Origin of the sequence: Rhodococcus sp. APC 3903 (assembly GCF_030407755.1) — a bacterium.
In the GTDB taxonomy this organism is placed as follows: Bacteria; Actinomycetota; Actinomycetes; order Mycobacteriales; family Mycobacteriaceae; genus Rhodococcus_F; species Rhodococcus_F erythropolis.
Window position 1 is genome coordinate 1 of record NZ_JASDCV010000007.1, and the last position, 56,387, is coordinate 56,387.

Here is a 56,387-nt window from a genome sequence, read left to right on the forward strand (position 1 = left end):
TTTCGTCGGTCCGTAAACCTTGGTCAATCCCCTCAGTTCAATCATGAGGAGAACTCTGCCCTACCGGCAATGACCAGCACATCGGCCACAGGTCTAGTTCCGAGTGGTACTCAGGTAGGACATGAGTCCGGGCAATTCGGGCAGAACCCCGAGAAATCACCCGGATCTCGTCCCTCAGGACGACGCTTGAGCCCAGAATCGCTTGGGGATCCGGCCGGCGTGCCGCGCCTCGAAACCTGCCACGACAGCGTGACGCATCGCCGACGCCATCAGCGCGGGATTCTTGGCCCGCGTCACCGCTGTCGCAAGTAGGACGGCGTCGCAGCCCAACTCCATGGCAAGGGTGGCGTCGCTGGCCGTTCCGATCCCGGCGTCGAGGATGACGGGTACGCCGGCGCGCTCGACGATCATCTCGATGTTGTGCGGATTCGCGATACCAAGCCCGGTGCCGATGGGTGAACCGAGCGGCATGACCGCGGCGCAACCAACCTCTTCGAGGCGAAGCGCCAGCACCGGATCGTCCGTCGTGTACGGCAGAACGGTGAATCCGTCATCCACCAATTGTTCTGCGGCGGAGACGAGTTCGATTGCGTCGGGCAGCAGTGTCCGCTCGTCGGCGATGACTTCGAGTTTAACCCAGTTCGTCTCGAGCGCTTCGCGTGCCAACTGCGCCGTCAGCACTGCTTCGGCGGCGCCCCGACACCCGGCGGTGTTCGGCAACGGTTCGATTCCGAGGCGACGAAGCAGGTCCAGAACGCCGGTGCCGCCGGCCGCGTCGACTCGCCGCATCGCGACGGTGGTCAGTTCGGTGCCGGAGGCGACAAGCGCTTCCTCGAGCACCGCAAGGTTGGCGGCGCCGCCTGTTCCGGTGATGAGCCGGGAACCGAAGGTGCGGCCAGCGATAGTGAGAAGGTCCTGCTCAGCCACCCTGCACCGCCGTGAGGATCTCGATTTCCCAACCACGTCCGACGGATTCGTCCCAACGCCCGCGAGGAAAGAGCGCACCGTCGACGGCGACGGCGATACCCTTGCTCGGCAACTCGAGGTGCGTCAGTAGCTCGGTCACCGTGACTGCTCGATCGAACTCGAGATCTTCGCCGTTGACGGTGATCCCGATCGGGACCTGCTCACTCATGAATTTTCCTTAACTACTGCGAACCGCTCGGGTTCGGTTCCTTTTACCTCGACCAAAGATGTGCCGTTCAGCAACGCGACCGTCGCATCGGCGGTGACGGGCGTCAGCAGGACACCGTTGCGTCCGTGTCCGGTGGAGACGACAACACGATCGGACACGCGCCCGATCAAGGGCAGGTTGTCCGGCGTCATGGGACGCAGGCCTGCCGCGCATTCGTACAGTTCGTATTCGCCGATCGCCGGCATCAGTGCCTCGGCGTCGTTGATCAGGTCGCGTACTCCGGCCATCGTGACCTGTGTGTCCTCACCGGACTCGTATTGTGTTGCGCCGACGACGATTCCGTCACCGCGCGGGACGAGGTAGGCGGGCCGCCCGTGGACGCTTCCGCGGATGGTGCGGCTGGGCGCCGGGGTGACTCCAGGCCTACTCCGCAGGCGAAGGATTTCGCCCTTGACCGGGCGTACCGGTAACCCGGGCCACAGCTTGGGTGACGCGATACCGGCGGTGAGCACTATCTGGTCGGTATCGAGTTCGGCCAGGTCGTTGACGGCACGCGCGATCAATTCGACACCGGATTCCGCACAGGCCTTCTGCAACGCCTCCAGCAGAAGTCTGTTGTCGACGGCGGACTCACCGACAGCCATCAGTCCCGACCGGATGCCCCGGCCGAGCATCGGTTCGAGTTCGCGGATGCGGGCGCGACCGAGAACTTCGAGTTCATGGCCCTGCGCGGTCACCCACTCGGCGATGGTCTGCAGGTCCTGCGCGTCGGCCGCATCGAGTGCAACCGTCAGCGAACTGTCCGCGGTGAAGACCGATGGCCCGAACTTTCCGAGCTCCTCACCGAACGTCGGCCACCGTTCCAGGGACGCTGCACCAACCGTCAACGCTGTCTCTTCACCCGGCCAGCCTTCGGAAAGCGGGGCGAGCATTCCGCCCGCCACCCACGAAGCACCTGATCCAATGGACGGGTCGTACAACCGAACGGACCACCCGTCGCGGGCGGCTCGCCACGCAATGGCGAGACCGATGACACCGCCGCCGACAACCGACACCGTACGAGCGTGTGTACTCACGAAACTCCACCTCCACTTCCTGCGCCGGCATGATCCGGGTCAGGTCTGACGGTCGGGATCTGGTCGCGATCCCCTCTCAGCCCCACGAACCTCGCAGTCACGACAAAAAGTGACAACGACGTTTCAGGACTCCCGTGTCGAACCTTGCTCCCTAGAGGCTACCGTTTGCTCCGTGCACCCCACACATCCCAGTAACGTCATCGACCGGCGCGAGCGCCTGGCAGCAGCACGGCTGTACCTGTGCACCGACGCGCGCCGCGAGAAAGGCGACCTCGCGCAGTTCGCCGAGGCAGCATTGTCCGGCGGAGTCGACATCATCCAATTGCGCGACAAGGGCTCTGCCGGTGAGCGCGAGTTCGGCCCGCTCGAGGCCAAGGACGAATTGGTAGCGCTGGGCATTCTCGCGGCCGCAGCGCGACGCCACGGCGCATTGTTGGCCGTGAACGATCGCGCGGATCTCGCGATGGCTTCCGGTGCCGACATCCTCCACCTTGGCCAGAACGACATTCCCGTCCCCTACGCACGAACCGTTGTCGGTGAAGACGTCGTCATCGGGCGTTCGACGAGTAGTCGCGCGCAGGCGAGTCTGGCCGCAATCGAAGAGGGCGTCGACTACTTCTGCACCGGGCCGGTCTGGGCGACACCGACCAAACCGAATCGAAGTGCGTCCGGTCTGGAACTGGTTCGATCGACCGCCGACGCCGCACCGCCGCGCCCCTGGTTCGCAATCGGCGGCATCGACGAGGAACGCCTGCCGGAGCTGCTCGATGCCGGTGCCACGCGCATCGTCGTCGTGCGTGCAATCACGCAGGCGTCGGATCCGCAGGCGGCTGCGCAGCGCCTCGCCGCCGCCGTCGCTGGACGCTGAAAACCGGTAACTGGCGACCGTCAACTGTTTGCCGGGCGATTTCTGCACAGTTACGAGTCAGCACGCCTGACTCGAAACATGAACGGAAGTTGTCCGATCAGACAACAAACCCCCAGTTCCTAGGTGCGATTGGATGTCCGAAAAGTCGGATTAGGTGATCTTGATCACAGTTATTTCGATTGCGTGTCGCATCCCATTCGGTTTGTTGTAGTTTACTCCCAGTTACTAACTGAAACCTAGGAGCACTAAATGGGATCCCTCGACACCGGCTCGCTCAGCACCGAATCGCTCGAAGACCTGAACCTCGGCAAGATCAGCGAGCTGCTCAAGCTCGGTATCACCGCGGTCAGCTTCATCACGGCGCTGAACTCGCTCAGCTGAGCCTCGTTTCGGTCGGGAGACCGAAACACAGAAGGGCCGGACTCCTGAGGAGTCCGGCCCTTCTGCTGTATATGCCCTGTTAAGACTGCGTACTCGACGCCTCGGACAGGTTCTGGTCACTGCCTGACTGCTCACTGCCTTGGTGGGAACTGCCTTGGTGGGAACTGCCTTGGTGCGAGCTGCCCGACAACCATCCGAAGCCACCGTCTTCGAGTACGACGGTGTGTGGGTCGCCGGCCTGTAGGTCTTCGGTCTCGGCTGGTACAGGCGCAGTTCGGAGCTCGGGCCACGAGGAACCGAATCCCGGATGCAATGGCAGCGAATCGACGTCGGCTTCACGCACCCACCGCAACTCGGTGCTCTCACCGTTGGCAACCGTCGACAGTGGATGTGCCGCATCAGCCACGACGGTGGTGTAGGTCCACCCGCTCTCCGCGTGCATCGTCACTATCTCACCGCGGACGCGAACGGCGTCTTCGGCGATTCCGGCTTCTTCGTGTGCCTCCCGGACAGCGGCGTGCGTCGTGCTTTCGTGTGAGTCCCGTGCTCCACCGGGCAATGCCCAGGTACCACCTTGATGGCTCCACGCCGCACGATGCTGCAGCAAGACCAGGGGCGATCCGTCCGAATCGGGGGCGCGCAGAAGCAGTCCAGCGGCTCCGTGTTTACCCCAATGCCGAGTACCGTCCGGTCCGATCGACCAACCGTCACCGTCACCACGCATCGACTACCTCGCTCCGCCTGCTCTCGCCGTTGTCCCACACTAACCGTTTCAAACTGCTCCAGGTGTAGGTGATGCTTATATGCTCGCGAAGATGCCCTGAATCATTTCTCGGCGGCATCATTTCTCGGTAGCCCGCCTACAGCGAAGTGAGGTGCTCGATGGTCGACCGTGTCGTCCCGTCCATCGAACCCCGGTCGCTGCCGCCCTCCGAGGGCACTTCGGTATCGGCGGAGGACGAGCGAGCACTTCTGCGGCGCGAACTCCAGGCATTCATGTCCTCGACGCCTGGCCGGTTGACCGTCGTCGGAGTGATCTTGATTGCGATCACCTTGATCGCCGGACTCCTCGCCACCGCAGCGATCGAGAACCGACAGGCGAACCTCGACCTCCTCCTCGTCGAAACCGAACCTCTCGCCAACTCGGCCCAGAACCTCTACAGCGCGTTGTCTTTGGCAGACGCCGCCGCGGCCACCGCCTTCATCTCCGGCGGCCTCGAACCCGCCGAAGTACGCGACCGATACACGCAGTCGATCGGTGAGGCGTCGGCGGAGATCGTCCAGGCGTCGGCCGGTCTCGACTCGACTGATCTTGCCGGGCACAGCGCGTTGACCACCATCTCGACCGACCTCTCCGTCTACACCGGGCTGGTCGAAACTGCACGGGCGAACAATCGCGTCGGAAACCCGGTCGGGGCAGCATATTTGAGCGAGGCCTCGCAGTTGATGCAGACCTCGCTGCTGCCGATGGCTCAGCAACTGCACGCCTCGCAGGAGACCCTGGTCTCGCAGGTACAGCGCGATTTCGAGACTCCACCGTGGTGGCCGATCGTGGCATTCGTCCTCGTGCTGTGCGCGCTGGTGGCAACACAGGTGTACTTCTCCCGCAAGAGTCGCCGACGCTTCAATCTCGGGTTGATCCTTGCCTCGCTCGCCGTCGCGGCTGCGCTGCTGTGGCTGCTCACCGTCGGACTGGTGTCCGCACTTGCCACCGGACGTGCACTCGACGCGGGCGCCGAGCCACTGCACGAACTGACCGAGGCCCGGATCATGGCACAGCAGGCACGTACCGTCGAAACCCTCACGTTGGCGAGACGGGATTCAACTGCCGAGGACAACGTGACGTTCACTCGCAAGGTCGACGCCCTGCGCGACATCCTCGAGGGCCTACGCAGCGACGAACGCGCCCGAGTGAACAACGAGGTGCTGACCGCCGCACTGGATTCGCGCGAGCAATGGGTGGCTGCGCACACGCGCATGTACGACCGTCTCGCGACCGGCGACTTCACTTCCGCTGCCGCCATCACCATCGGCTCCGGAGAACAGGATTCGGCCGCGGAATACGGAAAGCTCGATCACGAACTCTGGCAAGGAATCGTGGATTCGCGCACAAATCTTCGGTCCGACGTCTCGTACGCCTCACGTGTGTTGGCTGCCTCTGCACCGGGCATGACTGTATTGGCAGTTCTCGGAGTTGCCGGAATCTTCATCGGGTTCTGGCCCCGACTGCGGGAGTATCAGTGACGGGAGTACCGGAGATGCGGAGGAAGCTCCCGGCCGTGTGCGTCGCGGTTCTGGCAGCGTCCGTGCTGGCGCTCGCCGGTTGCGGTGCAGATCGAGCCGAAGACCTGAACAACGCGGCCGCCACGTCGTACACGGAACCGCCGCTGCCGGCCGAGGCCACCATCGCGCCCAGTCCGACACCGACGACTACCGCGTCGTGCACCAACCTCACTGCGAGCCTGCGCCCCACACCCGCAGACGCATCTCCGCAGCCACCCACGCCGAGCCTCGACGCCATCCGCGCCCGCGGGCGGCTGATCGTGGGTCTGGACACCGGTTCCAACCTCATGAGCTTTCGCGATCCGGCGACCGGACGCCTCGAAGGCTTCGACGTGGACATCGCCCGCGAGATCGCCCGCGATCTGCTCGGCGACCCGGAGAAGATCGAGTACCGAATCCTGACCTCGGACGATCGGATCGCCGCACTCCAGGAATCCATGGTCGACGTGGTCGTCAAAACCATGACCATCACGTGCGAGCGGCGCGAGAAGGTCGACTTCTCGACGCAGTACTTCTCCGCCGAGCAACGAATTCAGGTCCTGCAGGGTTCACCGGTACGCGGCATCGCCGATCTCGCAGGCAAGCGAGTCTGCGCTGCCCGGGGAACGACGTCGGCTACGCGAATCCAGGAGCTCCAACCCGAAGCCACCGTCGTGACCGTCCCGATGTGGTCCGACTGCCTCGTCGTCCTCCAGCAGGGGCAGGTGGACGCGATCAGCACCGACGACACGATTCTCGCCGGACTCGCCTCGCAAGACCCGTATCTCATGATGGTCGGTGGTTCACTGGGCGTCGAGCCCTACGGAATCGGAGTGAACAAGGACAACCCCGACTTGGTCCGATTCGTCAACGGAACCCTCGAGCGGATCCGGGGTGACGGGACCTGGAACCGTATCTACGACCGTTGGCTCAGCGTCCTCGGTCCGTCACCCGGTCCCCCGCCGGCCGTCTACCGGGATTGAGGCTGACATGACCGAAGAATCCGGCCCCGAGCCCGACGCCACGCAAGCCTCCGTACGCCCCGAGCCTGACTCCACGCAGGCAGTTCACCGCGAGCCTGACTCCACGCAGGCAGTTCACCGCGAGCCTGACTCCACGCAGGCATCCCTACGCTCCGAACCCGAAGCCACCGGTGCCTACGAGCGCCTCGAACCGACCTCGGCCCAGATACGAGGAACCACGCCGTCCGCATCCTCCTCCCCTACCGGCCGCTCCACTCGATCCCGTCGCAGTCGGTCGGGACGAAAGCTGCGCCTCGGCGGCGGCCTGGTCGAAGTTCCCCCCGTCCCGCAGATCGACCCCGCATCTGCGGTGATGAGTGACCCGACGGTCCCCGAGCGCAAACGGTTCTGTTGGAAATGCAACGAACCGGTCGGCCGTAAGAGCGCAAGCACCAAGGCAACTCAGCACGGCACCTGCCCCAAGTGCGGTTCCACTTTCGACTTCCGCCCACTCCTCGAAGAGGGCGAATTGGTGTCCGGTCAGTACGAGGTTCAAGGGCCCATCGCGCACGGCGGCCTCGGATGGATCTACCTCGCGATCGATCGTAATGTCAGCGACAGGTGGGTAGTTCTCAAGGGACTCTTGCATTTCGGTGATTCCGAAGCGCAAGCCGTTGCGGTGGCCGAGCGTCAGTTCCTCGCCGAGGTCGCCAACCCCAGCATCGTCAAGATCTTCAACTTCGTCGAGCATCCGCGCCCGGACGGGACACCCATGGGGTACATCGTCATGGAGTACGTGGGCGGACGATCATTGCGCGAGGTGCTGGCCGAATTCCCGGACGGCAAGCACATGCCGATCGAGCAGGCAATCGGCTACGTACTGGAAATCCTTCCGGCGCTGAGCTATCTGCATTCCACCGGCCTGGCGTACAACGACCTCAAACCCGAGAACGTGATGGTCACCGAGGACCAGCTGAAGCTGATCGACCTCGGCGCCGTGTCCGGGATCGAAGACTACGGATACCTGTACGGCACTGCCGGCTATCAAGCACCGGAGATCATCGAGACCGGCCCGACCATCGCGTCCGACATCTTCACCGTCGGAAGAACACTCGCGGTTCTCACCCTCGACATGCCCTCGAAGCACGGACGGTACCTCGACGGCCTTCCCGAACCCGAGGACGAGCCACTGCTGCGGGACAACGAGTTCTTCCACCGCCTGCTGCTGCGCGCCACCGACCCGGATCCGAAGAAGCGTTTCCAGTCGGCCGAGGAGATCGCGGGCCAACTCACCGGCGTTCTGCGAGAAATCCTCGCGGAGCAGACTGGGCAGGAGAATCCCGGGCTCTCGCTCGTGTTCAGCAGGCAGCGAACGTCTTTCGGCACCGATGAATTGGTCGGGCAAACCGATGTGTACGTCGACGGTATCAGCCACGACGCTGCTCTCGATCCGCGCGAAGTTGCGCACGCACTTCCCATCCCGTTGGTCGACCCCACCGATCCCAGCGCGCCGTTGCTAGCGGCAGCGGTGCACAGCGAACCGTCTCAGACTCTCGATGCGTTGAAACACGCCCGCGAGAACGGAATCGACCGAACGTCAGGCACACCGGCGGCCGCCATCTCCGGCGAGGTCCGACTGGCCGAGGCCAAGGCTCATCTCGATCTCGGCGATCCGGAGACCGCGCTGAGTGTTCTGGACGAACTCCAGCAGAGCATCGGTGATCACTGGAAGATCGAGTGGTATCGAGGGCTTGCAGCGTTGCAACTGGACCGATTCGAGCCCGCCTTCAGTCATTTCGAGACCGTCCTGACGGCTCTGCCGGGCGAGGCTGCACCCAAACTCGCGTTGGCGGCGACAGCAGAACTGATCCTCCAGCATTGGGAGAGCGACGACCCGGACCAATGGTGCCGCTTCTCGGAGAAGTACTACCGCACCGTCTGGCGAACCGAACGGAACTACGTCAGCGCAGCATTCGGGCTCGCCAGGCAACTCGCCGATCACGGCAACAAGAAGGCAGCCATCGCCGCCCTCGACGAAGTTCCCACGTCTTCCCGGCACTACAACGTCGCACGGATGTCGAGCGCTCTGACGATGCTGTCCGGCGTTCCGATCGCCGAACTCGACGAATCGACTCTGAGGGAAGCCGCCCGTCGCGTTCGCGCGCTACCGGCCGAGGAGAGCCGAAGTCTGCAGATGCGAACCCTGGTGTTGGGCACGGCACTCGATTGGATTCGCTACGGAAACCGCTCGCACACCGAACTCGAACCCATCCTCGACCTGCCATTCACCGAGCAGGGTCTGCGCACCGGAGCCGAAGCCTGCCTTCGCGCCCTCGCCCGCGCCACGACCTCCCGCACGCACCGCTACGCCCTCGTGGACCGGGCGAACGCGGTGCGTCCGCGCAGCAATTTCTGACGCGCTCCCCGAGATTTACAGCGCGGCCACCAAAGCCTTCGCCGCGCGGGCGATCGCCAACTCCTCGTTGGTGGGGACCACCAGCACCTCGACGGCCGACGTGGATGCGGAGATACGACGCTCGTCACGGCTCTTCGCCTCGTTGAGAGCCGAGTCGACCTCGATTCCGAGACGGGAGAGGCCGGCCAGGCAGTCGCGTCGTACGTCGATGTTGTTCTCGCCAACACCGCCGGTGAAGGTGATGACGTCGACGCCACCGAGTTGAACGATGAAGGCGCCGATGTACTTACGGAGCATGTGTACGTAGACGTCGTAGGCAAGTTGTGCGTCTTCGTCGCCGCCCTCGATCAGTGCGAGCAGGGCACGGAAATCGTTGACTCCCGACAGTCCCTTCAAACCGGAACGACGGTTGAGGAGGTCGTCGATCTCGTCGACCTTCATTCCCGAGTTGCGATTGAGGTGCAAGATGATGCCTGGGTCGATGTCGCCGCTGCGGGTGCCCATGACAAGACCCTCGAGCGGGGTGAGGCCCATCGTGGTGTCGATAGCCTTGCCGCCCTTGATTGCCGAGGCCGAAGCGCCGTTTCCGAGGTGCAGAACAATCTGATTCAGCTCGGCCGGATCCTTGCCGAGGAAGTCCGCGACTCGTCCCGACACGTATTCGTGTGAGGTCCCGTGGAAGCCGTATCGACGAATCTGGTTGGCCTTGGCCACATCCCGATCGATCGCGTAGGTCGACGCTGCGGCGGGCAGCGTGTGAAAGAAGGCAGTGTCGAACACTGCTACGTGCGGAACGTCTGGCAGTTCTTCGCGCGCCACCTCGATACCGATCACGTTGGCCGGATTGTGCAGCGGCGCAAGGTTCGACAAATCCGCGATGGCTTTCACGACGCCGTCGTCGATGAGCGTCGGCGAGTAGAAGATGTCACCACCGTGCACGACTCGGTGACCGACGGCGATGATTCCTGCCTCGCTCAGCGGCCGTCCGACCTCGGCGACGATGTCGAGCACCATCTTCAGTCCCGCACGGTGATCGGCGATGGGGAGGCTGCGGTCTTCGACTCCGGTGCGGTGGTTGTAGACGATGTGGCCGTCGGGTTCACCGATGCGCTCGATGAGGCCGTGCGCTACCGATTCCGCTGTATCCGGATGCACGAGTTGAAATTTGATCGATGACGAGCCGGAATTGATGACCAGTACGGTGCCGTCGCTCACGCTTACGCTCCCTGTGCCTGTATTGCCGTGATAGCCACGGTGTTGACGATGTCCTGGACCAACGCTCCACGCGAGAGATCGTTGACCGGCTTGTTCAGTCCCTGCAGAACCGGGCCGACGGCGATAGCGCCGGCGCTACGCTGCACTGCCTTGTAGGTGTTGTTGCCGGTGTTCAAGTCCGGGAACACGAACACCGTGGCCTTGCCCGCCACCAGAGAATCCGGCATCTTCTTGTCAGCGACACTCTGCTCGACGGCCGCGTCGTACTGAATGGGCCCTTCCACCAACAGGTCCGGTCGGCGCTCGCGCACCAAAGCGGTCGCGGTGCGAACCTTGTCGACGTCGGCTCCACTGCCCGAATCGCCGGTGGAGTACGAGAGCATCGCAATGCGCGGATCGATACCGAACTGCGACGCCGTCTGTGCGGACGAGATCGCGATGTCCGCCAACTGCTCCGACGTCGGGTCCGGAACCACGGCGCAGTCACCGTAGGAGAGAACGCGGTCGGCCAGGCACATCAGGAAGATGCTCGAAACCGTCGAAACTCCGGGGGCCGTCTTGATGATCTCGAACGAGGGCCGGATCGTGTGAGCGGTGGTGTGGGCGGCACCGGAGACCATGCCGTCGGCAATACCCAAGTGCACCATCATCGTTCCGAAGTACGAGATGTCGGCGATCACCTCGCGTGCCCGCTCGATGGTCATGCCCTTGTGCGCCCGCAGCGCGGTGTATTCCTGTGCGAAGCGCTCGGTGTACTCGGACTGCGCGGGCGCGAGGACCTGCGCGCCGCTGATGTCCACGCCGAGTTCCGCTGCGCGTCGACGCACACTGGGTTCGTCGCCGAGGATCGTCAGGTCGGCAACCTGGCGCTGCAGCAGCCGGCCGGCCGCGCGCAGGATCCGGTCGTCGTCACCCTCCGGGAGGACGATGTGCTTGCGATCGCGTCGAGCGCGGTCGATGAGCTTGTACTCGAACATCTGTGGGGTCACGACCGACGGAATCGGCAGTGCCAGTCGGTCCATCAGGACGTCGGCGTCGACGCGCTGTTCCATCAAGCTCAGCGCAGTGTCGACCTTTCGCTGCGAACCGACTGCCACGCGTCCGCGGGTTTGGGCTGCAGCGCTTGCGGTGTCGAAAGTGCCGAGCGTTGTCGTGAGGATCGGAAGACGCTGTTTGAGGCCGGCCATCAACGCCGCGATGGCCGGGTGCGGCGTGATCCCGCCATTCATGATGATGCCCGCGAGCGACGGAAATCCCTCCGCCTCATGCGCATTGAGCAACGCGAGCAGCACGTCCGAGCGGTCACCCGGTGCGATGACGACCATGCCCTCGACCAGACGCTCGAGGATGTGCTCGGCGGTCATTCCGCCCACCATCACCTTCAGTGCCTCGCGGTGCAGCAGTTCCGGGTCACCCGAGTACAACTCGCCGCCGGTGGCTTCCATCAACTCGGCCATCGTGGGTGAGACGAGCAACGGAATCTCCGGCAGGCTCCACGTCGGAACACCGATGTCGGACAGGGCTGCGGTGACCTCGTCGAGCTTGTCGGGATCGCAGCGATTGGCGACGACCGCGAGCAGGTGAGCGTGGTTGGCGGCCAACTCGGCGGCGCACAGGTGCGCGAGCTGAGCAACCTCCTCGACGCTGCGCCGAGCGCCTCGAACCGCCAACAGGACCGGCGCTCCCAGGTTCACGGCGATGCGGGCGTTGAAGCTCAGTTCGCTGGGGCTTGCGACGTCGGTGTAGTCACTTCCGATGATCACGACGGCGTCGCACTGCTCGGCCACGGTGTGGTACTTCGCCACGATGTCGGCCAGTGCAGCTTCGGGATCGGCGTGAACCTGCTCGTAGGTGACGCCGAGTGCGTCGGCGTAGGAGAGATCGGCCGTGGTGTGCTCTAGCAGCAGTTCGAGGATGTAGTCGGTTTCCTCGGTCGAGCGGGCGATCGGGCGGAAGACACCGACCCGGGCGACGGTCGCGCACAACATCTGCAGCACGCCAAGCGCGATGGTGGATTTTCCGGTGTCACCTTCAGGGGAGGCGACGTAGACACTCGACACGGCAGCGGGCGCTTCTGGCATGCCCAACAGCCTAGTGTGGGCCGCCGCCCACCTTGCCACTGATCGTGGTCACGCTCACGGTGCAGCCGACAACCGGCCGCTACGAGAAAGACGAACGGTGCCTGCCACACGTCGAGTGGCAGACACCGTTCAGTTGATCTCGAGGATCAGCCAAGAGCACGCAGGCGGGGCGCGAGGTCACGCTCGAACAGCTCGAGGAAGCGGCGCTGATCGTGGCCCGGTGCGTGGAACACCAGGTGATTGAGACCGGCGTCGACGTAGGCCTTGACCTGCTCGACGGCGTCCTCGGGATCGGAAGCGACGATCCAGCGCTTGGCCACCTGCTCGATGGGCAGAGCGTCGGCAGCTGCTTCCATTTCGATCGGATCCTCGATGCTGTGCTTCTGCTCCGGCGTCAGGGAAAGCGGCGCCCAGAAACGCGTGTTCTCGAGTGCAGCCTCCGGATCGGTGTCGTAGCTGATCTTGATCTCGATCATCTTGTCGATGTCGGCGACGTCGCGCTCGGCCTTGGCCGCGCCCTCGGCAACCGCCGGAAGCAACTTCTCGGTGTAGAGCTCCATGCCCTTGCCGGAGGTGCAGATGAAGCCGTCACCGGCACGTCCCGCGTACCGGGCGACAACGGGTCCACCGGCCGCGATGTACACGGGAATCCCACCCTCGGGGACGTCGTAGATCGACGCGCCACGAGTGGTGAAGTACTCGCCTTCGAAGTCGACACGATCGCCCAGCCACAGCTCACGCATCAGCCGCACCGACTCACGCAGGCGCGCGAAGCGTTCCTTGAACTCGGGCCACTCACCCTGGAAGCCGGTGGCGATCTCGTTGAGAGCCTCACCGCTGCCGACGCCGAGCATGATGCGCCCCGGGTAGAGACATCCCATCGTCGCGAACGCCTGAGCGATGACCGCCGGGTTGTAGCGGAACGTCGGCGTCATCACGGACGTGCCGATCTGCACGCGCTCGGTGCGCTCACCGACGGCCGTCATCCAGGCGAGCGAGAACGGCGCGTGTCCACCGTTGTGGCGCCACGGCTGGAAATGATCGCTCACCGCAACGGAATCCATGCCGTGCTGCTCTGCCAGAACTGCCAGCTCTACCAGTTCGCGAGGGCCGAATTGCTCAGCCGATGCCTTGTATCCGAGCTTGAGTTCCTGCGCCACCGTGCACTCCCTTGTCGTCTGTTTCGTTTACTTCTCTGACTTGCTTCTCGTTCTTTGCAGACTATCCAGACACCGCTCGGACTTCTCTGCGTATCTCACGAGGTATCTCAGCGAGCGAGGCTGGTAACCACCGTTGCCACGCCGGCCGCGACGGCAACCCCGGCCAATGCCAGTGCGAACAGCCACAGCGCATGCGGTTCCGGCATCGCCGCTCCGTCCTCGAGCGCCTTCTTCACCTGTAGCCAGCGTCGCATACCGACGAGGGCGGCTGCTGCCGAGAGTGCGATCAACGTCAGACCGAGCGCCGTACGAACCCACCCTGTACTCCACTCGGGGACCAACTGGACGACGGCGATGCCGCCCGCCAGCAGGGCAAGCGAGCTACGCATCCACGCGAGGAAGGTGCGCTCGCTGGCAAGGGTGAATCGCTCGTCCGGGCGGTTCGGTTCACTCATGCGTGCTCGCCTCCGTGGGGTGCCACCAGATCCGGGTCCTGACGCCAGTCGTAGACGACCTCGGTGCGCAGAACGATGTCCTGCAACGATCGTCGCCGTCGATCGACCGCCGACCACAGCAATCCGAAGGCGAAGAGCACACAGAGCACCGCACGGATGAAGGCGAGCGGCCAACGGACCAACCGGTGACCCGACGTGATCACCCGCAACCCCATCACGAGGGAGCCGACAGTTCGGCCGGTGGTCGCCCAGCAGGCAGTCAGGTAGGCCACCGAGACGCCGAGAAATGCCGTCGTGGACAGGAAGATTCCCGGTTCCGAGAACGTGAAACTCTGCGGCGAGAAGAGCAATCGAACAAAGGCCAAGGCCACGTACACGGAACCCATCAGGATCAGCACGACGCCCAGGTCGATCAGTCCGGCGAGGCCACGGGTGACGATTCCGGCCGGGCCGGAATTCTCCTGGGCCACTAGCGTTCACCTGCGTTCGTGTCCGGATGCGGCTCGTGTGAGGGTGGTGCGTTGTCGCGGCCGAACAATCGTCCGACGAACCCGGCGACAGCGTCGTCCGCCTGCATCCCCTGCACGCGCGCCCCGTGCACGGCTTCGGTGGAGAGTGAACCGGTCGATTCACGAATCATCTGTGGGAGGTCGACACCCTCGATGACCTGGTCGGCGATCTTGAGGAGGTCGACGCGGTCGATCTGGCGCTCGAGGTCGACGCTGTCGACGATGCCGTCGAGGTCGAGGCGATCGATCACTGCTTTGACGTCGAGTCGGCTTGCGATCGCATCGACGTCGACGCGATCGATGATCGGTTCGAGCGAGACCCGTTCGGCAATCTTGTCCACGTCGATGTTCTCGGCGATCTTGTCGATGTCCACGTGGTCCACGACGATCTTCGTGATGTCGACTTCGGCAAGAGCAGCGTCGACGACAGCTTTGATCACCGTTCTCAACGTGGAATCGGCAAATTCCGCTGTCGAGCGAATCGCTTCCGTGCCGCGGGTGGCGACCTGGGTGATCGCGTCGTCGAGTGCGTCACCGACAACGGGGATCCGCTGCACCGAATCAATGGCGAGACCAGCGGTTCTGCGCGCCGCACCAGCCGTGATCGCGGCCAGCCCGAAGGCCAGCCGAATCACGTCGGATTCGGGGTGATGCGACTGCGATCCCACGCAATTGTCTCCATCTTCTTACCGGACTGTTATCCGGACATTCGTCACTCTCCTTCGCATTGTGCCACTGTTGGTAGGCACAAATACGCTGTCCGGCTTGCGCCAGGGGGAAATAATGAAGGCACGTCGATTCACGGTCCGATTGACGATGGCGGTGGCCATGGCTGCCGGCTTTCTCGGCCTCAGCGCGCCGACCGCGAGCGCGGATTCAGTGGTCAGCCGCATCGATGTCTACTCCCCCTCCATGGACCGCTGGATCGCCAACGACGTGATTTCCCCGGCCGGCGGTGGCCCCGCCCCGACCTTCTACCTGTTGACCGGCGTCGGCGGCGGTGAGGACGGGATCTCTTGGTTCAACAACACCGGAGTTCGTGACTTCTTCGACGACAAGCACGTCAACGTGGTCATGCCGGTCGGCGGCAAGTTCAGCATGTACACCGATTGGAACGCCGACGATCCGGTGCTCGGCCGCAACAAATGGCAGACCTACCTCACCAAGGAACTACCGGCTGCGGTCAACGCTCGGTACAACACAACAGGCGTCAACGCACTCGGCGGTGTGTCGATGGCCGGTGGACCGGTTCTGGACCTCGCGATCCAGTCGCCGGGCACCTACCGCGCCGTCGGCTCGTACAGCGGCTGCCCGCGCGCCGGCGACCCGCTCGGCCAGGCTGCGGTGCGCTCGATGGTCGAGATACTCGGCGGAGGAAACGCGGCCAACATGTGGGGGCCGTGGGGTAGCCCGCAGTGGGCTGCTCACGACCCGCTGATCAATGCCGAGAAACTGCGCGGCACAGCGCTGTTCATCTCCACCGGCAACGGCCTTCCCGGTCCGGTGGACGGAATCAACTCATTGGCGATGGCTGCCGGAGTCGTTCCCGGCGCTGTGCTCGAAGGCATCACCAACATGTGCACCGCTGCCCTACAGGGTCGATTCGGTCAGCTCGGCATTCCCGCGACGTTCAGCTTCCGACCCGAGGGCACCCACACCTGGGGACTCTTCGAAGCCGACATGCGTGCGTCGTGGCCGATGATCGCCGGCGCTATCGGGGCGTGAGCTTCGCCGCCCTCATCGCAGGCCGTGGCGTCAGGTGAGACTGCGCGCCCAGTCCCGCATCCCGGCGGGGCCGGTGCCAGTGGCGTATTCAGCGAACAGATTTCGCGCTTCGTCACGGCGGATGCCGCCGAGGACTTCACGCGGCTTACGGAAAAACGGAAGTTCCACAGGCGGCGCCCACAGCTGTACGAGTTCCGCCGCACCGTCGTTCGGGGATTCGAGAGCGAACCACACCCGGGTCACACCGAGCGTGATCGCGGCACCCATACACATGAGACATGGTTCGAGATTGACCGCCAATGTCAATTCACCGGACGCTCGAGTGAATCCGAGAGCCTCGTCGGCCTGCAAGAGCGCTTGAAGGTCCGCATGGACTACCCGTCGGCCGAGTGCCCGTTCTTGCGTATACGCCCGCCCGAGCACACGGTCGTCGTCGAACACGACTGCCCCGATCGGCATCTCCCCGAGTTCCATGCCCTCACGCGCTACGTCAAGAGCAAGCAAAAGCGCATCTCGGGGCGAAAACATCACTCGACACTAATGGACCAAGGCAAGCTCATGCCGCCAGTAGTGCGGGTAGTCCCCATTCCTTGGCAAGCAGCTCGTACGAGCGCAGGCGATCCTCGTGTCGATGGGTCACCCCGGTGATCACCAATTCGTCCGCTCCGGTCAGCTTCTGCAAACTGTCGAGCCTGTCGGCGACGGTGGTGGGTGAACCGACGAACTGCGTGATCAGCCGATCCTCCACTACTGCTTTGTCGGCATCGGAAAGTGGGAGCGCTGTGGCCGGATCGGGGTACGGGATGGCGCCGTGCCCGCTGCGAATGCTGTGTGTCCAGTGCGCGAACGTCGACGCCAACTCTCTCGCCGTCGCATCGTCCTCTGCGGCAACAACATCCGCGGAGACGACGACATACGGCTCCGACAGAACTGCCGACGGTCGGAATGCTGCACGGTATGCCTCGACGGCATCAAGCGTACTCGAGGGCGCCACATGGTAATTCGCGCCGAACGGCAATCCGAGTCGTCCGGCGAGTTCGGCACTGGGGCCTGCGCTGCTTCCGAAAACCCACAATTCGACGTCGGCGTCCTCACCGGGACTGGCGTGCAATTCGATGCCGTCGCGGGTGCGGTGGGTGCCGTTCAGGAGCGAGAGTATGTCGTCGACCTGCTGCTCGAAATCCGGCGCCTGCGCACCCGGAAACGCCAATGCCTCGAACGACGCCTGCAATCTCGGTGACGTGAGAAGACCGCTTGGATCGAAGGGCGCCGGGATCACGACGCCGTCGCGTACGACGTTCTCCCGCTTCGCTTCTGCCGGGGCAGGCGTTCCGGCAGCGACGGCACGAAGTGCCTCCACCCGACGCTGCCCGCTGCGCCCGATACCGAGATCGATACGACCCGGATACAACGCTTCGACGGTACCGAAGGCCTCGACCACCTGAGCTGCCGTGTTGTTGCCCAGCAGCACTGCGGCCGAGCCGACGCGAATGGTGTTGGTCGCGGCCGCAATCAGTCCGACCAGAACGGCCGGTGACGAGCTGGCTACGCCGACGAAGTGGTGTTCGGCGACCCAGTACCGCTTGTATCCCCACGCTTCGGCAGAACGAGCGAGGTCCAGCGAGTTCCGCAAGGCCTGGCGGGCCGTTTCACCCTCACTGATCGGAGAGAGGTCGAGTACGGACAGCGGCGCGCTCACCTCGGTGCGCTTCCGTCGCGGTTATTCGGTGTCTTCTCGCCGGCTTCCACCGCGAACGGCAAACGATTCTCGACGGGGGCGACGGGGCACGTCGCGTAATCGGTGAAGGCGCAGGGCAGGTTCGACGCCCGATTGAAATCGAGGGCTACCGCACCACCGGGCTCCGGTGCGCTCACGTGCAGCGAGCGTGCGGCCGGGTAGGTGGATACACCACTGGTCGCGTCGGTGAACAGGATGTGAAAGCCGTTGTCCTTGCCCGCGAACGCAATCAGCGTATGCGTTGCACCATCGTGTTCGAAGCTGATGGTTCCGCGGGCGTCGTGATGATGCTCGAGGCGCTCGACGACCGCACCCGTCGTCACCGTGCGAGCCTCCTCGAAAGCGGTGAAAACACCGTCGATGCGCCACTGCGGGTTCGGCTCGAAGGTCGGGATACCACTGAACTGCGCCAATGCCGGGGCCGACGAATCGTGGATCCGCAGAGCTACCTCGCCGGTGCGGCGGATGACCTCGACCAACCGCGCGCCCTGCTTGACGATCAGTCCCGGCGCCCCCTCGATCGGATTCAGAGTGAGTGAACCGTCCACTGCGACGCCGTCGATCGAGAGGTCGTCGGCCGGCGTCGCGGTGACGACAACGGCATTCGCGTCGGCGCGCCACGCACCGGGCAGGTCCGTGAAGGTGGAATCGGTGTCAACCAGCCAATGCAACGCAGTCAGGCTCAGCCAGCCGAGTGGTTCGCTGAAGGTGGCGTCGCGCGAGGCATGCCAAGCATTCCACTCGCCGGTGAAGGTGCTGGTGGAAGTGTCGGTAACGGTCATGATGCGCGGACTCCTTCAGCCTGCTCGTACGGGAGGCGCAGCCCGAGATGGCTGCGCAGGGTGGTTCCTGAGTATTCGGTCCGGAAACTGCCGCGGTCCTGTAGTTCTGGTACGACGGTGTCGATGAACTCGTCGAGGCCCGCGGGGGTGATGTGGGGAACGAGAATGAATCCGTCGCTCGCGTCGCCCTGGACGTAGGTGTCGATCTCGGCAGCCACCTCCGCTGCACTACCCACGAACTGTTGGCGGGCAGTTACTTCGATGATGAGTTCACGGATGCTGAGGTTTTCGGCCTCGGCCTTGGCACGCCACTGATCTGCGACCGCTCGCGGATCCTTGACGTGGCGGACGCGTCCGCGGGTGATGTTGACGTCGTCCGACGGATCTTCCTTCGGCAACGGGCCGTCGGCGTCGTACTGGGAAAGGTCTCTGCCCCAGACTTGTTCGAGAAAAGCGATGGCAGTCTGGGGTCCGACCTGCTGCCGCCGGATGTGATACGCCTTCTCCTGTGCGTCCGCGGCGTTGTCACCGAGCACGAAGGTGGCGGCGGGGAGAATCTTGAGGTCTGCGTGCGTGCGTCCGTACTTGGCCAAGCGTCCCTTCACGTCGGCGTAGAACGTCTTGCCTGCTTCGAGCGTTCCGTGCCCGGTGAAGATGGCGTCTGCCTTGGCGGCGCCGAACTCGCGTCCTTCGTCGGAGTCACCTGCCTGCAGCAGGACTGGGTGTCCTTGGGGACTCCGAGGAACTTCGAAGCGTCCGGTGATGTCGAACTGCTTACCGGAGTGTTGGAACTGACCGACCTGCTGGTCGGTGGCAAAAACGCCGCGCTCACGGTCGACGATCGGACGATCGATGCTCCAACTGTCCCACAGCGTCCGTACTGCGTCGACCAACTCGTTTGCGCGTGCGTACCGCTCGGAATGCTCCAGATACCCACCGCGGCGGAAGTTCTCACCGGTAAAGGCATCCGAAGAGGTGACCAGATTCCACGCGGCGCGGCCGTCGGAGAGATGATCGAGCGTCGAGAACTGCTTGGCCAACTCGTACGGCTCGTTGAACGTGGTGTTGATCGTCCCGGCCAGGCCGAGATGCGTTGTCACACCGGCAACCGCGTTGAGAATACTGAACGTATCCGGGCGACCGACCACGTCGAGGTCGTGAATCTTGCCCTGATGCTCGCGCAGGCGCAAACCTTCTGCGAGGAAGAAGAAGTCGAACAATCCGCGTTCGGCACTGCGGGCGAGATGCTCGAACGAGCTGAACTCGATCTGGCTCTTGGACGCCGGATCGGTCCACACCGTGGTGTTGTTCACGCCGGGGAAGTGAGCACCCAGGTGAACTTGCTTGCGAATCCTGTTCTGTGTCATCGGTGTTCCTGTTCTCTGTTCGCGCTACGCGAACTGATTGACGGGCAACTCGAAACCCAACCGCTCGCGCAGAGTCGGGCCGGTAGTCGGTCGCGGATTGAGAGTCGGCACCACGTCCGCCGCGATCTTCTCCACTGCGGCAGCCAAAGCCAAGGGACGCAGGACAACACCGTCGACCCCGGCCAGCCCACCGATCTCGCGAAGGAGGACAGTCAGGCCGGCGCTGTCACCGCGATAGAACAGCGAATGCGGGGCGTACGGCGCTCCCGCCCATTCCTCGAGTTCGGCCAGAGCGTCGTCGGCGGCTCCGCGATCAGCGCCGAGAAGCACGTCGACGTCGAGGAGAACCCTGACGCTGCGCCCGAGGGCAGCGGCATTCGCGTGGACCAGCTTGGCCGTGGCGTTGGCCACGCCGAGGTCGGTTGCCGAGATCCGAATCAGATCTCCGCGCGCAACAGCGAGCTCGCGTGCCTCCGGCCTGCTCTCGTCGACGGCGATCAGCGGCTGCCCCTGCGGGGAGCGCGGCGTGATGGACGGCCCCTTGACGGAAAAGTTCTTTCCCTCGAAGTCGATGTAGTGCAGCTTGTCTCGATCGATGAATCGTCCGCTAGCAGCGTCCCGTATCTCGGCGTCGTCCTCCCAGCTGTCCCACAGCCGACTGACCACCTCGACAGCCTCGGACGCTTCCTCCCACGCGGACTCGGGGCCCTGCACTGCCTTTCGGCCGAACAACGACGCCTGCTCAGCGGTGTCGGACACCGCGACCTGCCAGCCGGCCCGCCCCGCTGAGGAGTAGTCGATACTCGCGACGGCCTTGGAGATGTGGAACGGCTCGGTGTGCGTGACTGTCGCAGTGGGGATCAGGCCGATACGCGAGGTCACAGCACTCAGCCGTGCCGCAGTTGCAACCGCCTCCAATCTGCCCCGCACTGCGTGCTGGCCCTCGGATTGCAGTCCGAACGAGTCAGGGAGGAACGCCAGATCCACCCCGCCCCGATCCGCGGCGGTCACCAGGTCCACCCAGTACGAGGGCGTGAACAGATCTTCGGCGCGCGAATCCTCGCGTCGCCAGGAGTACGGATGAGCTCCGGTTCCCTCGAATTCGAGGCCGACCAGGAATGCTCCGGAACTACGCTCGGACATGTTCGGCCTTTCGTGTCGAATGATCCCGCCCGGGGATCGCGTCGAGAAGTGTGCGTGTGTACTCGTTTCGGGGATTGTCGAAAATCTCGGTGGTAGTGCCGATTTCGAGCAATCGCCCGGCCTGCATGACGCCGACGACGTCGCTGATCTGGCGAACAACCGCAAGATCGTGGGAGATGAAGAGATAGGTCAGGCCCAGTTCGCGCTGCAACTCGTCGAGTAGCGCCAGAATCTGCGCTTGCACCGAGACGTCGAGAGCGGACACAGGTTCGTCGAGAACGAGCAGGTCCGGCTTCAAAGCGAGCGCACGAGCGATCGCCACCCGTTGACGCTGGCCGCCCGAGAGTTCGGCCGGTTTGCGGCTCAGGAACTGCTCGGGAAGTGCAACCTGATCGAGCAACTCTGCTGCACGACTCTGTTGCTGGCTGCGTCCACCAACCTTGAAGGCCCGCAGCGGCTCCGCAACGATGTCCTGGACGGACAATTTCGGGTCGAGTGATGCATAGGGGTTCTGGTACACGAGCTGGATCTTTCGGCGCAGCTCGCGCAGATCGCTGCCCTTGACCTTCGTGATGTCGTGTCCGTCGAAGGAGATGGTGCCGGCATCCGCCTGCTCCAACCGCACGGCGATGCGCGCCGTGGTCGACTTGCCGGAGCCGGACTCCCCCACCAATGACACCGTCTGACCACGCGGAACAGTCAGCGATACCTCGTTCACCGCGGTGATCGAACTCCCGCGTCCGACGTTGAAACGCTTGGTGATTCCGGTCAACGTCAGCAGCGGGCTCGTATCCTGACGGACCGGCCGATCGACCGGTCCCGAGGACAGGCTCGGAGCCGAGTCGAGCAGCTTCTTCGTGTACTCGTGTCGCGGGTTGTCCAGAATATCTGCGGTGCGGCCGGATTCGACGATCCTGCCGCCCTGCATCACCAGGATCCGGTCCGCGCGGTCTGCGGCCACACCCAGGTCGTGCGTGATCAGGAGCACGGCGGCACCGGATTCGGCGATTCGCTCGTCCAAGTGGTCGAGGATGCGTCGTTGAACCGTGACGTCCAGAGCACTGGTCGGCTCGTCGGCGATGATGAGGGCGGGGTTCGCGACAAGCGCGATACCGATCAGAACTCGTTGCCGCATACCGCCGGAGAGCTCGTGCGGGTACTGGCGTGCTCGGATTTCCGGCCGGTCGATACCCGCGCGCTCGAGCACCTCGACGGCGTCCAACCGGGCTTTGCGACGGTCTGCGAGGCCGTGGATCCGGAGGACTTCTGCAACCTGGTCGCCGATCCTCGTCACCGGGTTGAGCGAGGTCGTCGGATCCTGCGGCACCAAACCGATACGCGCGCCGCGGATTCGCTGCCACGCACGGTCGGAATACGAGTCGATCTGTTCACCCTCGAACTCGACGGTCCCGCCGGTGACGTGGCCACTGCCGGCGAGCAGACCCAATATCGCGTGTGCCGTGGTCGACTTACCGGAACCCGATTCCCCGACCACCGCAACTACTTCGCCCCGACCGACGGTGAAGCTCACGCCGGATACCGCGGGCTCGGCGCCGTAGGCGATCTGTAAGTCGGTGACGGAAAGCAACTGTTCCTCGGTCGTGCTCATCGCCGGTTGTTCCTTTCGATCTCGTGGCCGATACGGTGTGCCGAGATGACCACGGCGACAATCGCGAGACCGGGAAGTGTTGTCATCCACCAGGCATTGGCGAGGAAATTGCGTCCCTCGGATACCAGCGATCCCCATTCCGGGGTAGGCGGAACGGCGCCGAATCCCAAGAAGCTCAGAGCCGACACGGCTAGTACTGCCTGCCCGAACTCGACAGCGGACAGCGCGACCACCGGCGCGTAGGAGTTGGGAAGCACGTGCCGACGCAGGACACCGAGCCACTGCACACCTGAACTGAACGCAGCCTCGACGTACTGAGCTCCGCGCACCCGCATCACTTCGGCACGCATCACTCGCGCGAAATTGGCGACCATACTGACGCCGACCGCGATGGCGACGTTGATGGTGCCGAAGCCGAGTGCGGTGACAAGGGCCAACGAGAGCAGCAGTGCCGGAATGGACAGCAGCACGTCGACGATGCGCATCAGCACGGCGTCGACGACGCCACCGACAAAGCCCGCGAGCAAACCGATTATCGATCCCGCCACCAATGCGATTCCGACCGCCACCAGGGTTGCGGTCAGGGACAACGCGGCGCCGTGCACGAACCGTGTGTACAGGTCACGTCCGAGATTGTCGGTTCCGAACCAGTGAGCCAGGCTCGGGCCCTGCAGTTTGTCCGCCGGGACACCGGACAACGGATCGCCGCTGGCAAAGAATCCGGGTGCGACGGCAAAGCCGATGGCAAGCAACACGATCAACACCGGAATCACCAAGCCGGGCTTTCGGATCCAGCCGATGGCCGTGGACTCTCGGCGCGAAACAACAGGTGCCTTCGCCTCGACGCTCGGATCGAGGAGTAGGGGTTCGCTCAATGTGTCAGACATGAGCCGGCTCCAGATCGGTCGAGCTTTCGGTATTCGACTTTTCGGTGTGACTCTTCTTCGTCTGGATGATCCGTGGATCTATCAAGGGGTAGAAGAGGTCGACCGCGAGGTTGACGAGCACGAACACGAGAGAGGCGAACACAACGACTCCCTGCACCACCGGGATGTCCTGCGCCGTCACCGACGTCTGTGTCAGACGGCCGACGCCCGCGCGAGAGAACACCGTTTCCACAACCACCGAGCCCGCCAGCAGCGTGCCGACCAGCACACCGGCAATGGTGAATGCCGGAATGCTCGCCAGTCGCAACGCGTGACGGGTCTGCACGCGCCAACGGCTTGCGCCCTTGGCGTACGCAGTCTCCACGTGCGGCGAACGTAGCGTCGACTGCAGGCTGGTCGTGAGCACCTGCGCGATCACCGCGCCGGTCGGGATCGCCAAGGTGATCGCCGGAAGAATCACCGTTGCGAATCCCTTGTCTCCGAATGCCGGGAAGATGTGCAGACGGAACGAGAAGAGTTGCAGAAGAATCAGGCCCACCCAGAAAGTAGGCACTGCCACACCCAGCGGCGGCAGAGAGAACAACAGGTTCGCGAGCCACCGCTTGCGGGTGTAGGTAGCGAAGAACGCGATCGCCACTCCGAACAACACGGCCAGAACCAAGGCGGTGGTTGCCAGCACCAGAGTGCTGGGCAGCGCCGAGAAGATGGCATCCGTCACCGACTGACCGGTGGAGATCGATGTACCGAAATCGCCGCGAAGAGCATTCGTCAGCGACGTCCAGTACTGCACCCACACCGACTGGTCCAAGCCGTACCGCGCCCGAAGCTGATCGAGCGCGGCCTGATCCACTGCAACACCCTGACCGGACGAGTCGGCAGCCATGCTGACGGGGTCACTCGGCAGGAGGAACAGAATCACGAACGAGATGGTGAAGGCGGCCCACAGGACCACTGCGGCCTGACCCAGTCGGGTGAGTACGTATCGAGTCATGATTACTTACCCGACAACCATGCGTCGTAGAACTGCAGGCGTGAAGAGGCTTCGAAGTTCAGGTCCTGCACACTCGATCCGGCGCCGATGGCCTGTGAGAGCTCGATGGTCGGGATGGAGAGTCCACGGTCGAGGATCAATTCCTGTGCAGTGGATACCAGTTCGCCGCGTTGGCCGTTGTCCGTGGCTGCAAGCTGGTCTGTGAGTACCTTGTCGAGCTCCGGATCTGCGCCGCGACGGTTCAGGTTGCGGCCCTCGGTGCTGAACGATGCCCGCAGGATGTCGGCGTCCGCGCGAGTGCTGTTGTAATACAGCGAATCGTAATCACCCGATACTCCCTTCTCGGTCCATTCACCGTTCGAGACCAGGTTGAGCTGCAAGTCGACGCCGACCTTCTTGAGCTGCTGCTGTACGAGCTCGAGGATGGCCTGGTTACCCGAGAACACCGGACTGAAGGTGACGCTGAAAGTGAGCTTCTGCCCGTCCTTCTCGCGGATACCGTCGCTGCCGGCCTTCCAACCAGCCGCGTCGAGAAGCTTCGCCGACTTGTCGGCGTCGTACGTCACGACACTCGATTCGTCGCTGTAGAGCGGAGTGGTGTGAGCCAACGGGCTCGTGGCCGGGAAGAACGACGGATCCAGAACAGTGTCGACGAGTTCTTGGCGGTTGATCGCGGGAATGATGGCCTGGCGAACAGCCTGATCGGCGAGAACGCCGCGACTGACGTTTGGCTGGAAGAAGAAGCTCACACCCGGGTTCGGCCTTGTGAGGATTCGTCCGCCTGCGCCCTCGATCTGCGGCGCATCCTGCGGAAGGGCATCGCTGACCGCATCGAGCTGGCCGGAGGCCACGCTGCCTGCCCGCACACCGGATTCGGGGACCACCGTGAAGTCGACGCCGTCGAGGTAGGCCTCACCCTGATGCGCGACCGCGTCCGACGCCCAGTTGTATCCCGCACGCTTGGCGATCTTGACGCTCTTGTCCTGCTGCCAGTCGGTGTACACGAACGGTCCGGAGGCGATCACCGCTGCACCGGGGCAGCGCTGCTCGGATGCCAGCGCGGTGGTGGAATCGGCGAGGATTCCGAGCTGTGGCGTCGAAGTTGCTTGCAGGAACTGAACATTGGGTCCGGAGAAATTGATCTTCGCCGTGTGAGCATCTACGACGTCGGTACCCGTGTACGAGGACAGGTAACTCTTCGCCAACGACGCGTTCGGTCCGAGATTCTTGACCGAGTCGAAGGTCTTCTTCACCGAATCCGCCGTCACCGGTGTGCCGTCACTGAAGGTGGCGTCGTCGCGAAGGACGAACGTGAAGCTAGCGGCGTCGGGGCTGATCTCCCAACTCTTGGCGAGCCACGGGGTGATCTCTCCGGTGTCGGGATTTTGATCGGTCAGCGAATCCACCACGGTCCGAGTGACATACACGGTCTGGTTACTGCCGGCCTGGGCCGGATCGGCGCACGTCGGCGCCTGCGACAGACCGTAGCGAAGGGTTCCGCCGGACTGGGCGGGGCCTGCGTCGGCAGCACTGTCACTCCCGCTGCTGCAGCCGGCGAGGACGGTGCCGAGAACCGAGACAGCACCGATACCGGCGATTACGGTCGCGCGTTTGCGGGCACCGAATGAGGGCGAAGACACCAAGAACTCCTAAAGAGGCATGCCGAAGAGCGCACCCGTCGCCTGAGACGAGAAAGGCGATCGAGCACGAATCACTTGTGAGAGAAGAGAAAACAGACTTGTCGACGACTCGCCTGAGTGTGAATGACTGACCGAGGTCAGTTGGTACAGAAAGATCCCGCGGTGCGGCACAGGTCTACGTGACGACGCGACCAGGCGGTATCGAAACCGCCTTCGACTGCCTTCATTTCGTGTTCCTCCATCGGTCCTGGCGGTAGCACCCGCACCCGATCACTCGGGGGGTTGCTGCGACTTCAATGAGCCAGGTCTCTCGGTCGCTCTGGATGGTCGTTCGCAAGTGTACGAGGTTAAACCCGGGTGTTGTCAACCCGGTCGGTAGGAATTGCTGCTCGAGTCACATTTTCGAGGACCCGAAGTTGTTTCTCGAACGGGTGGATGCCCACCTCTTCGGGCGAGAGTGACGCGTCGTAAAGCGGTGTGTATCCACTGGACAGATACAGCGCGACGGCCTCGGGTTGCCGAGGACCCGTCGTGAGAAACACCCGGTTGTATCCACGAAGTTCGATCTCTCGTTCCAACTCGCGAACGACGGCCTTGCCGAGGCCGCGCTTCCGATAGTCGACCGATGTCCAGATTCTCTTCAGTTCGGCAGTGGTGGAATCGAATTGACGAAACGCACCACCGGCGATCGGCAGACCGTCGTGGGTGAGCACCAGAAGCGCACCCTGCGGGTAGGCAAATTCTTCTGCCGGATACGTCGTGAGATCCTCGAGCATCGCTTCGCGAGTCCCGCCGTAACGCGAACTGTATTCGAGTGCCAACTCCGCGATCAGTGGAGCTGCCAAGGGATCGTCCTGCGATACCGAATAGACCTCTACCGCTCCGATACCCTCGAGCTGCCGAGTTCCGAGCTCCAGTGCCACAACACTTTCCTCCATGAATCTGGTCAACGCTCCCCCAGCCTGAAAACTTCCGGAGCGATGGTGGTTCCGTCGACGAGGTCCGCCACAAGTTCACCCAAGGCCGGACCGAACTTGAACCCATGCCCCGAGAACCCCGCCGCCACTGTGACGGCGCCGACTCGGTCGATGACGAAGTTACTGTCCGGCGTGCTCGTGTACAGGCAGGTGAGCGACTCGACACGGGTGGAATCGACACCGGGCAACCACGACTCGGCGTACTCCACCAATCGCTGCTCTCCGTCGACACCAGGGGTGTAGTCACGGGTCTGCGGAGTCACCACCGGCCCGGTCGCGTGTTCGCCGATCTTGATCCCGTCCTCGGAACCGAGCCCGTAGATCCCCGCGGTCTCCAATTCTGCGCCGGTGTGGTGGACGAAACTCGGCCACTCGACTCCGGGATCGAGCGGTGCGAAGTGTGCCGGTTGTTCCTGCGTCGTGCGCAGCGTCGGCAATACGATCTCGGAGCCGAGACCGCTGTCTGCGATCAGATCCGCAGTCCACGCACCGGCCGCGATCACTACCTGACGAGCTGCGAGCGTTCCACTGTCCGTCACCACGTCCACGCCGTAGGACGCCCGCGCGAGTGCCAACACCCGAACGTCGTGACGGACCTCGGCGCCGGCAAACACCGCTCCCGCCTTCAGAGCGGTCACGGCGCGGTCCGCGTGCAACCGGCCTGCATCGGGATGATGGAGCACCGTGGTGTCGAATCGCAGCCCCGGCCAACGGGCGGACGCCTCGGCAGGGGTGAGGATCTCGCCCTTGATGCCCGCCTCGAGAAGTATCTTCGCCTTGGACTGCACTGCCTGCGGCAGGCCGTGATCAACGGCACCGGTGAGTTCCAGGAACCCGATGTCCGTCGTTGTCTCCAACTCCCGCCACAGCGGCAGCGCGTCGGCCGCCAACCCGGTGTACAGGTGATTGTCGTACGCCTGACGGTAGATGCGCGAAGTACCGTGCGACGCACCGTGCTTGTGCCCCGGCCCGAACTGTTCCAGCTGAACGACGCTACGTCCGCGCGCCGCGAGCCGCCAGGCGGCGGAGGACCCGACGAGTCCTCCGCCGATGACGATCGCATCGAAAATCTCACTCATGGACGAGAGCTCACTTGGTCTTCGGAAGGCCGGGCGGGTTGATCAGGGACGTGTCGACAGCTTCACTCGTGATGTTCCAGCGCTCGAGGATCTGCTGGTACGTGCCGTTCTCGATCGTGTGGTTGATCGCGTCGTTGATTGCCTTGATCAGGCCATTGTCCTTCTTCACCAGAACCGCGATCTGACCCTGCAGCGTGTCGCCTGCACCGGAGAACTCACCGACAACTTCGGTTTCACCCGACTGCTTGGCATGGAACTGCGACGACGGGTTCGGTCCGAAGTAGGCGTCGATCCGGCCGGACTGCAGCGGCAGGTAGTAGTCGGTGGTGTTCTGGTAGTAGGAGATGTCGGTGGGCGCCAGGCCGGCCGCGACGTTCTGCTCACTCCATTTGACCAGCAGCGCTTCCTGATTGGTGCCCGAGGAGACGGCGATCTTCTTACCCGCGACGTCCTTGGGCTCCTTGATGGAGATCCCGGAGCCCTTCTTGGCTTCGAAGGCGAGGGTGTCGAGTCGGTAGGTGGCGAAGTCGTACTTCTCCTTACGCTCTTCCGTCACAGTCACATTGGACAGGAATGCATCAGCCTCGCCGGAATCGACGCGAACGAAGTTCTGTGCCCAGTCTGCGGTCTGCAGGTCGACCTTCAAACCGAGAACGTCACCGATCAAGTAGGCGAAGTCGGTCTCGGAACCGATGAGAGTGGTGTCGTCGTCGGCGTAGAAGCGGAGCGGCGGAGCGGAACCGGCACTGCCGGTGACGCGCAGCGTGCCACGATCGCGGATGTCCTGAGGTAGCTCGGCGGCGATGGAATCCACCTTGTCGGTGGTAATGCGGTTCTGATCGGCCGTGAGGTTGTAACCCGCAGCAGCGGTGACCTGGGCGCCGTCGGACTCCGCGTCCGCGCTGCTGCATGCAGCGCTGAGCAGTCCGACTGTGGCAAGGGCCGAGATCAGAAAAGTCGCGCGACGGGATGGGGAGAACATCAATTTTTCCTTCCGGGAATGAGTCTGGGTCGCGTCAGAGGACGCGGGAGAGAAAAGCTTTGGTCCGTTCGTGGACCGGATTGTCGATCACCTGCGAAGGTGGGCCCTGTTCGACGATGACGCCGCCGTCCATGAAGACCGCTGTGTCCGCCACTTCCCGAGCAAATCCGACCTCGTGTGTGACGATCACCAAGGTGGCGCCGTCACGGGCCAGCTGAGCGAGGACTTCGAGAACCTCGCCCACCAGTTCCGGGTCGAGCGCCGACGTCGGCTCGTCGAAGAGAATGACCGCCGGCCGCAGTGCCAGCGCTCGCGCTATCGCGACGCGCTGTTGCTGGCCACCGGAGAGTTGGCGGGGATACTCGTCCGCCTTGTCCCCCACTCCCACTCGCTCGAGCAGTGCGCGGGCCTCGCGGTACACCTCGTCACGATCACGCTTCTGGGCCGAGAGCGGCGCTTCCACCACGTTTTCCAACGCGGTCAGGTGCGGAAACAGGTTGAAGTTCTGGAACACGAATCCGATGTGCGAACGCTGTTTCAGGATCTCGCGGTCACGCAGTTCGTGGAGCCGATTTCCCTTGCGCCGGTACCCGATCAGTTCTCCGTCGATCCGCACGGTCCCGCGGTCGACCTTCTCGAGGTGATTGAGGGTGCGCAGCAAGGTGGACTTACCGGAACCCGACGGACCGAGAATGACGGTCACTTCGCCCTTGCGGACCAGGAGATCAACGCCGGCAAGTACTTCCAGCGTGCCGAACGACTTGTGAATTCCGCGCGCTTCGACGGCATACACCGTCTCTTCGGCCAGTTCTGCGGTCATCGGGTCGCACCTCTCGGAATATCGAGACGCGCATCGCGAATCTCTTCGAACTTCTTGCGCGCCTTCTGTACCGGAGTCAACGGAAGCGCACGGGCGGATCCTCGTGCATAGTGGCGCTCCACGTAGTACTGACCGATCGAGAGCAACGTCGTGAGGATGATGTACCAGATCGTGGCGACCATCAGCAGGGGCACGACTCGTCCGTTGCGGCCGAAGATGACCTGCACCTGGTAGAACAGTTCGGCGATTGCCATGGTGGAGACGATCGACGTTCCCTTGAAGAGTCCGATGACCTCGTTGGCGGCGTTGGGGAGAATCGCTCGCATTGCCTGCGGGAGAACGATCTTGAAGAACTGGCGACTGCGCGGAATACCGAGCGAGTGAGCAGCTTCGATCTGGCCGTGATCCACCGAAATGATTCCGGAGCGGATGATCTCGGCCGAGTATGCAGCCTGGTGCAGCGCCAAACCGATGACCGCCGCGGTGAATCCGCCGATCACACCGCTGACCTGGAAGGTGAAGAACTCGGGCCCGAAAGGTATTCCGAGAGAAAGCGTCTGGTACAGGTAGGTGATGTTGAACCAGAAGAGCAGCTGCACGATGAGTGGAATCGAGCGGAAGGCCCAGATGTAGGTCCAAGCGATCACCTGCAGGACCGGGTTTTTCGACAACCGACCGAGTGCCAGGAAAACACCGAGACCGAATCCGAGGATCGTCCCCCACAGCGTCAGTTTGATCGTCATCCACAGCGCGGCGAGCACTGATTTCGCGGTGAAGTACTGCGCGAAGGTCGGCCAGTCCCAGCCGGGGTTGACGACGAGTCCGTGGATGAACTGAGCAAGCAGTACCAGCACGACCGCACTGATCACCCAGCGCAGCGGGTGCCAGGTGCGAGCAACGACAAGTTCCGAGTCCGGAAGTTGCGGCTCGGACACCGACTTTTCGGGGCGGACATCGGTGGGCGCGCTCACGGCGCGCTACCTGACGGAGTGGACATGACGAATAGACCTTTCGGGGAATGGGAACGCAGCTGTGGTCTCGAGTTGGTGAGCTCGAGTTGCGAAGACGACGGTTCGGTCAGCGACAGTGACACGAAGCGGTGCGGCACAGATCGATATGGCGGCGCCTGTGCGGAGCGTGCGAAGTGGAACCCATGTGATGCCTTCCATCGGTCCTGGCGGTAGCACCCGCTCCCGATCGCTCGGGGGGGTTGCTGCGACGTCGACGAGCCAGGTCTCTCGGTCGCTCTGGATGGTGAGCAAAGACTAGACCCGAAATGCCTAGTCGTCAAATGTTGTATTTCCCTGCACTGCAAGGGAAATGAAAGATCAACCAGGTTGGAATCGCACTGATTTCAACGGTGTCAGAAGCCGCGTTCGACGTGTTCAATGGAGTGTTCGAACGAAGACCGGGACCGCCGTCTGGACCGACTTTTCCTCTGCCGTACCGTCTGCGGAGTGAGTGGACTCGACGCTTTCTTCATATTGCTGGCCGGCATCGGTGCGGGCGCGATCAACGCCGTGGTCGGCAGTGGAACGCTGATCACGTTCCCGACGCTGGTCGCCTTCGGCATGCCGCCCGTGACCGCGACCATGTCCAACGCGGTCGGGCTCGTCGCCGGCGGAGTTTCCGGCACCTGGGGCTACCGACGCGAGCTGTCCGGACAGTGGGATCGACTGAAGTGGCAGATTCCGGCGTCACTCGCCGGGGCACTACTCGGTTCCTGGTTGCTCATGCATCTACCCGAGAAACTGTTCGAAACCATCGTTCCGGTGCTGTTGGTCCTCGCTCTCGCGCTCGTCCTCCTCCAACCACGCATCCAGGCGTGGGCCAAGAAGCGTTCCACCGAAGAAACGACGCTGTCCACCAAGAGGCTGATGCTCCTGACCGCCGGCACCTTTGCGGTCGGCATCTACGGCGGCTACTTCACTGCCGCGCAGGGCATCCTTCTCATCGGTGTGATGGGTGCCATCCTCCCTGAAACCCTCCAACGCATGAACGGCGCGAAGAACCTGCTCTCACTGCTCGTCAACATCGTTGCAGCGGGGATGTACATCACTCTGGCGTTCGATCAGATCAATTGGGCAGCAGCCGGTTTGATCGCTGTCGGCTCGCTCGGCGGTGGCGTCCTGGGCGCCCGCTACGGACGGCGCCTGTCCCCCACTGCATTGCGCTACACGATTTTCGTCGTCGGCCTGATCGGGCTGTGGCGCCTTCTCGCTTGATCGCCCACATCGGGCGGCACCCGCACATACTGGAGTCATGACCAGTACAGAAGATCAGACCGGTTGGACCTACCTCATGGACATGGACGGGGTTCTCGTCCACGAGGAGCACTTGATACCTGGAGCGGACACGTTCCTGGCAGAGCTGGCGTCGAACGACATCCCGTACATGGTGCTCACCAACAACTCCATCCGAACCCCGCGTGACCTGCGAGCACGCCTGCTCAATTCGGGACTCGACATCCCGGAGAAGTCGATCTGGACGTCAGCGCTCGCTACCGCGACGTTCCTGGCCAACCAGCGGCCAGGCGGCAGCGCCTACGTGGTCGGCGAATCGGGCCTGACCACTGCCCTGCACGACATCGGTTACGTCCTGACGGACAGTGACCCCGACTACGTCGTCCTCGGCGAGACGCGCACGTACTCGTTCGAGGCGATCACCACCGCCATTCGCCTGGTCGAGCGTGGTTCGCGGTTCATCGCCACCAACCCCGACGCCACTGGGCCGTCGCGTGACGGCTCGCTGCCGGCCACCGGCTCGGTCGCCGCTCTCATCACCAAGGCAACCGGACGCGATCCCTACTACGTCGGCAAGCCCAACGCCTTGATGATGCGCTCTGCCCTGCGGTCCATCGGCGCTCATTCGGCTAACACGTTGATGATCGGCGACCGGATGGACACCGACATCGTCTGTGGCCTCGAAGCCGGACTGCAGACGATTCTGGTGATGACCGGGATCTCGACCCGCGCGTCGGTGGAGCTCTTCCCGTACCGACCCACAGTCGTTCTCGAGTCGGTCGCCGATCTTGTAGGAATGACAACCGATCCATTCCGTAGCAACGCAAAGAATTGATTCAATTGCAAAACAAAACCGCAAGTCGGTAATTAGCTGGTAAAAAGCACCAGAATTGCCAGGTTCCGACTCGTCCGCTTTGTCCAACTGGACAAACAATCGGTTTTCTTCACTCCAAAATTACATACTGATAGTTATCTGCAGGTCAGAAGGCAATTTGTTCGACAGAGAAAGGTGGATCACAGTCGAAAAATAAATTTCGAAAAAGTAGTAACGAATCGTTTGCCGTGGCTGATACTCATGTCTGAACGACCCATTTCGGGTCCCAGACATGAAATGAGATTTTCATGAAGAAGCAGACCAAGGGCGCGATCGCTGCTGCGGCGGCCGGCGCCCTCCTCCTCGGTGGTGCGGGCTCGCTCGCTGTGTGGAGCGACTCGGCCGACGTCAGTGGCGGCGGACCCGTCACGTCCGGTGCACTCGACCTGAGCGCCTGCGCACCGGTCGGCGGCGGTTGGAACTCCCTCAATCCGACGAAGACTGCGATCACCAACATCTCGGCTTACCGCATCGTCACCACCGAGAGCATCGAATACACCTGCGACGTCACAGTGACCGCAGTGGGCGATCGTCTCGCGGCTGTTCTGACCGCTGATACGGCCGGCATCGTTCCGGGTGCCAACAGCGCCGAACTTGCCGCCGCTGTACAGCCGGTTACGACCATCAAGGACGCTGGTGGCAACCCGATTTCACAGATCACCAAGGTACAGAACGGCACGATCGTGCACGTCGGAGTCCGTCTGAACTTCACCGAGGTGGCCAACCAGGTCGCGCAGAATCAGTCGCTGAACTTGGCGGCGATGAAGCTGGTCGTCACTCAGACAGCGCTGACTCCGGCTCCGTAATTTCATGAGGAAAAAGGTCTGGGGAGCGATCGCAGTCGCGGTGGCTGCTGTAGCGGTGTTCGCATCGTCACAGCAGTCGCTCGCGCTGTGGTCCGATTCGGCGAGCGCGAGTGGTGGGACCGCAACCGCTGCCAGCGTCAACCTGCAGGTAGGAACGTCCGGCGGCACCAGCGCGTCGTACCCGTTGTCAACGCTGACGACCGGAACGACTCTGGTAGTTCCTGGTAATACGGTGCAAGCGCCGCTGACCGTCAAAAACTCGGGAACCGACCCCTTGCAATGGCGAATGCAGGCGACGACGCCTCTGACCGACTTCACGCTGACCACATACGGAGTCGCCAACGAAGGCGCCTGCCCGGTTGGAGTGAACACAGCGGCTCCGGCAGTCGCCCCCCTGATATCGGGTTCGATGAACGCATCGCTGCAATACCCGGTTTCACCGGCGTTCATGCCTCCGCTGGCCTCGAACGCAACCTACGTCCTGTGTTTGCGACTCACGGTAGGAACCGAGTCGGCCTCCGGAGCAACAAACACCACTGCCTTGACGTTCCAGGCAGGTCCGGTATGACAAAGCACTCCACGAAGCGCACCGAACGTACAGGCCCGCTCTGGTGGGTCACCTCTATCGTCAGTTGGACACTGCTGCTGGCAATTTCGGCAGTCATCGTCGCAACCATTGTCGTCCCCTTCTTCGCGGGAGCGCAGCGCTTCACGATTCTGACCGGTTCGATGCGCCCGACGTACAACCCTGGATCACTGGTCGTCGTCAAACCTGTCGATCCGTCCGAACTGGGGATCGGTACACCTATTACGTACCAGCTGGAATCGGGTCAGCCGACAGTCGTCACACACCGGATCATTGCCACGAGCGAAAACCAGAAGGGTGAAAGAACTTTCATCACCCAAGGCGACGCGAACGGTGAACGCGACGAGAAAGAAGTACGGCCAGTACAGATCCGGGGAAAGGTCTGGTACAGCCTTCCGTATCTCGGCTACGTCAACACTTGGCTCACCGGAGAGCAGCGCACCGTGATCGTGGTGATAGTCGTGACGGCACTACTGCTGTACGCGGCCTACATGATGATCAGCGGCATCCGTGACGGCCGCAAGGATCGAGCTCGCGCCCGGTTGGCTCCTGCCCCTGCACTTCTCGAGCCCACAGACTCCGACCAGATCGAGAAAGGCCAGCACGATGCCCTCGCGCCCTGACCGTCCGGCCCATCGGATTCGTCACCTGTTGACCAGCACGCGCTTTCGCGCGCTGCTCGCTCTGGGAATGGTCCTCGGGGTCGGGGGTGTCAGCACTCTTGCGGCCTGGTCGGGCTCCGCCACGGCCAAGTCCGGAGACATCGTGACCGGCACCATTGACCTGCAGCTGACGAGCACCGGGCAAACGACGATGACCAAAACACTCAACCTCAGCGAACTGGGCATGACGGGTATGGCCGCTGGGAATTCGAAGCGAACGACAGTCAATGTGAAGAACAATGTGTCGGCAGCGACCGGCCTCCCCCTCAAGTACACACTGACTTCAACCACCACGGGTGAACTCGCACGATTCTTGAAAGTTACTGTTGCGACGGGTACCACGGCGGCCAACTGCACTGGCGGAATACAAATAGCCACCGCCCTGACATTGACCACCACGCCGGACCAGCCCATTACCCCCGCTGGTCAGACTCGGTCGATTCCTGTAGGTGGTTCGGAACCCCTGTGCATCTCGGTCCAAATGCCGGTCAAGCCATCAGCACTCACACCCACTGTGTCTGCAAACATGACCCTCAATTTCAAAGCGGTGGTATGAGAGCCATGTCACGACACTCCGAAACCCGCGGCTCGACAGTGCCGCATCTGGCGAATCGAATCCGAGAAACATTGCTCACGGTGGGCGCGATCGGCGGTGTCCTCGCGCTGGGACTTTTTGCCGCCGGGATCATCTTCGGCATCACTCCCCTCGTGTTCACCTCGGGTTCGATGGCGCCCACGATCGAGACTGGGGCGCTGGCCTTCGCTCGGACTGTCCCCGCCGACGAAATCCGATCCGGCGACGTCGTCAGCGTTCTCACCGATGGCGGCACCCGCATCACACACCGCGTCGAGTCGATAACGGTCGCTGCCGATGGGCAAGCAGTAGCCATACTGAGGGGTGATGCCAACCCTGTCGCTGATTCGACCCCATACGCGTTCGGCGAAGCCGACCGAATCTTGTTCAGCGTCAACAAACTCGGCTATATTGCGTCGTGGCTCTCTGGTCCTAGCGGATTGGTTCTTGGCATACTCGCTGCTGGAGGTCTTCTGTACATCGCGTTCCACCCGCGCCGCCCTGGTTCGCCATCCGACTCGGATGGACCCTCCAACAATGTAACCGGTGCGCGTTCCGCGACAGATCCGACGAGCAAGTCACCAGGTTCCTTTCTCACAATCTCAACGCTCGGAGCTGTCGGAATCGTCTCATTCGGGGCTCTGAGTGCCGGCGGAACGACCGCGCTCTTCGCAGATGCGGCGACGGCTTCGAGCATCGCCTTTTCAGCTCCCGCGACGGTCCCCACTTCACCATCAACACTTGGGTGCACTTCAAGTACCAACGCGACTCTCACGTGGACGGCTGTCGCTGGCCAAAGTTATCGCATAATCTTCAAAAATGTTGCAACCGGCGCAACACTTCCCAATTCAATGGACGTTGCTGCTGGGCAGGTCACATTAACCCCTATTGATCTACCAAGTGGTGGACTGCTTCTGGGCTCCACTCAGTACAGCGTCGAAGTGCATGGACTGTCTGGAGATGTTGTAACCACGTCCTATGCAGCCTTTAAGATCACCAGCACCACAACCGTCATTCTCTTTTCCTCGCTCACGTGCAACGGCAGTTCGACGTTTGTAAATGCCTCGAGTCCAAAAGCATTGGCGGCACCAGCGCCTGCCGTAACCGACCCGACGTCGACCACAACCACGTCGACGACTGCGCCGACCTCATCGCCGGCCACGCCGAATACGGCAACCTCCAGCACAGCGGTGATCTCGACGACCACATCGACACCGTCGACAACTACGGCGCCCCCAACAACGACAACCACCGCGACCACTACGACGACCGTGCCACCAATCACGACCACCCCGAGCGAGGTTCCCATCGGTGCCCCGGCAACCACGAACGGTCTCAGCGCCCAGAAGCTCTCGACTGCCAGTGGAACCGTTGTGTCCGTGTCGAATTCATCAGGAACTGAGGTGTATCGAGGTACCGTCGACGCCGACGCTGTCCTTCACTGGCTCACCGGTACCGATCAGTTGTATGTGATCACCAGTGGCGGCGTCATCGTCATCGACACGTCAGCGGGAGTCTGGGCCGAATCTCCTGCCCCGAGCGAACTTCCGGACGAGATCAAGGCCCTGGTGCCGTGATGAAAAAGACGACGAAAGCCGCCATGGCAGTCGCCGCGGCCGGAGCTGTATTGCTCGGCGGCTCGGGCACATTGGCGAAATGGACGGACAGTACGACCCTGACGAGCGCCGCTGTCCAGTCCGGGACCCTGGATCTGGGAGCATGCGTGACCACGAGCGGCGGGGGCTGGTATTCGCAGGTCTACGTCAACGCGCCCACCAATCCGAATCCACTCGTATATATCCCGGACATCACTACCTACCGACTCAAGCCCGGATTCAACTACACGTATTTCTGCGATTCGAAGGTGATGTCCACCGGCCCTCGTCTGAAAGCGAACGTGACAGTCGACAAGACCAAGTTGAGCGGCGGGCTCGCAGCCGCCAACATCGACCTTCGCACGTACGTCACGGATCAGAGCAACAATCTGCTGTACGACAGCACGGCACCGACGCCGAACCTCATCCCGGTCACATCGGCGTTGAACAACACCAACCTGACCGCGCAGGTGCTGTTCACGATCTACCCCGCCGACACGACAAGCTCAGGCCTCACACTGAATACGACGGCGTTGACGATCGACGTCAAACAACTGGGTCTGACACCTGCGCCGTAGAACGCCTCGCCAAACGAAGTTCGAGGGCAAGGCGTTCTACCGGATCAGCCGAGGGCTCGCTTCAGATCAGCCAAGAGATCGGCGGTATCTTCCAGCCCCACCGACAAACGCACAACGCCGTCTGTAAGACCCACTGCTGCACGGCCTTCCGGACCCATCGCCCGGTGCGTTGTGGTTGCGGGGTGGGTGATCAAAGACTTGGAATCTCCCAAGTTGTTGGAGATGTCAATGACGCGCAGGCCGTTGAGAACCTCGAACGCCCGCTTCTTGCCCTCGCCGTCAGGCGCATTGAGCTCGAATGTGACTACAGTTCCGCCGCCGCTCATTTGAGACTTCGCGAGTTCGTGCTGCGGGTGCGAAGTCAGGTACGGATACTTGACCCACTTGACGCCGGAGTGCCCTTCGAGGAATTCGGCGATCTCGAGTGCCGAAGCCACGGAGTGCCGAATACGGACCGGCATGGTCTCGAGACCCTTGAGCAGAGTCCACGCATTGAACGGGCTGAGCGCAGGACCGGTGTGCCGCATCAGTTCTCGGACGGGACCGCTGATGTATTCCTCGGTTCCGAGGATCGCGCCGCCGAGCACGCGGCCCTGACCGTCGATGTGCTTGGTACCGGAGTACACCACGACGTCGGCACCCAGATCGAGGCTGCGCTGCAGAAGCGGCGTCGCGAAGACGTTGTCCAGCACTACCTTTGCACCGGCAGCATGAGCAAGCTCCGACACCCGCCGAACGTCGACGAGGGACTGCATCGGGTTGGACGGCGTCTCGAAGAACACCGCAGTGGTCGGCACCGAGAGCGCTTCTTCCCACTGCGCGTTGTCTTCACCGTCGACGAAGACGACCTCGACTCCCCAGCGCGGAAGGATCTCGTTGCACACGACAAAGCAGGATCCGAACAGGCTGCGCGCAGCCACCAATCGGTCGCCGTTGCCCAACAGCGCGCCCAACGCGGTGAAGACAGCCGACATTCCGCTGGCAGTCGCAAAGCAGGCTTCCGCGCCTTCGATGAGACGCAGACGCTCTTCGAACATCTTGACCGTCGGATTGCCGTAGCGGGAGTAGACAAAATGATCCACCTCGCCGGTGAAGGCTTGTTCGGCGGCTTCTGCACTCTCGTAGACGAATCCGGAGTTGAGGAACAACGCTTCGGAAGTCTCCTCGAACCCGGTACGCATCAGTCCACCGCGAACACCGAGAGTGCCGAGACCGACGTCGTCCGGCAGCGCTCGTTGAAATGCGCCACCCTGGGGAATTCCGCTCACTGCTGCCTCCATGGCAAGCCGATGGCCCGCCAACCTACAAGTCCGCGATGTCCGTCGGCACCCAATGCGCCTTCGAACCCGTCGAGCACGTTGTACGACGGGCCGATGCCCGCCGCAGTCGCAGCTTCCGCCGCACCGATGGAACGTTGTCCGGATCGACACAGGAAGATCACCGGACGCTCCGACCCGGAGGAATCGGCGGTGATGCCGGCTTCCTTCAACTGGTCGACGAAGTTGTCATTGCGCGCGCCGGTCGGGTGGCTCACCCATTCGATCAGTGCGGCCTGCTTGCCGAGGGAGGAAACATCGGGGACACCGACGTACTTCCACTCCGCATCGGTCCGCACGTCGACCAGCACGGCGTCGGGGTTTTCGCGGAGCAGCTCCCAGGCTTGCTCCGGCGTCAGATCGCCTGCGTAACTCACGTAGTCCATGTTTTCACAAGACTGCCGTGAGCGCCTGAGCGGGCCGTCAGTTACAGACGACCCAACGGTTGCCGTCGCGGGTCAGGGCCCAGGTCGAGACCCGCTCGCCCGCTCCGCCGCCGGTGATCGTCACGTCGGCCCGGGCGCGATCGCCGTTGACCACGACCCCGTCCACACCCTTCAGTTCGACCGTTCCGTCGACGCCGGCCATCGGACCAGTGCTCGAATTGAAGCTCGCGCAGGTCAGGGTCTTGACCGTCTCCGCGTCATTTCGATTCTCGGCATCGACGTAGTCGGTGACGGAGCGGCTCACGCGGTCCGACTCGGTGACGTTCTCCTCGGCCGGCGAGATCCACGATGCGACGAAGATTCCACCCAGAATCAAGGCGACGATGGCGACAGCCAAGAGGAACGGCCCCGCAGACGCCTTCTTGCCATCGATGTTGTCGGATTCGCGAAGCTCGTCACTCATAACGCCAATACTCCCCCACAACTTGAAATTGTGGCCCGTCAAGGACCAGGCCCCTACCCCGAATACCCGAGACAACGGGAGAATGGGAAGAAAGAATAGGTTTACCCACAACCGATCGAGTGAGAGTGTGGATCCGTTCGGCCGCAACCGAGGCACTGTGCTTAGGTTCGGCTAAATTGGATACTTGTCGATATGTTGTCCGAACTTCGAAGAAGGTAGCTGTCCTCACGATGACTGACTCCAACCGCCCACTCCGGGTCGCGATCGTCGGCGCCGGCCCCGCCGGCATCTACGCCGCCGACGCCCTCATGAAATCCGACACCGCAGTCTCCGGCCGCGGCGTCAGCATCGACCTCTTCGAGCGCATGCCCGCGCCCTTCGGCCTGATTCGTTACGGCGTCGCGCCTGATCATCCGCGCATCAAGGGCATCATCACCGCTCTGCACAAGGTGCTCGACAAGCCTCAGGTCCGCCTGCTGGGCAACATCGACTACGGCACCGACATCACCCTCGACGACCTGCAGTCGTTCTACGACGCGGTCATCTTCTCGACCGGCGCCAACGCCGACCGCGCGCTCGGCATCCCGGGTATCGAACTCGACGGCAGCTATGGCGCGGCCGACTTCGTCTCCTGGTACGACGGCCACCCCGACGTGCCGCGTACGTGGCCGCTCGAAGCCGAGAAGGTCGCTGTCCTCGGCGTGGGCAACGTTGCGCTCGACATCGCCCGCGTCCTCGCCAAGACCGGCGACGAACTGCTGCCGACCGAGATCCCCGCCAACGTCTACGAGGGCCTCAAGAACAACAAGGCCGTCGAGGTTCACGTCTTCGGACGCCGTGGCCCGGCCCAGGCCAAGTTCACGCCTCTCGAACTGCGTGAGCTCGACCATTCCCCGACCATCGAGGTCATCGTCGACCCCGAGGACATCGACTACGACGAGGGCTCCGAGCAGGCTCGCCGCAACTCCAAGCAGGTCGACATGGTTGCGAATACGCTGCAGGACTGGGCAATTCGCGACGTCGGAGCCCGCCCCCACAAGCTGTTCCTGCACTTCTTCGAATCTCCCACGGAGATCCTCGGTGAAGACGGCAAGGTCGTCGGCTTGCGCACCGAGCGCACTCAGCTCGACGGCACCGGCAACGTCAAGGGCACCGGCACGTACAAGGACTGGGATGTCCAGGCCGTGTACCGCGCCGTCGGTTACCTCTCGCAGAACGTCACGCAGCTGCCGTTCGACGACCAGGCGGGCACCGTCCCCAACGACGCCGGACGCGTCGTCGCCGACGACAACGCCGAGGGCGCAGCCCGGTTCATGCCGGCCACCTACGTCACCGGCTGGATCAAGCGCGGCCCCGTCGGCCTCATCGGCCACACGAAGGGTGACGCCAACGAAACCGTCGCGAATCTTCTCGAGGATTCCGTCGGCTTCGCCGGCGCCGCGAACCCCGACGAGAACGCCGTCATCGAGTTCCTCGAAGGCAAGCAGGTGCCGTACACGACCTGGCAGGGCTGGTACCGCCTCGACGCGCACGAGCGCAGCCTGGGCGAACCCGAAGGCCGTGAGCGCATCAAGGTCGTCGAGCGTCACGACATGCTGAAGGCGTCCGAGCCCGACCGCGCGAACTGAGTGCGCAGAAGTAACTGAACAGAAGCCCTCCACCGGCCCGACGCGACCCAGGTCACATCGGGCCGGTGGTGTGTGCGGGAACCCAAGGCAACAGGGCAAAATAGACCCCGTGTTTGACGCCCACGTGCATATCATCGACCCGCGCTTCCCGCTGGTCGAGAATCACGGGTACCTGCCTGAGCCCTTCACCGTGGCCGATTACCGGGCCCGGCTTGCCTCACTGAAGGGCCTGAGTGTTGACGGCGGCGCTGTGGTGACCGCGTCGTACCAGGGCAATGACCAGGAATACCTGAAAGCCGCCTTGTCCGAGCTCGGCGAAGGCTGGGTGGGCGTCACTGCTTTGCCGCTCGATGCGACCGATGAAGACATCGTTGCGCTGGACGCGCTGGGAGTGCGCGCCGTCCGATTCAATCTGCGCCGAGGCGCCACCGACCTGCGTCTACTCGCCGATCTCGCCAACCGGGCATTCGATCTGGTCGGCTGGCACGCCGAGTTCTACGTCGATGCCACGCTGTTGCTGTCGCTGGAACCCGTCTTCGCCAAATTGCCGGCGGTGAGCATCGACCACTTGGGAATGTCCACCCGCGGACTGCCGTATCTCCTGAACCTCGTCGACCGCGGGGTACGCGTCAAAGCCACCGGGTTCGGCCGCACCACCATCTCCGACGTCGGCGACGTGCTTCGCCAGATCCACGCGGTCAACCCCGCTGCGCTGATGTTCGGCACCGATCTACCCGGCACACGGGCACGTCGAGCGTTCGAGGTCCACGACCTGGACGTGATCGCCGAAGCTGTCGGCGACGACCTGTCCGCGGTCATGTGCGACAACGCCCGCTCCTGGTACCGCTGCGCTCAAGTGAACGCGACGGCTCCCAGCCACAGCCCCGCCGCGATCAGCGCTCCGAACAGTTCCACCAGCATGGACAATCCGACTGCCTTCACCGCGTGAAGCGTCGACGACCAGGCGATGTCGTAACGGCGCAGTCGCGCTAGTTCGGCGAAATACGTTCCGACGATGAATCCGAGGAACAAGCCCACGACCGGAATCACGAAGAACCCGATGATGCCGACGACGCCGCCGACCACCACCGACAGGTTGGGCACTCCCCCGGACTTCATCCGCTTGCCTGGCCAGGTGTACTTCACGATCCCGGTGACCACCAGTGCCAGCGTGGACAGCGCGAACACCGTCCACGCCGTCGCGCCACCGGTCATGATCGCCCACACCAGAATTGCACCGAAAACGAGAAGTGTCCCCGGAAGAATCGGAACGACGACACCGATCAGACCGACCAGGATGACCAGCCCGACGAGGACCTCGGCCACAGGACTCATCCGACGGGACGCACCTTCGACGCGGCCTCGCGAGCACGGGCGCGTGCAGTCGGCGCATCGGCGGCCGTCGACACTGCAACACCCATGCGACGACGCGTGAAGCTCTCGGGCTTGCCGAAGAGCCGCAGGTCCGTCTCGGGAACCGAGAGTGCCTCGGCGACGCCGTCGAATCCGATCCCCTTGGCCTCCATTCCGCCGTAGATCACCGCCGATGCTCCCGGCACCGTGAGCGTCGTGTCGACCGGCAATCCCAGGATCGCGCGGGCATGCAGCTCGAACTCCGAAAGTCGCTGCGTCCGCAGAGTCACCAATCCGGTGTCGTGCGGCCGTGGGCTCACTTCGGAGAAGAAGACGTCGTCACCCTTCACGAATAGCTCGACGCCGAAGATGCCTCGCCCGCCCAGAGCCGTGGTCACCTTCTCGGCGACGTCTCGGGCCGAGGCGAGGGCAACTGCGGACATCTGCTGCGGCTGCCACGATTCGATGTAGTCACCGGCTTCCTGCAGGTGCCCGATCGGCTCGCAGAACGACGTCTCGACCTGACCGCTCTCACCGACGGCGCGAACCGTCAATTGTGTTATCTCGTAATCGAAATCGACAAAACCCTCGACGATCACCCGGCCGTGATTCACACGACCTCCGGCCATCGCGTAATCCCATGCGGCGTCGAGATCTTCGGCGGATCGAACCGTCGACTGTCCCTTCCCCGACGAGGACATGACGGGCTTGATGACGCACGGGAAACCGATTCGGTCTGTCGCTGCCTGCACTTCGGCAAGCGAGTCCGCGAAAGCGTACGGCGAAGTGGGCAGGCCCAACTCCTCGGCCGCGAGCCGACGGATCCCCTCACGGTTCATCGTGAGCTGGGTGGCGCGGGCGGTGGGAATGACCACCGCGGCCCCGCGTTCTTCAACGAGTGCAAGCGCATCCGTCGCAATGGCCTCGATCTCGGGAACCACGAAGTGAGGCTTTTCCAACTCGATGACGGCAAGCAGCGCTTCCGGATCGGTCATGTCGACGGTATGCGCACGATGAGCCACCTGGTGCCCAGGGGCATCGGGATACCGATCCACCGCAATCACTTCGACGCCAAGACGCTGCAACGCGATGACAACTTCCTTACCCAACTCGCCTGATCCCAACATCATCACGCGGATGGAGTTCTCGGTCAGGGGAGTTCCGAATCGGAGCGGAAGCGTCGGCAGGGGCGAAGGCGTCGAATCAAGCTGCATGGGTGCGACTATATGCCAATCCCGATGCAGGTCAGCGCGGTTATCGGCCGTCCACCACACCTTCGCGGCCAAATCCTCGCCTGATCGTTCGTGGTATGTCAGGTTTGCGATAGGTGCGGGTGGCCATATCCGGCTCGGAATTCCGTTGCGGCAATGCATCGTTGCCGAGCCGGCGCACTTTCACGAGGTTGCGCCCGGCGCGCTTGGCTTCGTACAGAGCCTCGTCCGCGACGGTCATAAGGGTGGTCAACGTCGGCGTCGCATGATCGACCCACGCGACGCCGACACTGACGGTGCTCGTCACTTCTGATTCGGCCGAGTACTCGACTTGCGCGCCGCGGACCGCCTCGGCCACATCGACTGCTCGCGCGTAGCTGCAGTCCGGAAGCAGAATGGCGAACTCCTCGCCGCCGAGCCTTCCGATCAGATCGCCGTCCGACAATCGGTCAGCGGCCCGTTCGGCGAAGTTCGCGAGAACGCTGTCACCGGTCATATGTCCATGCGTGTCGTTGATGCTCTTGAAGTGGTCCAGGTCGAGCATCAGCAGGCCGACCGGGGATTGTGTGCGAGCCGCGGCGGCAAGCTCCGATTCCGCGTGTCCGAGAAACGCACCACGCGAGAGGACCCCGGTCAGATGGTCGAATTCGACAGCAAGGAAGAGCTCACGCTCGGCAGCGCGACGTTCCTCGGTCGCACAGGCAACCGCGATCGGCCCCAACGCGATCAGCGTGACGGCAATGGACGTGATGACGTCCTCGTTCCACGTCGAGGCAGCTTGATCTCCGATATCGAGTCGACCGCTTCCCGCCATCATGAGTGACCACACCGACCAGACCACTGAAACGAAGGCAGTGCTCGGAACCGAGATGCGAGTGGCGCACCACAGGAGAGCCGGAATCGGAAGGACCAGCGCGATCGGCCCTTCGATGCTGAGGGCGATTGGCACGCAGGCTGCAGTGGCGAGTAGCGGAACGCTCATAGCGGCGACGGTTTTGGCAGTCAGTTTGCTGCGGAACTCGGCAAGGCTCGACGGGATGGTGAGAGTGAGAATGAGAGGAAGGACCAGCAGGTACGCCATGACCTCGGTGGCACCCCAGTGGAAGAACGTGTCGGTAAAGGACTGACCGCGTAAGAGCCGGTCCAAGGCGCCGGCAGTGGCCGCGGTACCAGTCGCCGCGACGAACGAGACGAAGACCATCCACACCAGCGACTGCGAATCGACCAATCGGAACGGTGCGCGCTTCAAGTAGTACAGAACAAGAACACCGACTGTGACTCCGGCGAGGTTCGCCCCGTTCAACTGCACCGCAAGCGAGAGCGAGTTGCCGGTGATCAGGTCAGCGCAGACGTATCCGACAGCCGCAGCGATCCACGTCGGCCACTCGATCAGGACCGGCCATCTGACCATCATTCCCAGCAGAATGGCGTTGGCGCACCAGAATGTCGCGAGCAACCCTGGTGGGCGCGTGAGGATGCCGATCAACGATGCCGCAAGTACGACGGCCAGCACTAGGAGAAGGCGCAGAAAGCGACTCGTCCCTACCATGCGTCACCTCGCGGTCGGCTACCTCTGAATTCGGGAGCACCGGACGTCGCGGTGACCGTATGCCGATGTCGTCGAACCATCGTACGCAGGTGCTGCCACTCGCAGTTCTGTGTTCACATGCCAAAACGGCAGCTGCGACCATCTCCGCAAACGCGAGTGCCCTCCGGCCACGACAGTGGACAGAGGGCACCTGCATGCAATCCGATCGGCGGAGCCGATTGGACCTGCCGGAAGGGATGACTACTCGGCGGATCCGCTGGACAGACCCGAGAGTGAACCGGTGGACGAGCCCTCGCCCTTGCCGGACAGCGATTCGGTGGGAACGGACTTGAGGAAAGCTCCGAGCGCGGTGAGCAGGGGTCCGAGGGTGCTGAGTGATCCGAACATAGGAGGTTCTCCTGTATGTGAGGTGATGTGATGTTCCAGCGCCATTCCGGCCGCAGGCGGTGGCCGAGATGGTTCGGGAACTTCTGCCGCACGGATGGCTGAACCGCCCCCCGAACAACATCCCGAGCTGTGATGTAGCGCACTTACTTGGCGCTGCCTGCATTTATAGACCGGCTTTCCACACTTGTCTAGCTACCTAATAGCTATCAATGCGGACTTTCGGTCACACCTTTACGGATAATTGCAGTTCAAAGCGCAAATTCACCCTCTAGAATGTCCCATAATGTGATTTAGCTCACAGTGAAAAGCCGAAAAGTGTGACCCGCAGACAACTGCGAGCCACACTTTCGGACAAACTGGACTTACTTATCGGCCGCCGATCCCGTCCCAGGGGTGAGAGAGCCACCACCGAGTGCCGTGAACAGGTCCTTGAGCACCGGAATGAACGTCTTGACGACGCCGCTGAAGTCTTCGAATGAACCCATGTCGGGCCTCCTTTTGTCGGAATGCAGTTGAGATGAAGTGAGGACCGAGAACTACTCGGCGGCCGAACCGGCCGAACCCGAGCCGTCTGCCGATCCCGCGTTCAACTTGGTCACGAATGCAAGAACGCTCTTGAGGAAGGCGTCGAGATTCTGAATCGAGGTCATGCGACTACTCCTGTGTTGTTTCGGAAGATTTCTCGAGGTCGACGTCAGGAGTTCGAGCTCGCGGTGTCCAGCCCCTGAAGGGTTTTGAGCATGTTGACCAGGGGCAGAAGCTGGAGAATGCCCCAGCCCATACCGTTGGCCTTGAGGAGGTTTCCGAGGGATCCCATATGTGACTCCTTGCATGAATATCTATGACGCGGCGCACGTTTTGTTCGCTCCACGTCTTTGTAGCCAAGCTAAATACGTACGTCCAGTTTGTTTCTGTCCAAGCGAAAACGTGACACATTGGATGAATATGTAAACCTGCAGTTCAGGTGCTGTGACCTGAATCCAATCTCGAATTCGATTGTGTTCGAGATCACAGTCGATTAGGACAAAAGGATGCAATCGTCAGAGTCGGTGCCAACCTCGACCGCGATCTGTCATACCGTGTGCGTGTGATCAATCGCGAACGAGCGGCAACCGAGGCAACTCACCGGGAACCGTCGTGCTAGCAAAACTCCTCAAGACGTACCTGCCGCCGTACCGCTGGTTGCTTGCCGGGGTCCTCGCACTGCAACTCTTCGGGGCCATCGCGTCGTTGGTCCTCCCCACACTCAACGCGCGGATCATCGACGACGGCGTCGCCCGAGGCGACACCGGATTCATCATGTCCACCGGCGGGATCATGCTCCTGGTCTCGCTTGCGTCGATCATCGCGTCGGTCGCATCGACCTATCTGGCTGCAAAATCGTCGATGGGCTTCGGCCACGACGTTCGAGGCGCCTTTTACAAGGCAGTCGGCAGTTTCTCGGATCGCGAATTCAACAGTTTCGGTGCGCCGACGCTGATCACACGCAACACCAACGACGTCCTGCAGATCCAGGCCCTGGTCATGCTGACGTCCTCGATGCTCGTCAGCGCCCCACTTATGTGCATCGGCGGCATCATCATGGCTCTGCGCGAGAACCTGCAGATGTCCTGGCTCCTGACGATTTCGGTACCACTGCTCGGCATCACCGTCTCGGTCGTGGTGGCCAAGCTGATCCCGCATTTCCGGACGATGCAGACGCGGATCGACAACATCAATCGATCACTGCGCGAACAGCTCACCGGTATGCGTGTCATTCGCGCCTTCGTTCGCGAACCCGACGAAACGATCCGCTTCGACAAGGCCAACAAGGAACTGACCGACACTTCGCTCCTCATCGGCCGGTACCAGGCGGTTCTGCTGCCCACCGTCATGTTGATCGCCAACCTGTCGAGCGTCGCGGTGCTGTGGTTCGGCGCGCATCTGGTCGATACCGGAGACATGCAGATCGGCCAGATCAGCGCCTTCCTCGCCTACGTCATGCAGATCCTGATGTCCGTGGTCATGGCGACCATGTTGGCCGTCGTGATCCCCCGCGCGGCCGTGTGCGCCGACCGCATCACCGAAGTGCTCGACACCGAGCCGACCGTGCCCGCGCCGGCCCAGCCCCTTCGCCCGACCAGCCCCTACGGCGTTGTCGAGTTCGGTGGAGCCGGATTCACGTATCCGGGAGCTGAAACGCCGGTCCTGTCGAATGTCTCGATGCGATGCATGCCAGGAACGGTCACCGCGATCGTCGGCAGTACCGGTAGTGGCAAATCGACCCTCGTCTCACTCATCCCCCGGCTCTTCGACGTCACAGCCGGCGCCGTCCTGGTCGACGGCTTGGACGTCCGTGGCTGGGATCAGGACGAACTCTTCGCCAACTTCGGATACGTGCCCCAGAAGGCCTATCTGTTCGCCGGCACGATCGCGAGCAATATCCGCTACGGAAACCCGACCGCCACCGACGACGACATCTGGGCAGCCCTCACCATCGCCCAGGCAGACGACTTCGTCCGGGAGCTGTCCGACGGTCTCGAGTCACCGATCGCCCAGGGCGGCGGCAATCTCTCGGGCGGACAAAAACAACGTCTCGCCATCGCCAGAGCGGTGGTCCGCAGACCCCGGATCTTCGTCTTCGACGATTCGTTCTCCGCTCTCGACATGCATACGGACGCCGCGGTCCGACGCGAACTCCGGACGGTTTCGACTCATTCGACGGTCATCATCGTGGCTCAGCGCGTCGCATCCATCATCGATGCCGACCAGATCATGGTCCTCGAAGACGGTGCGCCGGTCGGCCTCGGCGACCATCAGTTCCTTCTGGCCAACTGTCCGACGTACCAAGAGATCGTGGCTTCCCAGATTCCCGCGGAGATGAGCGCATGACCAGCCCGCAGGACCCGACATGGGGCGGCCCCAACAGCCAGTACTTCGACGATGCCCCGACGGTGGTGTTCGCCAAGATCCCGAGCGAACCTGAATCCGCGGACGGGGATGCGAAGTCGAGTAACCCCGAGACCCCCGACAAAGAGCCGAAGCCCGCGCTGACCGCGACTGACACCAAACCTCGCCACTTCAAGGCGACGATGAAACGGCTTCTCTCGCTTCTGCAGCCGCACAAGTTTGCGGTCTTCTGTGTCGTCGTTGCGACGATCGCCAGCATCGCGCTGTCGGTCGCAGTGCCGAAAATCCTCGGTCACGCGACAGACCTCATCTTCGCCGGGTTCATCGGCAAGAGCCTGCCCGCCGGACTGACCCGCGAGCAGGCCGCAGACGCCATCCGGGCATCAGGGAATTCGACGTTCGCCGACCTCGTCGCCAACTCGACCGACGTCGTTCCCGGTGTGGGTCTGAACTTCGACGCCATCGGCAAAGTCGTCATGCTCGCGATCGGCGTGTACTTGCTCTCGTCGCTGCTTGCCTGGTTGGAAGCATTCCTCCTCAACATCATCGTCCAGAAGACCATCTACAACCTGCGTGCCTCGGTGGAGGCGAAGCTTCACCGTCTCCCCCTTCCATACTTCGACAAGACACCGCGCGGCGAGATCCTCAGCCGCGTCACCAACGACATCGACAACATCTCGTCGACGCTGTCGTCGACGTTGACCTCGCTCCTGACGTCGGTGCTCACCGTCCTCGGCGTCCTGACGATGATGTTCGTCATCTCTCCGATGCTCGCCCTGATCGCACTGATCGCGGTGCCGGTATCGGTGCTCCTCGTTGCCAGGGTCGCCAAGCGAGCACAGGTGTTGTACAAGGCTCAGTGGACCGAGACGGGCAAGATCAACGCGCAGATCGAGGAGAACTACAGCGGTCGCGACCTGGTACGCGTGTACGGGCATCAGGCCGAAGCCGAGCGTGAATTCGCCGAGCAGAACAAGAAGCTCCTCGACGCGTCCTTCGGCGCACAGTTCCTCTCCAGCCTGATCATGCCGGTCATGAACTTCGTCGGAAACATCACCTACGTGCTGCTCGCTGTGGTCGGCGCTCTCAAGGTCGCCAGCGGCAACATGTCACTCGGTGACGTTCAGGCGTTCATCGTCTATTCGCGCCAGTTCAGCCAACCACTCACGCAGATCGCGTCCATGTCGACGAGCCTGCAGTCCGGAGCAGCGTCGGCCGAGCGGGTCTTCGAGCTTCTCGACGAACCCGAGCAGTCGCCCGACATCGACGTGCCACTAATGCCCGAGCCTGCCGGACGCCATCGCAACGTCGGACACATCGAGTTCGAGAACGTCTCGTTCCGCTACGAGCCGGACAAGCCGTTGATCGAGAACGTGTACCTGACGGCTCGGCCCGGGCAGATGGTCGCCATCGTCGGACCCACCGGTGCCGGCAAGACCACCTTGGTCAACCTGCTCATGCGCTTCTACGAAGTCGACTCGGGCCGAATCACTCTCGACGACGTCGACATCTCGCAGATGCGCCGCTCCGACTTGCGCAAGCACGTCGGCATGGTCCTGCAGGACACCTGGCTCTTCGGCGGAACGATCCGCGACAACATCGCGTACGGCCGGCTCGACGCCAGTGAATACGAGATCCACGAAGCCGCACGCGCTGCCTTCGTCGACCGCTTCATCCACACGCTCCCGGACGGGTACGACACCGTGCTGGACGAGGAGGCATCGAACATCAGCTCCGGCGAGAAGCAGCTCATCACGATTGCCCGAGCATTCCTGTCGGAGCCGTCGCTGCTGATTCTCGACGAGGCGACCAGCTCGGTCGACACACGTACGGAACAGCTTGTGCAGCAAGCAATGTCCGCGTTGCGCGTCGGGCGCACCAGCTTCATCATCGCGCACCGGCTCTCCACCATCCGTAACGCCGATCTGATCGTCGTGATGGAGGCGGGCAAGATCGTCGAGCAGGGCACACACGACGAACTCATCGCAGCGGCGGGCGCGTACTTCCGTCTCTACAACGCTCAGTTCGAGGGTGCCGCCGTCTAGTGATCGGCGCCTCCCTCGGCGGACACAGTGCCCCGGAGCACACCTGACCGATTCGACACGTTACCGTCGAGTCAGGAGTGTTGTCACCGTCTGAATTGGGAGTGCGTGTGTCTGCAGAAGCTGTGGAGAAGAAGGGCCCGCTCGCGGGCATTCGGATCGTGGAATTCGCTGGATTGGGACCGGGCCCGCACGCCGCGACGCTTTTGGCGGACATGGGCGCCGACATCGTCATCGTGCAGCGCGCAGGGCAGATTCCGCAGGACTCGAACGCAACCGACCAGATCAAGCGCGGCCGCCGCATCGTCGAGGCCAACCTGAAGGATCCGGCCGACGTCGCCAAGGTTCTCGATCTCCTGGGCCGCGCCGACGTCCTCATCGAGGGCTTCCGCCCCGGCGTCATGGAACGCATGGGACTCGGACCCGACGTGGTGTCGGAGCGCAATCCGCGCCTCGTTTACGCCCGTATGACGGGCTGGGGACAGGAAGGACCGCTCGCCAACGCCGCCGGTCACGACATCAACTACATCTCACTGACCGGTGTCCTCAACGCCATCGGACGCAAGGGTGAACGCCCCGTCCCGCCGCTCAACATGGTCGGCGATTTCGGCGGCGGTTCCATGTTCCTGATCTTCGGCATTCTGTCGGCTCTCGTCGAGCGCTCGACGTCCGGTAAGGGCCAGGTCGTCGACGCGGCGATGGTCGACGGAACCCTCGCGCTCTCGCACATGATGTGGGCATTCCGCGGTCGCGGCGTCTGGTCCGACGAGCGCGGCGTCAACCTCCTCGACACCGGCGCTCCGTTCTACGACACCTACGAGACCTCCGACGGCAAGTACATGGCCGTCGGATCCATCGAACCGCAGTTCTACGCATTGTTGCTCGAGGGCCTCGAACTCGATCCCGCGACGCTCCCTCACCAGATGGACACGTCCAAGTGGGACGACATGAAGACGCTCTTCACCGAAAAGTTCTTGTCCAAGACTCGCGACGAGTGGGCCAAGATCTTCCTCGGCACCGACGCCTGTGTCTCCCCTGTCCTGACTTTCGCCGAGGCTCCGTCCAACGAACACATCGCAGCCCGCGGTTCACTCATCGAACTCGACGGCGTCACTCAGCATGCTCCCGCACCGCGCTTCTCGCGCACGCCCACCGCGACGCCCGCTGCGCCGGCGCGTGAGGCGACGGATATCGACACGGTCTGGACCTAGGGCCTTCGGCCCCGTGCGCGGTTAAGGAGCCTCAGGACTCTCTAACCACGCACGGGGCGTCAGCCCAACCTGTAGAACCTGAACATCTCGTGCTCGATCGGGAGCACGTCAACCCGCTCGAAACCGGCCGCCTTGGCATAGCTTTCGAGTGTCGAGTGCCTCATCACCGTCCCGGTGGCAACGCTCCCCGGATGCGACAGGCTGTCCGGTAAGCAGCAGGTCAGCGAAAATCCGTACAGCAATTGCTCGATCGGACCCGCCTCGGGATCGAACACATCTGCCGTTCGTTCGTCCATGACGATCACCGGAGCGCCCGGCTGGGCAATCGCCCGAGCCGTGGACAGAAATCCCACCGGATCCGGAACGTCGTGAAGGCATTCGAAAGCGAACACGGCATCGTAGGTCCCGGCATCGACTCGCCCGGCCTCAGGAGCCTGTCCGGCGACGTCGACCAACGAGAAATGTACTCGGTCGTCCACCCCACGATCGTGGGCGTTACGACGGGCAGCGTTCACCGATGCCGCGTCGACGTCGAAGCCGTGCACTTCGATCTTCGGGTATCCGAGGGCGAGCGCGATCGACGACCAGCCCTCCCCCATCCCGAGATCAGCGACCTGCCCGCCGCCGACAAGTATGGCGTGCAGGTCGGTGACTACCGGCAGGAACTGCTGACAGAGCTGCTGGAGATACATCGGCCGGTTCAGCAGCGCCTGGCCCTCGCGAGCATCGGGGCCCATCGATTCCCACGTGACTCCCCCGCCGTGACGATAAGCGTCGAGTAGACGCGGCATCGACGACGTCGTCGCGACGAACAGCCTCGCCAACGGCGCCAGGAAAAGCAGGTTCTCGTCGTCGACCAGAACATCGGCGTGGGCCTGCGGCAGGCTGTACCGGCGATCGGCATCCGAATTGACCTCCACATAACCGGCGACGGCCTGCTGCTCGAGCCACTCCCGCGCATACCTTTCGACGGTCCCGGTCCGGTCCGCCAGCTCCGTCGACGTGAGCGGGCCGTGATCGCTCAGCGCGCGGTACCAGCCCAACCGGTCGCCCAGATACACAGCCTGCAGCTCCGACGCCCCGAGCGTGGCCGCGAACAATCGTTCTGCGAGCGCGTCCGCCGCACTTGTTCCCGCTGCGCCTGTACCGTCTACCGCCGTCATGCCCTACCTCCTGGTTTCACACCACTTTCAGGGTGTGTACCCAGTTCTCAGACGACGACCATTCGTTGGTCTGCCGTGTCGCGATCCGTCGCGAGGGTGTCGTACGCAGCGGCGATGGACGCGACGCCGCGAATGAGGTCCTCGGGAGAACGTGCGTACGGCACGCGGATGAATCGTTCGAACGCACCTTCAACGCCGAAACGGGGGCCGGCGGCAAGGAGTACACCGAAGTTGGGTGCCACCGCCGCCAACGCCGTCGAGACTGGTGCGGACATTCGCATCCAGACCGACATTCCACCGGAGCCGATGGTGGGACGCCAGTCGGGCAGATGCTCTGCCACTGCACCGAGGAGTACCGCACGCTGTTCTCGCAGCACTTCGCGACGCTGTTCGAGCAACGAGCGGTCGTCGGCGAGCAAGTAAGCGGCTGCCAACTGATCCATGACGGGAGTACCGAGGTCGACCGCGGCGCGCGCCCCCACCAACTGGGTGATGAGCGCGGCATCGGCGCGAATCCAACCGACACGTAGCCCGCCCCACAGCGACTTCGCCGTCGAACCGAGGGTCACCACTTCGGTTTTCGCCGCGCCTCGCCCATGTGAGGCGACCGGCGCCGGCGGCGGTGCGTCGAGCCACAGGTCCACCATCGTCTCGTCGACGACCAGAGTCATTCGCGTTTCGTGCGCAATCTTCGCAAGCTCTGCGCGGCCGGAAGAGTCCATGCAGAGGCCGGTCGGGTTGTGAAAGTCGGGAATCAGGTACGCCATTCTGGCAGCGGTTTGCCTTGCTGCACTTCGAATCCCGTCGCGATCCCAGGCTCCGGCCGCCGCGAACTCCGGTCGGACCGGAACCGGTACGGGCCGAGCGCCGTTTCGCCGAATCGCTTCCAGCGCATTGGGGTACGTCGGATGATCGACCAGCACTCGCTCGCCGGGTGAGGTGAGCACCGACAGCAACAATCGAAGCGCGTGCTGCGCACCCGAGGTCACCATGATCTGTTCGGCGGTGGTGGGAAGACCCCGCGCAGTGTAGCGCTGCGCGATCACGTCACGCAAGTCGGCGATCCCGACCGGTTCCATCCCGTGCGTGGGCAGGAAGTTCGGAAGTTCCTGCAGCGCAGACGCATACGCCAGTTCGACCTGAGCGGCGGGAGCTGCCATCGCCGCGTAACTGAGGTCGACGACGGGCCCACTCGGCCCCGGTTGGTGGGAGCGGAACATCAACCCGTTCGGCCGCGCGCCGGCGGGCAAAGCCACGGTGCTTCGCGAGCCCTGCCGGCTGATCAGATACCCCTCGTCTCGCAGCACCGAGTACGACGACGTGATCGTGGTCCGACTGAGTTCGAGCACCGCCGCGAGTTCACGCTCACTCGGCAGTGCGACCCCCAGCGGAACGCGACCGTCGTGCACGAGCAGGCGGATACCGTCGGCAAGCGCACGGTACGCGGGCCTGCGTCCGGACTCTTCCTGCCAGGACCCCAGATCGCGCGCAAGCGAACGGGCACCGAGAACTCGAGTCATCATGCAGTCCAGTATCGACAACTTGGCTATGTAACTCAATACCAGTCGAGTTGATCATATGTCCATGACTACCTTCGCAACCCTGATCGGCATCGGACTCTTCGTGGCGCTCGTCTACTTCTTCGCGCCCGCTGAAGGTGAAGGTACATACATTCGTTTGGAGCAGTTTCGCCTGGCAGCACCCCTCGGCGGCATCTTCCACGACAAGACTTCAGGCCGCGAGATCGACTCTGTCAGACCTCCGTGCGATTGTGATCAGGGGGAAGAATTCACTGATCTCAGTCCAGTTGCGTAAAACTGGACTCTTTTCGCACTCAGAAAGTCTCCAGAGAGGGATTGCATGCCGGCTTCCAAAAAGATCCTCTACATCGATCTCGACAACACCTTGGTCAACTTCCAATCGGGCATCGATCGCCTGACCGACGGCGTCCGGGAGAAGTACAAGAACGAGCTCGACGAAGCGCCACACATCTTCTCTCGCATGGATCCTCTCGACGGTGCTATCGACGCCTACCACCAACTGGCGCAGCAGTTCGACACCTACATCCTCTCGACAGCGCCGTGGAAGAACGCCACAGCCTGGCACGACAAGGTTCTGTGGGTCCAAGAGCACCTCGGCATGGAGGAGGGCAGCGTCGCGTACAAACGTCTGATCCTCTCGCACCACAAGCACCTCAATCGAGGCGAGTACCTCGTCGACGACCGCGGAGCAAACGGCACAGATCGATTCGAGGGCGAGTGGATCAAGTTCGGCAGCACCGAGTTTCCCGACTGGAAGACCGTCACCGCACACTTGTCGAAGCTGGCTTGAAACACGAATCCCCGCTCCTGCTTGCAGGAGCGGGGATTTCGAGGGAACGAACTAGCGGACGATCTCGCGCCGGACGATCGTCTCGTCGCGGCCGGGACCGACACCGATGCAGGAGATGAACGCACCCGAAAGCTCTTCGAGCCGAAGCACGTAGTTCTGCGCATTCTGCGGCAGTTCCTCGAAGGTGCGAGCCTCCGAGATGTCTTCCCACCAGCCAGGCATCTCTTCGTAGATGGGCTTGGCGTGGTGAATGTCGCTCTGCGACATCGGCATTTCGTCA

59 protein-coding genes, 1 pseudogene and 3 riboswitches (1 of these 63 running past the window's edge) are annotated in these 56,387 nt (G+C 62.9%); of the genes and pseudogenes, 22 read left to right on the forward strand and 38 right to left on the reverse strand.

All coding sequences use genetic code 11. The features are described 5' to 3' along the window. Positions 1-174 precede the first annotated feature (174 nt). From QMA15_RS11520 to thiO, 3 genes are all read right to left on the reverse strand, one after another. Complete coding sequence (locus QMA15_RS11520) at positions 175-927, reverse strand: thiazole synthase (RefSeq protein ID WP_020968851.1); 753 nt, start codon at positions 925-927, stop codon at positions 175-177. Next, positions 920-1,135, reverse strand: coding sequence for a sulfur carrier protein ThiS (gene thiS, locus QMA15_RS11525; protein ID WP_003944402.1), 216 nt, complete (start codon positions 1,133-1,135; stop codon positions 920-922). Before thiS ends, QMA15_RS11520 begins: the two co-directional genes overlap by 8 nt. Then, a complete protein-coding gene (gene thiO / locus QMA15_RS11530) occupies positions 1,132-2,211 on the reverse strand; it encodes a glycine oxidase ThiO (RefSeq protein WP_080910214.1) in 1,080 nt (359 codons plus the stop codon). The genes thiS and thiO overlap by 4 nt, the downstream gene beginning before the upstream one ends. Beyond that, positions 2,211-2,357, reverse strand: a riboswitch (TPP riboswitch). Its footprint overlaps the gene before it by 1 nt. A gap of 26 nt (positions 2,358-2,383) precedes the next feature. On the opposite strand from thiO, the gene thiE reads away from it, so the two are divergent. Both thiE and QMA15_RS11540 read left to right on the forward strand, forming a co-directional pair. Next, positions 2,384-3,079, forward strand: a complete 696-nt coding sequence (gene thiE / locus QMA15_RS11535) for a thiamine phosphate synthase (RefSeq protein WP_019749516.1) — start codon at positions 2,384-2,386, stop codon at positions 3,077-3,079. Between the two features lie 249 nt (positions 3,080-3,328). Then, the gene (locus tag QMA15_RS11540) at positions 3,329-3,460 is read left to right on the forward strand and encodes a hypothetical protein (protein WP_003944354.1); all 132 of its coding nucleotides are present in this window, start codon (positions 3,329-3,331) and stop codon (positions 3,458-3,460) included. Positions 3,461-3,539: 79 nt separating this feature from the next. Here QMA15_RS11540 and QMA15_RS11545 read toward each other — a convergent pair whose 3' ends face one another. Beyond that, a complete protein-coding gene (locus QMA15_RS11545; RefSeq protein ID WP_046378163.1) occupies positions 3,540-4,184 on the reverse strand; it encodes an NUDIX hydrolase in 645 nt (214 codons plus the stop codon). A 158-nt stretch (positions 4,185-4,342) separates the two neighbouring features. On the opposite strand from QMA15_RS11545, the gene QMA15_RS11550 reads away from it, so the two are divergent. The 3 genes from QMA15_RS11550 to QMA15_RS11560 are packed head-to-tail and all read left to right on the forward strand — an operon-like array spanning position 4,343 to position 9,100. Next, on the forward strand, positions 4,343-5,704 hold the full coding sequence (locus QMA15_RS11550; protein ID WP_269578095.1) for a hypothetical protein: 1,362 nt from the start codon (positions 4,343-4,345) through the stop codon (positions 5,702-5,704). 14 nt (positions 5,705-5,718) lie between these two features. Beyond that, positions 5,719-6,705 carry a glutamate ABC transporter substrate-binding protein gene (locus QMA15_RS11555; RefSeq protein ID WP_020968847.1) on the forward strand — a complete coding sequence of 329 codons (987 nt, stop codon included), beginning with the start codon at positions 5,719-5,721 and terminating at the stop codon, positions 6,703-6,705. Between the two features lie 7 nt (positions 6,706-6,712). Continuing rightward, positions 6,713-9,100 (forward strand): serine/threonine-protein kinase, encoded by a 2,388-nt coding sequence (locus QMA15_RS11560; RefSeq protein ID WP_259121691.1) that lies wholly within the window; start codon positions 6,713-6,715, stop codon positions 9,098-9,100. Between the two features lie 15 nt (positions 9,101-9,115). Here QMA15_RS11560 and QMA15_RS11565 read toward each other — a convergent pair whose 3' ends face one another. The 6 genes from QMA15_RS11565 to QMA15_RS11590 form a co-directional block, all read right to left on the reverse strand. Further along, positions 9,116-10,315, reverse strand: coding sequence for an acetate kinase (locus QMA15_RS11565; protein ID WP_046378161.1), 1,200 nt, complete (start codon positions 10,313-10,315; stop codon positions 9,116-9,118). Positions 10,316-10,317: 2 nt separating this feature from the next. Next, positions 10,318-12,396, reverse strand: a complete 2,079-nt coding sequence (gene pta, locus QMA15_RS11570; RefSeq protein ID WP_003944313.1) for a phosphate acetyltransferase — start codon at positions 12,394-12,396, stop codon at positions 10,318-10,320. Between the two features lie 146 nt (positions 12,397-12,542). Next, complete coding sequence (gene fgd / locus QMA15_RS11575) at positions 12,543-13,556, reverse strand: glucose-6-phosphate dehydrogenase (coenzyme-F420) (protein WP_029254775.1); 1,014 nt, start codon at positions 13,554-13,556, stop codon at positions 12,543-12,545. Between the two features lie 107 nt (positions 13,557-13,663). Further along, positions 13,664-14,011 carry a DUF202 domain-containing protein gene (locus tag QMA15_RS11580; protein ID WP_019749510.1) on the reverse strand — a complete coding sequence of 116 codons (348 nt, stop codon included), beginning with the start codon at positions 14,009-14,011 and terminating at the stop codon, positions 13,664-13,666. Then, on the reverse strand, positions 14,008-14,481 hold the full coding sequence (locus QMA15_RS11585; protein WP_019749509.1) for an RDD family protein: 474 nt from the start codon (positions 14,479-14,481) through the stop codon (positions 14,008-14,010). The genes QMA15_RS11580 and QMA15_RS11585 overlap by 4 nt, the downstream gene beginning before the upstream one ends. Then, positions 14,481-15,188 (reverse strand): hypothetical protein, encoded by a 708-nt coding sequence (locus QMA15_RS11590; protein ID WP_019749508.1) that lies wholly within the window; start codon positions 15,186-15,188, stop codon positions 14,481-14,483. The genes QMA15_RS11585 and QMA15_RS11590 overlap by 1 nt, the downstream gene beginning before the upstream one ends. Positions 15,189-15,303: 115 nt before the next feature. Here QMA15_RS11590 and QMA15_RS11595 point away from each other — a divergent pair, with 115 nt between their 5' ends. After that, on the forward strand, positions 15,304-16,245 hold the full coding sequence (locus QMA15_RS11595) for an alpha/beta hydrolase family protein (protein ID WP_029538606.1): 942 nt from the start codon (positions 15,304-15,306) through the stop codon (positions 16,243-16,245). Positions 16,246-16,275: 30 nt separating this feature from the next. Here the strand turns inward: QMA15_RS11595 and QMA15_RS11600 are convergent, their stop codons facing one another. The 15 genes from QMA15_RS11600 to QMA15_RS11665 all read right to left on the reverse strand — a co-directional run bounded on the left by QMA15_RS11600 (position 16,276) and on the right by QMA15_RS11665 (position 31,138). After that, positions 16,276-16,773, reverse strand: a complete 498-nt coding sequence (locus tag QMA15_RS11600; RefSeq protein WP_283569053.1) for a deaminase — start codon at positions 16,771-16,773, stop codon at positions 16,276-16,278. Positions 16,774-16,801: 28 nt separating this feature from the next. Further along, positions 16,802-17,944, reverse strand: coding sequence for an LLM class flavin-dependent oxidoreductase (locus tag QMA15_RS11605; protein WP_030535999.1), 1,143 nt, complete (start codon positions 17,942-17,944; stop codon positions 16,802-16,804). Beyond that, a complete protein-coding gene (locus QMA15_RS11610; RefSeq protein ID WP_290284567.1) occupies positions 17,941-18,765 on the reverse strand; it encodes a DUF1684 domain-containing protein in 825 nt (274 codons plus the stop codon). Before QMA15_RS11610 ends, QMA15_RS11605 begins: the two co-directional genes overlap by 4 nt. Continuing rightward, positions 18,762-20,132: an NtaA/DmoA family FMN-dependent monooxygenase gene (locus QMA15_RS11615; RefSeq protein WP_290284569.1), complete on the reverse strand. Its 1,371-nt coding sequence runs from the start codon at positions 20,130-20,132 to the stop codon at positions 18,762-18,764. Before QMA15_RS11615 ends, QMA15_RS11610 begins: the two co-directional genes overlap by 4 nt. 24 nt (positions 20,133-20,156) lie before the next feature. Next, the gene (locus QMA15_RS11620) at positions 20,157-21,275 is read right to left on the reverse strand and encodes an LLM class flavin-dependent oxidoreductase (protein ID WP_290284571.1); all 1,119 of its coding nucleotides are present in this window, start codon (positions 21,273-21,275) and stop codon (positions 20,157-20,159) included. Continuing rightward, a complete protein-coding gene (locus QMA15_RS11625; protein ID WP_029254771.1) occupies positions 21,262-22,884 on the reverse strand; it encodes an ABC transporter ATP-binding protein in 1,623 nt (540 codons plus the stop codon). The genes QMA15_RS11620 and QMA15_RS11625 overlap by 14 nt, the downstream gene beginning before the upstream one ends. Then, positions 22,881-23,771 (reverse strand): ABC transporter permease, encoded by an 891-nt coding sequence (locus QMA15_RS11630; protein ID WP_290284574.1) that lies wholly within the window; start codon positions 23,769-23,771, stop codon positions 22,881-22,883. Before QMA15_RS11630 ends, QMA15_RS11625 begins: the two co-directional genes overlap by 4 nt. Continuing rightward, a complete protein-coding gene (locus tag QMA15_RS11635) occupies positions 23,764-24,762 on the reverse strand; it encodes an ABC transporter permease (protein WP_290284576.1) in 999 nt (332 codons plus the stop codon). The genes QMA15_RS11630 and QMA15_RS11635 overlap by 8 nt, the downstream gene beginning before the upstream one ends. Before the next feature lie 2 nt (positions 24,763-24,764). Then, entirely contained in the window at positions 24,765-26,402 is a 1,638-nt protein-coding gene (locus QMA15_RS11640; RefSeq protein WP_019749499.1) for an ABC transporter substrate-binding protein, read from the reverse strand. Positions 26,403-26,539: 137 nt separating this feature from the next. Further along, a complete protein-coding gene (locus QMA15_RS32765) occupies positions 26,540-26,644 on the reverse strand; it encodes a putative leader peptide (RefSeq protein WP_019749498.1) in 105 nt (34 codons plus the stop codon). Beyond that, positions 26,638-26,732: riboswitch (SAM riboswitch) on the reverse strand. (Overlaps the previous gene by 7 nt.) A 17-nt stretch (positions 26,733-26,749) precedes the next feature. After that, on the reverse strand, positions 26,750-27,340 hold the full coding sequence (locus tag QMA15_RS11645; RefSeq protein WP_050768581.1) for a GNAT family N-acetyltransferase: 591 nt from the start codon (positions 27,338-27,340) through the stop codon (positions 26,750-26,752). Between the two features lie 8 nt (positions 27,341-27,348). Continuing rightward, on the reverse strand, positions 27,349-28,458 hold the full coding sequence (locus tag QMA15_RS11650) for an FAD-dependent oxidoreductase (protein ID WP_020906672.1): 1,110 nt from the start codon (positions 28,456-28,458) through the stop codon (positions 27,349-27,351). 10 nt (positions 28,459-28,468) lie between these two features. Then, positions 28,469-29,440 carry an ABC transporter substrate-binding protein gene (locus QMA15_RS11655; RefSeq protein ID WP_020906671.1) on the reverse strand — a complete coding sequence of 324 codons (972 nt, stop codon included), beginning with the start codon at positions 29,438-29,440 and terminating at the stop codon, positions 28,469-28,471. A gap of 34 nt (positions 29,441-29,474) precedes the next feature. After that, positions 29,475-30,233, reverse strand: coding sequence for an amino acid ABC transporter ATP-binding protein (locus tag QMA15_RS11660; RefSeq protein ID WP_269456395.1), 759 nt, complete (start codon positions 30,231-30,233; stop codon positions 29,475-29,477). Between the two features lie 23 nt (positions 30,234-30,256). Then, a complete protein-coding gene (locus QMA15_RS11665) occupies positions 30,257-31,138 on the reverse strand; it encodes an amino acid ABC transporter permease (RefSeq protein ID WP_153210940.1) in 882 nt (293 codons plus the stop codon). 284 nt (positions 31,139-31,422) lie between these two features. Next, positions 31,423-31,518, reverse strand: a riboswitch (SAM riboswitch). Between the two features lie 199 nt (positions 31,519-31,717). Between QMA15_RS11665 and QMA15_RS11670 the strand changes: the two genes are divergently transcribed. The 7 genes and pseudogenes from QMA15_RS11670 to QMA15_RS11700 all read left to right on the forward strand — a co-directional run. Further along, positions 31,718-32,485 (forward strand): sulfite exporter TauE/SafE family protein, encoded by a 768-nt coding sequence (locus QMA15_RS11670; RefSeq protein WP_290284581.1) that lies wholly within the window; start codon positions 31,718-31,720, stop codon positions 32,483-32,485. 37 nt (positions 32,486-32,522) lie between these two features. Continuing rightward, entirely contained in the window at positions 32,523-33,338 is an 816-nt protein-coding gene (locus tag QMA15_RS11675) for an HAD-IIA family hydrolase (protein ID WP_020968831.1), read from the forward strand. A gap of 287 nt (positions 33,339-33,625) precedes the next feature. Further along, entirely contained in the window at positions 33,626-34,183 is a 558-nt protein-coding gene (locus QMA15_RS11680) for an alternate-type signal peptide domain-containing protein (RefSeq protein ID WP_020906667.1), read from the forward strand. 4 nt (positions 34,184-34,187) lie between these two features. Further along, positions 34,188-34,751, forward strand: a complete 564-nt coding sequence (locus QMA15_RS11685; protein WP_279163223.1) for a hypothetical protein — start codon at positions 34,188-34,190, stop codon at positions 34,749-34,751. Further along, the gene (locus tag QMA15_RS11690; protein WP_279163222.1) at positions 34,748-35,392 is read left to right on the forward strand and encodes a signal peptidase I; all 645 of its coding nucleotides are present in this window, start codon (positions 34,748-34,750) and stop codon (positions 35,390-35,392) included. The genes QMA15_RS11685 and QMA15_RS11690 overlap by 4 nt, the downstream gene beginning before the upstream one ends. Continuing rightward, positions 35,376-35,987 (forward strand): SipW-dependent-type signal peptide-containing protein, encoded by a 612-nt coding sequence (locus QMA15_RS11695; RefSeq protein ID WP_051720827.1) that lies wholly within the window; start codon positions 35,376-35,378, stop codon positions 35,985-35,987. The genes QMA15_RS11690 and QMA15_RS11695 overlap by 17 nt, the downstream gene beginning before the upstream one ends. A 170-nt stretch (positions 35,988-36,157) precedes the next feature. Continuing rightward, positions 36,158-36,304, forward strand: a pseudogene (locus QMA15_RS11700) (S24/S26 family peptidase); the annotation flags it as partial. A gap of 677 nt (positions 36,305-36,981) precedes the next feature. On the opposite strand, the gene QMA15_RS11705 reads toward QMA15_RS11700, so the two are convergent. Next, positions 36,982-37,314 (reverse strand): hypothetical protein, encoded by a 333-nt coding sequence (locus QMA15_RS11705; protein ID WP_166501965.1) that lies wholly within the window; start codon positions 37,312-37,314, stop codon positions 36,982-36,984. 94 nt (positions 37,315-37,408) lie between these two features. Between QMA15_RS11705 and QMA15_RS11710 the strand changes: the two genes are divergently transcribed. Together QMA15_RS11710 and QMA15_RS11715 are read left to right on the forward strand one after the other, a co-directional pair. Further along, positions 37,409-37,582, forward strand: a complete 174-nt coding sequence (locus QMA15_RS11710) for a hypothetical protein (protein WP_256279811.1) — start codon at positions 37,409-37,411, stop codon at positions 37,580-37,582. Next, positions 37,582-38,178, forward strand: a complete 597-nt coding sequence (locus QMA15_RS11715; protein ID WP_113682312.1) for an alternate-type signal peptide domain-containing protein — start codon at positions 37,582-37,584, stop codon at positions 38,176-38,178. Before QMA15_RS11710 ends, QMA15_RS11715 begins: the two co-directional genes overlap by 1 nt. Before the next feature lie 44 nt (positions 38,179-38,222). Here QMA15_RS11715 and QMA15_RS11720 read toward each other — a convergent pair whose 3' ends face one another. Genes QMA15_RS11720 through QMA15_RS11730 form a run of 3 tightly spaced genes read right to left on the reverse strand, consistent with a single transcriptional unit; the run spans position 38,223 to position 40,343 of the window. Beyond that, positions 38,223-39,446 (reverse strand): O-succinylhomoserine sulfhydrylase, encoded by a 1,224-nt coding sequence (locus QMA15_RS11720; RefSeq protein WP_029538600.1) that lies wholly within the window; start codon positions 39,444-39,446, stop codon positions 38,223-38,225. After that, on the reverse strand, positions 39,443-39,871 hold the full coding sequence (locus tag QMA15_RS11725; protein ID WP_007726822.1) for a rhodanese-like domain-containing protein: 429 nt from the start codon (positions 39,869-39,871) through the stop codon (positions 39,443-39,445). Before QMA15_RS11725 ends, QMA15_RS11720 begins: the two co-directional genes overlap by 4 nt. Positions 39,872-39,917: 46 nt before the next feature. Next, positions 39,918-40,343 carry a hypothetical protein gene (locus QMA15_RS11730; protein WP_019749485.1) on the reverse strand — a complete coding sequence of 142 codons (426 nt, stop codon included), beginning with the start codon at positions 40,341-40,343 and terminating at the stop codon, positions 39,918-39,920. Between the two features lie 230 nt (positions 40,344-40,573). On the opposite strand from QMA15_RS11730, the gene QMA15_RS11735 reads away from it, so the two are divergent. Both QMA15_RS11735 and QMA15_RS11740 read left to right on the forward strand, forming a co-directional pair. Further along, positions 40,574-41,971, forward strand: coding sequence for an FAD-dependent oxidoreductase (locus QMA15_RS11735; protein WP_019749484.1), 1,398 nt, complete (start codon positions 40,574-40,576; stop codon positions 41,969-41,971). A gap of 109 nt (positions 41,972-42,080) precedes the next feature. Continuing rightward, complete coding sequence (locus tag QMA15_RS11740; protein ID WP_024487914.1) at positions 42,081-42,920, forward strand: amidohydrolase family protein; 840 nt, start codon at positions 42,081-42,083, stop codon at positions 42,918-42,920. Here QMA15_RS11740 and QMA15_RS11745 read toward each other — a convergent pair. The 6 genes from QMA15_RS11745 to QMA15_RS11770 form a co-directional block, all read right to left on the reverse strand. Beyond that, entirely contained in the window at positions 42,824-43,306 is a 483-nt protein-coding gene (locus QMA15_RS11745; RefSeq protein WP_019749482.1) for a DUF456 domain-containing protein, read from the reverse strand. The genes QMA15_RS11740 and QMA15_RS11745 overlap by 97 nt on opposite strands. After that, positions 43,303-44,538 carry a formate-dependent phosphoribosylglycinamide formyltransferase gene (gene purT, locus QMA15_RS11750; RefSeq protein WP_182262734.1) on the reverse strand — a complete coding sequence of 412 codons (1,236 nt, stop codon included), beginning with the start codon at positions 44,536-44,538 and terminating at the stop codon, positions 43,303-43,305. Before purT ends, QMA15_RS11745 begins: the two co-directional genes overlap by 4 nt. 40 nt (positions 44,539-44,578) lie before the next feature. After that, positions 44,579-46,084, reverse strand: coding sequence for a sensor domain-containing diguanylate cyclase (locus QMA15_RS11755; protein ID WP_279163220.1), 1,506 nt, complete (start codon positions 46,082-46,084; stop codon positions 44,579-44,581). Between the two features lie 240 nt (positions 46,085-46,324). After that, positions 46,325-46,471 (reverse strand): hypothetical protein, encoded by a 147-nt coding sequence (locus QMA15_RS11760; RefSeq protein ID WP_007726811.1) that lies wholly within the window; start codon positions 46,469-46,471, stop codon positions 46,325-46,327. Between the two features lie 362 nt (positions 46,472-46,833). After that, the gene (locus tag QMA15_RS11765; protein ID WP_019749478.1) at positions 46,834-46,956 is read right to left on the reverse strand and encodes a hypothetical protein; all 123 of its coding nucleotides are present in this window, start codon (positions 46,954-46,956) and stop codon (positions 46,834-46,836) included. A 209-nt stretch (positions 46,957-47,165) separates the two neighbouring features. Further along, positions 47,166-47,288 carry a hypothetical protein gene (locus QMA15_RS11770; protein WP_003944443.1) on the reverse strand — a complete coding sequence of 41 codons (123 nt, stop codon included), beginning with the start codon at positions 47,286-47,288 and terminating at the stop codon, positions 47,166-47,168. Positions 47,289-47,608: 320 nt separating this feature from the next. Here QMA15_RS11770 and QMA15_RS11775 point away from each other — a divergent pair, with 320 nt between their 5' ends. The 3 genes from QMA15_RS11775 (at position 47,609) to QMA15_RS11785 (ending at position 52,613) form a co-directional block, all read left to right on the forward strand. Further along, complete coding sequence (locus QMA15_RS11775) at positions 47,609-49,342, forward strand: ABC transporter ATP-binding protein (protein ID WP_021333951.1); 1,734 nt, start codon at positions 47,609-47,611, stop codon at positions 49,340-49,342. Next, entirely contained in the window at positions 49,339-51,405 is a 2,067-nt protein-coding gene (locus QMA15_RS11780) for an ABC transporter ATP-binding protein (RefSeq protein ID WP_021333950.1), read from the forward strand. The genes QMA15_RS11775 and QMA15_RS11780 overlap by 4 nt, the downstream gene beginning before the upstream one ends. A gap of 107 nt (positions 51,406-51,512) precedes the next feature. Next, complete coding sequence (locus QMA15_RS11785; RefSeq protein ID WP_020968820.1) at positions 51,513-52,613, forward strand: CaiB/BaiF CoA-transferase family protein; 1,101 nt, start codon at positions 51,513-51,515, stop codon at positions 52,611-52,613. 59 nt (positions 52,614-52,672) lie between these two features. Here QMA15_RS11785 and QMA15_RS11790 read toward each other — a convergent pair whose 3' ends face one another. Together QMA15_RS11790 and QMA15_RS11795 are read right to left on the reverse strand one after the other, a co-directional pair. Next, positions 52,673-53,776 carry a class I SAM-dependent methyltransferase gene (locus QMA15_RS11790; protein ID WP_020906655.1) on the reverse strand — a complete coding sequence of 368 codons (1,104 nt, stop codon included), beginning with the start codon at positions 53,774-53,776 and terminating at the stop codon, positions 52,673-52,675. 47 nt (positions 53,777-53,823) lie between these two features. Continuing rightward, positions 53,824-55,299 (reverse strand): PLP-dependent aminotransferase family protein, encoded by a 1,476-nt coding sequence (locus QMA15_RS11795; protein ID WP_290284590.1) that lies wholly within the window; start codon positions 55,297-55,299, stop codon positions 53,824-53,826. A gap of 61 nt (positions 55,300-55,360) precedes the next feature. Here QMA15_RS11795 and QMA15_RS11800 point away from each other — a divergent pair, with 61 nt between their 5' ends. Then, positions 55,361-55,591 (forward strand): hypothetical protein, encoded by a 231-nt coding sequence (locus QMA15_RS11800; protein ID WP_021333949.1) that lies wholly within the window; start codon positions 55,361-55,363, stop codon positions 55,589-55,591. A gap of 45 nt (positions 55,592-55,636) precedes the next feature. Further along, entirely contained in the window at positions 55,637-56,107 is a 471-nt protein-coding gene (locus tag QMA15_RS11805; protein ID WP_021333948.1) for a 5'-3'-deoxyribonucleotidase, read from the forward strand. A 51-nt stretch (positions 56,108-56,158) separates the two neighbouring features. Here the strand turns inward: QMA15_RS11805 and QMA15_RS11810 are convergent, their stop codons facing one another. Beyond that, positions 56,159-56,387, reverse strand: partial view of an adenylosuccinate synthase gene (locus QMA15_RS11810; protein ID WP_003944351.1) — the 3' portion only. The gene runs 1,061 nt beyond the window's last position; the window shows 229 of its 1,290 coding nt (coding positions 1,062-1,290); its start codon lies beyond the right edge, outside the window; it ends in the stop codon at positions 56,159-56,161.

What these genes read in the sequence shown, in the direction of transcription:
- QMA15_RS11705 (WP_166501965.1), bottom strand. Translation starts at nt 37,314, where the DNA reads ATGGGAACCTCGCTCGGGGTGGTCGTGATTGGTGGCACGGTCGTCGTA.
- QMA15_RS11760 (WP_007726811.1), bottom strand. Translation starts at nt 46,471, where the DNA reads ATGTTCGGATCACTCAGCACCCTCGGACCCCTGCTCACCGCGCTCGGA.
- QMA15_RS11540 (WP_003944354.1), top strand. Translation starts at nt 3,329, where the DNA reads ATGGGATCCCTCGACACCGGCTCGCTCAGCACCGAATCGCTCGAAGAC.
- QMA15_RS11675 (WP_020968831.1), top strand. Translation starts at nt 32,523, where the DNA reads ATGACCAGTACAGAAGATCAGACCGGTTGGACCTACCTCATGGACATG.
- QMA15_RS11755 (WP_279163220.1), bottom strand. Translation starts at nt 46,084, where the DNA reads ATGGTAGGGACGAGTCGCTTTCTGCGCCTTCTCCTAGTGCTGGCCGTC.
- QMA15_RS11625 (WP_029254771.1), bottom strand. Translation starts at nt 22,884, where the DNA reads ATGAGCACGACCGAGGAACAGTTGCTTTCCGTCACCGACTTACAGATC.
- QMA15_RS11615 (WP_290284569.1), bottom strand. Translation starts at nt 20,132, where the DNA reads ATGACACAGAACAGGATTCGCAAGCAAGTTCACCTGGGTGCTCACTTC.
- QMA15_RS11580 (WP_019749510.1), bottom strand. Translation starts at nt 14,011, where the DNA reads ATGAGTGAACCGAACCGCCCGGACGAGCGATTCACCCTTGCCAGCGAG.
- QMA15_RS11545 (WP_046378163.1), bottom strand. Translation starts at nt 4,184, where the DNA reads ATGCGTGGTGACGGTGACGGTTGGTCGATCGGACCGGACGGTACTCGG.
- QMA15_RS11635 (WP_290284576.1), bottom strand. Translation starts at nt 24,762, where the DNA reads ATGACTCGATACGTACTCACCCGACTGGGTCAGGCCGCAGTGGTCCTG.
- QMA15_RS11650 (WP_020906672.1), bottom strand. Translation starts at nt 28,458, where the DNA reads ATGAGTGAGATTTTCGATGCGATCGTCATCGGCGGAGGACTCGTCGGG.
- QMA15_RS11555 (WP_020968847.1), top strand. Translation starts at nt 5,719, where the DNA reads ATGCGGAGGAAGCTCCCGGCCGTGTGCGTCGCGGTTCTGGCAGCGTCC.
- QMA15_RS11795 (WP_290284590.1), bottom strand. Translation starts at nt 55,299, where the DNA reads ATGATGACTCGAGTTCTCGGTGCCCGTTCGCTTGCGCGCGATCTGGGG.
- QMA15_RS11680 (WP_020906667.1), top strand. Translation starts at nt 33,626, where the DNA reads ATGAAGAAGCAGACCAAGGGCGCGATCGCTGCTGCGGCGGCCGGCGCC.
- QMA15_RS11645 (WP_050768581.1), bottom strand. Translation starts at nt 27,340, where the DNA reads ATGGAGGAAAGTGTTGTGGCACTGGAGCTCGGAACTCGGCAGCTCGAG.
- QMA15_RS11765 (WP_019749478.1), bottom strand. Translation starts at nt 46,956, where the DNA reads ATGGGTTCATTCGAAGACTTCAGCGGCGTCGTCAAGACGTTCATTCCG.
- QMA15_RS11745 (WP_019749482.1), bottom strand. Translation starts at nt 43,306, where the DNA reads ATGAGTCCTGTGGCCGAGGTCCTCGTCGGGCTGGTCATCCTGGTCGGT.
- QMA15_RS11770 (WP_003944443.1), bottom strand. Translation starts at nt 47,288, where the DNA reads ATGGGATCCCTCGGAAACCTCCTCAAGGCCAACGGTATGGGCTGGGGC.
- QMA15_RS11610 (WP_290284567.1), bottom strand. Translation starts at nt 18,765, where the DNA reads ATGACCGTTACCGACACTTCCACCAGCACCTTCACCGGCGAGTGGAAT.
- QMA15_RS11715 (WP_113682312.1), top strand. Translation starts at nt 37,582, where the DNA reads ATGAAAAAGACGACGAAAGCCGCCATGGCAGTCGCCGCGGCCGGAGCT.
- pta (WP_003944313.1), bottom strand. Translation starts at nt 12,396, where the DNA reads ATGCCAGAAGCGCCCGCTGCCGTGTCGAGTGTCTACGTCGCCTCCCCT.
- QMA15_RS32765 (WP_019749498.1), bottom strand. Translation starts at nt 26,644, where the DNA reads ATGGAGGAACACGAAATGAAGGCAGTCGAAGGCGGTTTCGATACCGCC.
- QMA15_RS11780 (WP_021333950.1), top strand. Translation starts at nt 49,339, where the DNA reads ATGACCAGCCCGCAGGACCCGACATGGGGCGGCCCCAACAGCCAGTAC.
- QMA15_RS11620 (WP_290284571.1), bottom strand. Translation starts at nt 21,275, where the DNA reads ATGTCCGAGCGTAGTTCCGGAGCATTCCTGGTCGGCCTCGAATTCGAG.
- QMA15_RS11600 (WP_283569053.1), bottom strand. Translation starts at nt 16,773, where the DNA reads ATGTTTTCGCCCCGAGATGCGCTTTTGCTTGCTCTTGACGTAGCGCGT.
- QMA15_RS11805 (WP_021333948.1), top strand. Translation starts at nt 55,637, where the DNA reads ATGCCGGCTTCCAAAAAGATCCTCTACATCGATCTCGACAACACCTTG.
- QMA15_RS11685 (WP_279163223.1), top strand. Translation starts at nt 34,188, where the DNA reads ATGAGGAAAAAGGTCTGGGGAGCGATCGCAGTCGCGGTGGCTGCTGTA.
- thiS (WP_003944402.1), bottom strand. Translation starts at nt 1,135, where the DNA reads ATGAGTGAGCAGGTCCCGATCGGGATCACCGTCAACGGCGAAGATCTC.
- QMA15_RS11735 (WP_019749484.1), top strand. Translation starts at nt 40,574, where the DNA reads ATGACTGACTCCAACCGCCCACTCCGGGTCGCGATCGTCGGCGCCGGC.
- purT (WP_182262734.1), bottom strand. Translation starts at nt 44,538, where the DNA reads ATGCAGCTTGATTCGACGCCTTCGCCCCTGCCGACGCTTCCGCTCCGA.
- QMA15_RS11730 (WP_019749485.1), bottom strand. Translation starts at nt 40,343, where the DNA reads ATGAGTGACGAGCTTCGCGAATCCGACAACATCGATGGCAAGAAGGCG.
- QMA15_RS11800 (WP_021333949.1), top strand. Translation starts at nt 55,361, where the DNA reads ATGACTACCTTCGCAACCCTGATCGGCATCGGACTCTTCGTGGCGCTC.
- QMA15_RS11550 (WP_269578095.1), top strand. Translation starts at nt 4,343, where the DNA reads ATGGTCGACCGTGTCGTCCCGTCCATCGAACCCCGGTCGCTGCCGCCC.
- QMA15_RS11655 (WP_020906671.1), bottom strand. Translation starts at nt 29,440, where the DNA reads ATGTTCTCCCCATCCCGTCGCGCGACTTTTCTGATCTCGGCCCTTGCC.
- QMA15_RS11630 (WP_290284574.1), bottom strand. Translation starts at nt 23,771, where the DNA reads ATGTCTGACACATTGAGCGAACCCCTACTCCTCGATCCGAGCGTCGAG.
- QMA15_RS11790 (WP_020906655.1), bottom strand. Translation starts at nt 53,776, where the DNA reads ATGACGGCGGTAGACGGTACAGGCGCAGCGGGAACAAGTGCGGCGGAC.
- QMA15_RS11695 (WP_051720827.1), top strand. Translation starts at nt 35,376, where the DNA reads ATGCCCTCGCGCCCTGACCGTCCGGCCCATCGGATTCGTCACCTGTTG.
- QMA15_RS11690 (WP_279163222.1), top strand. Translation starts at nt 34,748, where the DNA reads ATGACAAAGCACTCCACGAAGCGCACCGAACGTACAGGCCCGCTCTGG.
- QMA15_RS11560 (WP_259121691.1), top strand. Translation starts at nt 6,713, where the DNA reads ATGACCGAAGAATCCGGCCCCGAGCCCGACGCCACGCAAGCCTCCGTA.
- QMA15_RS11595 (WP_029538606.1), top strand. Translation starts at nt 15,304, where the DNA reads ATGAAGGCACGTCGATTCACGGTCCGATTGACGATGGCGGTGGCCATG.